A 57,671-nucleotide genomic window follows, 5' to 3' on the forward strand; every position below is an offset into this window, starting at 1 on the left:
CGCGTGGCTTCGAGCGGGCCAAGACCCTCCTGTTCCATGATCCGTTCGACGTTCTCCACAACCACGATGGCGTCATCGACCAGTAAACCAATCGCAAGCACCATTGCCAGCATGGTCAGCGTGTTGATCGAGAACCCCAAGACGGCCATCACCCCGAAGGTACCCAGTAGGACGACAGGCACCGCCAATGTCGGGATCAACGTCGCGCGGAAGTTCTGCAAGAACAGATAGATCACCAAAAAGACCAGAACGACGGCCTCAAGCAGCGTCTTTACCACCTCTTCGATCGAAATGGTCACAAACGGCGTTGTATCGAAAGGCACCACATAGGTGACACCTTCGGGAAAAAAGGCTGCCAGTTCATCCATACGGGATTTGATCGCACTGGCGGTTTCCAAGGCATTTGCCCCCGGCGCGAGGCTGATCGCCATACCGGTTGAGGCATTGCGATTATAACGTGACAGCGTGGCATAGCTTTCTGCCCCGATCTCGACCCGTGCGACATCGTTGACCAGCACCAGACCGCCATCTGTTTCGGCCCGCAGCACGATCTGGCGAAAGTCTTCGGGCGTGCGCAGCAGCGACTGCGCGGTGATCGTGGCGCTCAGAGCCTGACCTTCGGGTGCAGGCAAAGAGCCGAAAGAACCCGCCGAGATCTGTGCATTCTGCGCCGAAACTGCCGTGACCACATCGGATGGTGTGAGCTCGAACGCCGCCAGTTTGGCCGGATCAAGCCAGATGCGCATGGCGTATTGCGCGCCAAACACCTGCACGTTGCCCACGCCTTCGACACGGCTCAGCTCATTGACGAGGTTGGTTGAAAGGTAGTCGCCCAGATCAGTGGCATCCAGATCGCCGCCTTCCGAGATCAGCGAGATGACCATCAGGAACCCCGCAGAAGATTTCTGCACCGTCACACCCTGCCGCTGCACCGTCTCGGGCAGCAGTGCTGTGGCCTGCGCAAGCTTGTTTTGCACCTGCACCTGCGCAATGTCCGGGTCTGTGCCGGTCTCGAAGGTCAGTGTCACACTGGCGGCACCAGACGATGTTGAACTCGAAGAAATATAGCGCAGCCCGTCTAGGCCCGTCATTTGCTGTTCAATCACCTGCGTGACCGTATTGGCCACCGTATCAGCAGAGGCACCGGGATAGACTGCACGGACCTGCACTGTGGGCGGCGCGATCTGCGGATACTGCGCCACCGGAAGCGAGAAGATGGACAGCACGCCGATGCCCATAATAAAGATTGCGATGACCCATGCAAAGATAGGTCTGTCGATGAAAAAACGGGCCATGGAAATTCCGGTTCTGGATTAGTCTGATTGTGTCTGAGAGGCGGTATCGCCTGCGGCGGCCTCTTGCGGCGAAACGGTTGCACCCGCGCTGGCCTTTTGCAGCCCAACGGTCACGATCCTGTCGCCAGCGCTTAGGCCATCGCTGACCACCCAAGCCGTGCCTTTGTCCTGCAACACGGTCAATTGCCGCGCTTCAACCACATTTTCTGCACCCACGACCATCGCAACAGGTTGACCGCGCCGGTTTCGGCTTACAGCCTCTTGCGGGATCAAGAAGACATCGCGTGCCGTGCGGGTCGGCATTTCGACCTGCACATACATCCCGGGCAACAGCAGCTTGTCAGGATTGTCAAAAGACATACGCAAAACCACGACCCCGGTCTGCTCGTTTACATCAGGTTCGGCCGCAGTCAGTGTCCCCGTCTGGTCATAAAGACTGCCATCGGCAAGCGTGAGCGTGACCTGAGGCATGCCGTCGCCCATGCGCCCGCCGACATTTCCACGCCGCCATTCGATGATATCGGCAGCGGACTGGGTCACATCGACATATACCGTATCAATGTTACGGATCACCGCCAGCGGGCTGGCCTGGCTTGCCGTGACCAAAGCCCCCTGGCTGGTCAGGGAACGCCCGATCTCGCCCGAGAGGCGGGCTTCGATTTTTGTGCGGTCCAGCTGAATTTGTGCCGCGTTGCGCTGGGCTTCGGCGGCCTTGACACCTGCCAGGGCGCTGTCGCGTGCCGCCACAGCGGTATCCAGCGCGGCGGTGCTTGCGACATTGCGTGTTGCCAACTCCTGCTGGCGCTCCTCTTCCTTCTGGGCTGCGTTCAACTGCGCTTGCGCCTGTGCCACTGCGGCATCCGCCTGCGCCAAAGCAGCATCATAGCTGGCAGGGTCGATGGTATACAAAACATCGCCCGCCTCTACCCTGCCACCTTCCTGAAACAGGCGCTCGGTGATGATACCTGCCACCTGCGGGCGCACCTCTGCCATCGCAGAGGCGACGACCCTGCCCGGCAAGGTCGTGGTCAGCGTAACGTCCTGCGGCTGCACTGTGGTGACTGTGACCGCTGGCGGCGGGCGGCTTTGCGACTGTGCTGTCGCTGGTTCGGCAAGCACTGCCATAAGGGAGGCCACACCCGCAACAAGATGCGGCAAGGAAAGGAAGGCTTTGGCAAAAGACATAAGGAATATCCAGTAAGGCGTCTTAAACGACGCAGTGTTGCAATATAGTGCAACGCACCATGAGTGCGAGCGGTTATCTGTATGTTAGCGATCGGGCCGCGTTGCCGGGCAGGTTTTGAGCGGCAAAGGTCCGGCTTTGCCTTTTGAAACCGGCGCGACCACTGCATGGGTCACGATAGGTGTGCGCCGGTAAAGTGCATAGGCAAAACAAGCCCCTACCCCCATCATCGGAATCAGTATGGACATCGCCACCACAGCATCTGCCATCAGTGCGCCCAATGTCCCGACAAGCAAGCCCGACCCCATCTGAATGAAGCCAAGCAAAGCTGCTGCAGCGCCGGCTTCGCGCTTGAATGGCGCAAGGGCGGCTGTGGACATGGCAGGCATCACAAAGGCGATGCCGCACGAATAGATCGCCACGGGGACCATCACATGCAAAAAGCTGGGCGGCCAGACCAACAAGGTTGCGGTACCGAGACTGCCGATCGCGACAAAAACCAGACCTACAGGCACCAACGTCGTCGCGCTGCGGCGCTTCATCATTGCGCGTACCACCAGCGATGCCGAGAAAAAGCTGCCCGACTGTGCAAGCATCGACAAACCGAACTCCTGCGCGCTTAGCCCGACGGCATCCATCAGAATGAACGGCAAGAACGTCGCCTGCGCATAAATTGCGCCCAAGGCACCGCCAATGACACAGGCCGAGGTCATAAATTGGCGATTGCGGATCAACATCCAATAGCTGCGCCCCAATTCGGGCAGGTTCAGCCGTGTGATGTCCCGCTCAACCGTTTCCCTGAGGCAGAAATAGATCACCGCAATCGACGCAAATCCAATTAGCGCCATCATCACGAAAAGCGACCGCCAGCCAAACGCAAGCAACATGATGCCACCCAAAGTCGGCGCAAACGCAGGCCCGAGGGCAAGGATGATCCCAATCAGGTTCATGATCCGGGAGGATTGTTCATCAGTGAACAAGTCCCGCACCAAGGCCCGCGAGATCGCGACACCGACCGAGGCCCCTACCCCTTGGGCAAACCGCGCGACAATCAGCATCTCAACCGAAGGGGCAAGCATGGCCAGTACACTGGCCACCGCATAGAGGCTCAGGAAAGCCATCGTCACAGGTCTGCGCCCCAAAGCGTCAGACAGCGGCCCGGCGATAAGCTGTGCGCAGGCAAAGCCCCCGAAATACAACGTGAGCGTCAGTTTGATCACGGCTTCGGTCGAGCCGAATGCCTCAACCAGCTCAGTCATCGCGGGCGTGTAAAGTGCCATGGAAACAGGGCCAATGGCCACCAGCAATGCGCCGATGAAACTGACACGGCGTTCGCTCATCAAAGGTAATGTACTCATGACGCCGCCTCCGTACAGCGGCGTTCGTCAAGGTTTGCACAGAGCTTGTGGCAGACCGTCCGGAACAGATCGAAATCTTCGGCGCTGATCCCGGCGAAGGCCGCTTCGGTGGCGCGGCTGCCTGCAAGATGAATTTTTCCAAGGATCGGTTCAGCCGCCTGAGTCAGCGTCACGATCTTGGCCCGCCGGTCATTCGGATCGGCGCTGCGCTGGATCAAACCAAGCGATTCAAGCTTATCAAGGAAGGCCGTGACGCTCATCGCAGCAACACCCAAACGGTCCGCAAGGTGATGTTGGCGCATGGCCCCATTCACCGACATATGCGCCAGCACCCGCGCCTCTCCCGAGGTGACGCCAATCTGGCTGTTCTCGATCTCGCGCTCGAACGCGGCGCGCATCAGTCGAGCTGCGGTGCTGATCAGAAAGCCGGGGCTGTTAGGGTCAATTGCATTGCGCATCTTTGGTCACCGTCTTGCAGAAGTTCGACTCGCTTCATCACATTAGTAAGCTCGCCTTATTATCTGGATGACATACGTTTCACACAAGCAAAGTCAAAGACTTTTTCTGCAGAGCAGCGTTGCATCGCATGCACATGCCTCTCGTCTAGGTGTTTCTTTAAACGCCAGTGATCCCCCACAGCCTGCCCAATAGACGGTCGAACCGGCAGATTGGGGCCATTCGTCTCAATCCCCGCTTCCAGCTTGGTGGATTCGCCTTACCCGTGTTACCGTTTCAGTGTGCGGCACCATGCAGTGATCAAAAACGGCGTGGCAAATCGGGAAACAGATGAAGAGCTTTTTGGAACAGATCGGATTGCCCCAGTACGCTGAGGCATTCGCCGAGAACGACGTTGACCTCAGCGTCGGCCCAGAGCTGACCGCAGACGACCTCAAGGAAATCGGCATCACCTCTCTGGGGCACCGCAAAAAACTCCTCAAGGCTTTTGCCGAAATCGAGATTGAGACCGGTGCGGACGACACCGAACACGCGGCTGACGAGTTGCGGGCGGAACGGCGCGAGGTAACGACCGTTTTTGCCGATCTCACGGGATATACCCAACTGTCGCGCACATTGGAAACCGAAGATCTGCATCAGGTTCTGTCGGCATTATTTGACAAGTTCAACGCCATCGTAAGGCGCATGGGCGGCACCATCGAACGCCACATCGGGGATTGTGTGATGGCGGTCTTTGGGGCACCGGTTTCCTATGGCAATGATGCAGAACGCGCTCTGCGGACCACCCTCGAGCTGCACCGCGCGATGGAAGACATCTCGCGCCAGTTCGGCATGGATCTGAGCGTGCACATCGGGGCCGCCGCGGGCAACGTGCTCTTTGCCCGCAAAGGCTACGGTGAACGCGAGAGCGAGGACTTTACGCTCACGGGCGATACGGTAAATCTGGCTTCGCGGCTGGCCGACCAAGCCAAAGGTTCAGAGACCCTGATCGACGACAGGATTTTTGTGGCGTTCAGCCACCAGATCGAATGTGATGCGCCCAGCACGCTGGAGGTGAAAGGATTTGAGCATCCGGTGCTGGCGCACCGCTTTATCGGTTTTCGCGAAACCGTCGAACGCCGCCCGATGGTGGGCCGCCGCGATGAGATGGCCGTCTTTCGTACCGCACTTGATGGCTGTATCGCAACGGGCAGTGGCGAAACCATTTATGTCTGCGCTGATGCCGGGTTGGGCAAATCGCGCCTGCTGCAAGAGGTCACCAGTCTGGCCGCGGCAGACGGGTTCAAATGCCATTCCAGCCTTATCCTTGATTTCGGGTCCGGCGATCCGCAAAGTCCGCTGAACATGCTGGTCAGCAGCCTGTGTGGTCTGGGCGAAAACGCCCAAGGCTCGGCTGTACGCGCCACCGTGGCGCGATTGACCGAGGACGGCACGCTGGATGAAACCGCCGCCCTTTTCCTAACCGTCATGCTGGGCGGCGCGCTCAATCAATCGAAATCGGCCATGCTGAACGCGATGAACGATGCCGCCCGTCTTGACGGCCAGCGCCGCACCCTGCGCCGTCTGATCCAGCGTTTTTCCAAAGATCATCCGCTGCTGATCAAGCTCGAAGACTTGCATTGGGCCGATCCGGCGGTCCTGCCCGGAATTCAGGTGTTGGTGGAGGAAAGCCGAAACAATCCGGTCTTGGTGGTGATCTCGTCGCGCCTTGAAGGTCCCGTAAACGCAATGCAACTGGCCTCGATTGAGAGCACGGCCAAGGTCCGGCGGATGGACCTCAAACCGCTAAGTGCGACTGATGCCGTAGCCCTCGCCTCAAGCATGATCCGCCCCTCGGACGCCATGATGCGCGCCTGTGTGGAACGCGCACAGGGCAATCCACTGTTTCTGGAACAGCTTTTGCGCCACGCCAATGACAACGATGGTGCCATCCCCGGTTCAATCCAAAGCCTTATCCAAGCGCGGTTTGACAGGCTGGAGCCTGCAGACAGGCGCATTTTGCAAGCCGCGGCAATTCTCGGCCAACGATTCACAATGACCTCGGTCACGCAAATTGCGAATATCGAAGTGTATGACGAAAGCACGTTGATCAACGCCACGCTGATCCGCCCCATCGAAGAGGGCTTTCTGTTTGCCCATGCCTTGATCCGCGATGCGGTTCTGCGGACCATTACGCGTGATGATTTGCGCTCACTGCACCGCAGTGCAGCAGAGTGGTACGCCGGCCGTGATCCGACCCTGCATGCCGAACATCTGGGGGCCGCCCATGATCCGCAGGCTGCCGAAGCCTATCTGGTGGCCGCTCGCGACGCGCAAGCCAAATACCGCAATGACGAGGCGCTTGCCATCGCCCAAAAAGGCTTGGACCGTGATCCCCGACCCCAAACCATGGTCAAGCTTTTATGCATCAAGGGGCATATGCTGCGCGAAGCCGGCAAGTCGGATGAGGCAATCGCAGCCTTTGAGCTGGCGCAAGAAAGCGCCACGGATGCCCGTGATCTGTGCCGGGCGCAGATTGGCGTTGTGGCGACCATGCGCATTCAGGACCGCATCGACGAAGCCTATGCTTTGCTGGATGTGGCTCAGGAACTGGCCGAAAGCAGAGAGCTACTCGCTGAACTAAGTGAAATCCACTATTTCCGGGGGAGCCTGCATTTCCCCCGTGGCAATCTGGATGGCTGCCTGGCCGATCACGCCAAATCGCTGGACTACGCCAAACGCGCCGATCTGCCGGAACGTCAGGCGCTGGCACTGAGCGGGCTGGGCGATGCCTATTACGCGCGGGGACGGATGTTTACCGCCCATTCGGTGATCGAGGAATGTCTTGAGCTTTGCGACGAACACGCCCTTGGTGCAGTGGAATGCGCCAACCGCTTCATGCTGGCCACCGCCAAGATCTACATGAACCAGACGCCGCAGGCACTGAACGAGGCGCTACGCTCAGCCGAATTGGCTGCGCAAGTCGGTCTCGCGCGTCCCGAGATCGTCTCGCGCCTGACCGCCGGTTGGGTCCTGACCTCAATGGCGCGATACGAACAGGCCCGTGGCGAAGTGCTTAGGGGGCTGGCCTTGGCCGATCAACTGGGAGCCAAACGGTTTGAGCCCTTCCTCGAGGAAGTCCTCGCCCGGATCGAAGCAGCAGAGGGCCATCCCGAGAAAGCCGCGCAAATAGCCGAGGGCGCGTTGACTAAAGTGCACGAAGTGGGTGCCCAATCCTTTATCGGGCCTTGGGTCATGTCGACTGTCGCGCTGACCACCCCCGACGCTGCCCGCCGCCATGCGGTGCTTGCCGAAGGTGCTGCACTTTTGGAAAAAGGCTGCGTCGGGCACAATTACTTTCGCTTCTATCAGAACGCTATGCAGGCTTGCCTGAACGCACATGAATGGGACGACGCCGCCCGTTTTGCCGATGCGCTGGCCGCCTATACCGCCAAGGAACCAACCCCCTGGTCCGACTTCTATATCGAACGGACCCGGGTTTTGGTTGCGGCAGGACGCGGGTCCGATCAAACGGCGGCCATCGCGGCAATCCACCAGCGCGCCCGCGAGGCGTCTCTCCTGAATGCCCTGCCCGAACATAACCAAGCGATCGCAGATCAGGCTGCCGATACCCCCGTCAACTAACATCCGGTTCCAGCCTGGGTCTGGCACCTTCATACGCATGAAGCGAACACATCGTACCCGGCCGGGTAAACCTCGTTTCCGAGCTGTGAACGCGATCCCAAGTCTCGGACTTTTATCTGGATTTGCAGCGGCGGTTAAAGGTTAATGACACCATTAAAAAAGGCAATTTCAGACAATCATTGTAAGGGAGAAAGCAGATGAAGTTAGGCATTATTGGCGGCGGCATTGGGGGCTTGGCTGTGGCCTGGAACCTGAACACCGACAAGGACAACAACATCATGTTGGCGGACGCCGAGATCCATATCTTTGAAGCCGAGGACCGCTTTGGCGGCAACGCCGAGACCAAGGAATTCAACTTTGGCAACGGACCCGGTTTCGAGAAAGAGCCCCTGATCCGCTGGGCCGATATGGGGGTGAACGATTTCAACATTCCCGCCTATCTCAACATCGTCGATGTGATGAAAAAGATCGGTTTCACCAAGGGCAAGGACTACCGCAACCTCGAGGATTCCACGACCTACTACAACACCATGGGTCACGCGATGACGGCTAACAGCACGCCGGACGGTAAACCCGATCCGTGGTGGGGCACCGCCATGCCCGAGGATTTACGAGCCTCTGTCGATGATTTCATGAAGACCGGTGGTGCGGATGGCGACAATGAGAAATTCCATGACTACACCATGGAAGACTATATCAACTACGGCACCGAGACCTATAAATGGGATCCGCGCCTTGGCCCCGAGATCATCTATCCGCGTGTGAACGGGATGTACTTCACCTCAGGGCCGCTCGGCCCCCGCGCCATGCCCTTTGCCGCCGTAATGCATTACTACAAGATTCAGGAAGGGGCAGGATCGAGCGGTGCGGATCGGAACTACTTTGTCGGCGGTGCCAGCAAATGGATCGACGCGCTGGTTGAATACATGAAAGCGAACATGCCCAACATGATCTTCCACGCGGGTTTCAAGGCACAGGTCGTGCCAAACGGCGACAACGCAGATTACACCGTCCGCAACACAACGAAGGGAGCGGTCAGCGCGCCAGTTACCTGTAGCCATATCTGCATTGCCACCCCGGCAGACGTAGCGCTGCGGGCCATGGCGGGCGGGGATGCACCCGGCAACCGCGGCCTGCCGCAAAAGGCCGCTAATATCATGTCTCAGGTGACATATGAGACCGCAATCAGTGTGGCCCATACGGATTCACGGCTGATGCCAGTGAACCGCAACGCCTGGTCCACCTATAACATCGTGATCCACGAGCCGGGCAGCGTGGCGCTGAAACCCTATGTGATCAATTATGTGGCCAATCGCCACCAGAACGACGCGGCAAACGCGGAGTTCAATAAATTTGGCCTGCCGGAGTTCTTTGTCTCGGTGAACCCGCACATACCAGTGGCCGAGGACAAGGTACTGAAAGACACTAGCGGGAACGCAGCCGTAGCCAACCTGAAACACTTCGTTTTCGATTTCGACTGCATGCAGGCCCAGACCGACATTTTGCCACAGCAGGGCGTAAACAATATATTTTACGCCAGCGGTTGGACCATGGGCTCGGGCCTGCACACCGAATGCTGGACCCAAGGCACCAAGGTTGCGGCAATGATCATGGAACACGCGCAAAGTGATGGCGCATCGGTCGACAAAAACCCAAGGCCGACGCGGGCCGCGCTGATCTCGGAACGCTTGGGCGCTGCTGCGGCGGGCCAGCTGCCCGCGCACTAAAGCCTATGCAGTGGGCGGCCTTGATGCCGCCCCTGCCCTTGCCTGTCCACCGGCGGTGCATCTATGCCATGTCCCGTCCGTCCCTAGACATAATTAGACCGCGCCAGGAATGCGAAAAGTGATGGCCGCGACAAAGACTTCGCCAACACGCACCCGCTGCGCGGTCCAGCGCAAATCGGCATCGCCTTTGTCTGGCTACGCGCACATCAAAGCCTGCCTTATGCGTCAGGCGAATTCCGCAAGCAGCTCGTCCACTCCGCGTTCCAGATCGGCAATCTTGCTGCGTCGTTCCAGCACTTTCGGATCATCGCCGGCTGGCGCACCTTCGCTCATGCCATCACCACCAACGGAGCCGCCACTCTCGACCTCTCCACCCGGCACGGCGACGACAAAGTCACCTTTCTCCCGCGCAGTATCCAGCGTGGTTTTGAGCAGACCAAAGATCGCCACAGCCTTTTTCGGGTTCTTTTCAACCACTGCATCGAACATCGTGTTCAAACCACCGACCTTTTTAGCCAAACCGGCGTTACCTGAAGCCATACAGGCCTCGATATCGGGTTTCATGTCTTCGAGCTGTTCCAGCAGTGTCTTCTCAGGCTCCGGCGCGGCCCCTTTGGCTGCCTCCTCTTCAGGCACGGCTTCCTCGGCTTGCGGTGCGGCACCAGCGGTATCTCCCCCTGCTGTGTCGCCACCCCCTGCTGCACCGCCTGCCTCGGCACCGGCTTCCTCTGTGGTGCCCTCTTCATCGGCCTCCTCATCAGGCTGGCCCTTGATTACAATGCGCGCGGGCTGGCCACGGTCCTTGAAATAGGTTTTGGCCAGCTTGGCCAGATTGGTCGGCACATTGTCAGGGTCCACACAATCCAGCTCGATGATCTTGCCGCTCATCATGCAAGTGCCCATCGCGCCCTTGCTGCTGCCGCCTTCTTTTTTGGCAATGCGCCACAGCGCCTCAGGCGGCTTGCGTTTATCCGCTTGAAAAGCCAGCCCTTCCTTACCGATCTGCATCGCGAAATTGTGCTGCGTCTTACGCATCTCGGCAAATTTCTTGCCCAGCTCTTCGCCTTCTTTCTTCAATTCTGCGGGGGATGGTTTCTTGGCCATGTCGCTCTCCTTTATGTCTTTGGTCGATCAGGCAGAGTGACCGCGCTGCAGCGCGGGTGCTGAACAAGGCTGCGAACCCGGACCCGCATCGCGGCCCGGAAGTTGGCGAAAAACGCCACCTTGAACTGGAAATCTGACGGGTTCAAAATAAGACCCTTTATCCCTTGCACTATACCTTCACAAAAGCACGAAAGCGCTGTCACGCGCATTCCGTTCCGAATTAAATACACCTTCGATCCTGATGTCAGGGCGCGAAAATATACGCCTCACCCGAATCAACTTTGCCTGAATAGACCCTTGCATGCTAAACGCCTGCACGATTCAATCAAGGCTCTTGCCCATGCTTTGCCTTATTCGGATCCGGACCAAGCCCCGTCATACCCGCCGTTTGCCCAGATTGGGCCACAAATAGAATCGCTTCTCGGGCAGAAGTAGCCGGACCAGATTGCGCCACAAGACAAATATTCCCCCTATACGAGAACAATTTCCACCGATAGTTACGCATTGGGAAACAATGCAATGTTCCGCCCGCGACTGTTTGTCCAAAATGTGTGAAACAAACTGTTTCAGCGCGTTTTCAACAAATAAGGCGAAAAAGTGGTATGCATTTGGCAGGAATGCTATGTAACCAATCCGCTGTCCGTCCTATGTCTACCAGGCGGTGAGGTCTTCGAGATTTTCTAAGTGTGTAACACCCGTTTTTGAGGGTGAGAATTGTTTAAGAGTAAGCTTTTGGCCCTGGGGGGTTAGAATGAAAGACACGACACCACATGATGCTGATTTCAGCATCTTTAGCTTTGACGCGGGTCCAGCGTTTGCGGATGGCAGTGGCACTGCCATTGCCCACCGCAGCCGGGTCTGGGATCAGGCACTAGCGGCCAAGCCTGCTGCCTTCTTTGTGTATCGTCACATGGGCAAACGGCTGATGGACATTGCTTTTGTCCTTTTGACTTTGCCGTTTTCGCTGCCGGTCATCGGTATCTGCGCGCTGGCTCTTTGGTGCGAAGGCGGGTCACCGTTTTACAAACAGCAACGCCTTGGTGCCAAAGGCAAACGGTTCTCGATCATGAAGCTGCGTACCATGGTGCGCGATGCCGATCAGGTCCTTGAGAACTACCTAGCCCTCGACCCCGAGATGCGCCGTGAATGGGACGAACTGCAAAAACTGCACAACGATCCGCGTGTCACCCGCGTGGGGCATTTCCTACGGGTCACATCGCTGGACGAATTGCCTCAGCTTTGGAATGTTCTGACGGGCGAGATGAGTCTTATCGGCCCCCGCCCCATGATGCCCGACCAGCTTGATATGTATGGCGATCCAAAGGCCTACTTCGCGCTGCGCCCCGGCATCACAGGTCTTTGGCAAGTCACAGCACGCAATGCGTCGCGCTTTTCTTACCGCAATGAAGTGGACAGCGCATACGAGCGTGCGTTGACGTTGAAATTGGACCTGACAATCTTGATCAAGACAATTGGCGTGGTTTTGCGCCCCACAGGGCACTAGATATGTTTTATACCGCCCCGAATACCGCAGAATGCGGAGTGAGGTCTTATGGCCCGAAAATCCAAGGAGGACAAAATGCGTGATCTTTACGCCGAAGATGACCTCCGCGCCGCAGTAACAGGTGTTGCCCCGGATCACGGTACAGACGGCATGCGCCACAGCATCCGCCCACGCCGTGCGCTTGTCGCCGAACCGGCACGCCGCAGCTTGCAGCCCGAAACAGATCCGGCCACTGATACCGTCATCGAACATGCCGCGGCACCGATCGTCGCGCCAACGGGCATCCGGTATCGCCCCGATTCAGAAATGCCACGTTGGCAGGATCTAGCCCATATCGAGGCGGGCAGCAGACGCAACAGCGAGACCGACCTGCCTGTTGTTGACTCGGAGCGGGACAGCGCTTCGGTTCGTGCTTTCGATCTGCTGCGCACCCGTTTGCGCCAGACCACGCAGGAACATGGGTGGGTCAATATTGCGGTCACCGCGCCAACTGGCGGGTGCGGCAACACGTTCACAGCCGTGAACCTCGCCCTCAGCCTGTCGCGGGTACAAGGTTCGCGCACTGTGCTGATGGACCTCAATCTGCGCAAACCCGGCGTGGCCAAGACCTTTGACGTGACACCCCAAGGCGCGATGCGCGATTTTATGGCGGGCCGCACGCCGATTGGTGATCATATGGTGAAAATCAGCGACACGCTGGCGCTGGGTTTGAACGATGCGTCCTACGCAGATGCCGCAGAGACGTTGCAAGCCGACGAGACCGCCCACACCCTTGAACGGATGCGAGCAGCCCTGCAGCCGGAACTGGTGATCTATGACATGCCGCCGATGCTGGCCTACGATGATGTATCGGCCTTTCTGCCGCACCTCGACGGGGTGTTGATGGTGTCTGACGGGACCCGCACCATGGCACGCGAGCTCATGGAATGTGAGCGGATGCTTGAAGGTCAGGTGCCGCTTCTGGGGGTGGTCCTGAACCGCGCAAGAGCCAATTCCATCAAACATTACGCCTGATCCGGCTCCGCTTTTGGCAGAGACGTGCTGGTGCCTCTCTGCCGAAAGCTGCTAAAACCCCTATGACGCCTCACTTAAGTCCAATTTTCGTGGTCAAACCGCCTAATCCACAGGCGGCTTGGGCCGCGTTGGAACGACTGAACTAGGATACGCAAGGCATATGGGTCCGATCTATTCACTGGCCGATTTTCTGGACATGCTGCGCCGTCGGGTGGGGTTGATCTCAACTGTCGTGATCGCCGGTTGTTTTGCCTCGGTTTTCTGGGCGCTCTCCACGCCCCACGTCTATCGTTCTTCTGAAGTGATCCAAATCGAACAGCCCCAGATCTCTGATGAACTGGTCCGCTCCACTGTCGACGGTTCTGCCGCGCGGCGGTTACAATTGATCGAACAACAGGTGATGGCGCGCTCGAACCTGATCGAAATGATTGAAGAGTTTGACCTATATACCGACCTTGCGGGACTGAGGATGTCGGAAAAAGTCGATCTTTTGCGGCAATCCGTGACCATCACCGGGATCGCAGCTGTGCGCGAAGGATTTGCCGATGACGGTGCCATAGCGGTCCTGACCATCACTGCCGAGATGAGCAGTGCCGAACTGGCCCGCGATGTGGCGCATGCCTTTGCCGATGACACCAGAACACTGGCCGCCGATCAACGCCGCCAGCAAACCCGCGAGACGCTGGAGTTCTTCCAAACTCAGGAAGAAGCGCTGCTGGCCCAGATTGCTGAGCAGGAAAAAGCGCTGGCCAGTTTCCGCAGCGCCAATGACATTTCCTTTGAAGGCAGTCTGGAATTCCGGCGCACGGAATTGGGCAGTCTGAATGAGGCGATACTGGATCTGGACCGCGAGATCATCACCGCACAGCTTGCGCTGCAAAACCTTGACCGCTCTGGCAATACCCGCGCGGCCACCATCGAACGGGAAGAACTAGAATTGCAGCGGCGGATTGACGGGTTAACCACCCAGCGCCAGCTTCTTGACAGCCGCCGCACCGAGTTGAGCCAGAGCATCCAGACCCGCCCCGAAGTAGAGCGGACCCTCGCTGAATTTGAGCGCCGAATGAGCCAGTTGCGTGGTCAATACGACGTCATCTCGACTCGCCGCAACGAAGCCGAAGTGGGTTTCACTTTGGAAGCAGCCGCCCGTGGCGAACGGTTCACCACACTGGAAGAAGCACAGGTGCCGGATTATCCCATTTCGATGAGCCGTAAGCAGCGGGTCATCATGGGGGTTGCAGGTGCCACGGTGCTCAGCCTGATCCTCGCCTTTATCATGGAACTGCGCCGGCCTGTGCTGCGCACCGCGGCCCAAATGCACCGGGAAACCGGTTTGATGCCCGTGGTCGCGATTCCCGAGACGCGAAAACCGAAAGAGCGTAAAGGTCTGGCTAAGCTCTGGCAGGACCGGCGCGAAGCGGGGCTTCAGGGTCGTGCCGCCCGCTTGGCCCGCAACCCTGATCCGCACAGCAGCTAGGGCTAGACGACCGTCGCCATGACCCGCCAGATTGCATCCTGATGCAGCCAAAGCGCCAGCGCAGCCGCCCCACCCCCTAAGACAAAGAAAAATGCATCGTGCCGCGCATCCCAAACACCATGGGTCCGCGCCAGCCAGATCAACAGCAGATGCGACAGCACCATCGACAGGCTCATCCCTGCAATCGCACCCAAAAGGCCGGCATAAATCACACCCACCAACAACAAGCCTACCTGAAGGCTCGAGCGGATGGCGTTGTAGATAAAGAACCGCCGGCTGTCGCCCGCCGCCAGTGCCGCCTGATCATAGGTCATGCCGATCACCTGCGGGATCAGCCCCATAGCCAGCACCACCACGATTCCGCCAGCATCGGCATAGCGATCATCGTACAACAGATGGACCAGCCATGGCCCCGACAGGCCCATGAGCACCATCAAGCCGATAACACCGCTGCTTAACGCATAGCGCATCCGCGCGATCCGTGCCCGCGCGGTCTGTTCGCGGTAGATTGGGATCATCACCCGCCCCGTCACCGCCACCCCCAACAATAGCGGAAAGCTCGCAAGGAAGTAGCCGATGTTATAAACGCCCAAGGCTTCGAGTGACAGGAACTTCCCCAAGACCACCTTGTCGCCCTGGCTCGCAAAGAACCAAAATACCGTGGACAGAAAGATCCACTTCCCGAAAGTGATCAACTCGCCCAAAGCGCGGCGTTCCCAGCGCCAGTGGTTACGATCACCCGGCAGGAACATGTGTGTCAGCACCAGTTTGGCCAGTGCCCCTACCACACCACCAACAACAAGTGCGGCTACAGATTGCCAGATCACCGCCAGCACGATCATCACCGCGATGCCGATTACTTGGCTCAGGATATCGAGCGCCGTTAGACGCCCCATCAGCAAATGCCGATGTGCGGTTTCGATCCGCGTGGGGTTAAAGCCGGCGACCAGCAACGACAGCGCCGCGAAGGGCAGATAGGTGGCAAGCTCTGGCTGGCCATAGAAGCCCGCGAGTGGATAGGCCGCGATAAAGGCAACCACCCACAATCCGATGCCGCGCAACACCTGAATGCTCCATGCGGTGTTCAGGAAATCAGGATCGTCGCCGCGTTTGGATTGGGCAATGGAAGGCGCGATGCCCACATCCGAAAACAACGTCAGCCCTACCGTAACCACGCTGATCAGCGCCATCAGGCCGAAGGCTTCGGGAAAAAGCAGCCGGGTCAGGATCAGGTTCGACGCCAGCCGGATCGCCTGACTGGCCCCGTAGCCTAGAATGATCCAAGATACCGATCGCGCAACGCGGGCCGTCAGGCGGTTGTCCCGCAATGCCGAAGAAACCCGCGCAAACACTTGCTTTTCGCCTCACTAATGCCGTTTGTGCCTGATAATGTATGAACGCGCGCCGGTCCATGCCCAAGGGCCGGACCGGCGCAAGTTGATGAACGTCAAGACATTTGGAACACGCCCCCGTGAAGATTGCCTATATCCTGAACACCTATCCCCAGCCCTCGCAAAGCTTTATCCGTCGCGAGATACAGGCCCTTGAGGCGCAGGGGCACGAAGTGCTGCGCTTTGCCATGCGCCGCTCGGACACACCGTTGGTAGATGTGCAGGACCGGGCCGAAGCGGACAAGACCGAATATGTGCTGGCCGAGGGCAAAGGTACGCTGGTAACCGCCGCGCTTCAGGCGCTGAAGGCCGATCCGGCGAAACTCTACGAAGCGGCCAAGGCGGCCATCGCCATGGGACGCGCCTCCGAGACCAGCGTGCTGCGGCATCTGGTTTATCTGACCGAGGCAGCCTTTGTCGCCGCCCGCTGCCGTGCAGAAGGTGTGGTACATGCCCATGCGCATTTCGGCACCAACGCCGCCGCGGTCGCCATGCTGGCGTCTATGCTGAGCGGACCCAAGTTCAGCTTTACCGTCCACGGCCCCGAAGAATTCGACGCGCCGCGAGCCTTATCGCTGGGGACCAAGATGCACCACGCGGCCTTTACCGTCGGCATCAGCCAATTTGGCCGCTCGCAGCTGTGCCGCTGGGCTGACCCGGACGACTGGGACCGGATTGCCGTGGTGCGCTGCGGCATTGAACCCGAAAAATTCAGCACGCCTGCGCCCCTGCCCGATGGCCCCCGCCGCCTCGTCGCGATTGGACGGCTGGTAGAGCAAAAAGGCCAGCTTGCCTTGGTCCGCGCCATGGGCGAGACCGAAGAAGACATGCACCTGACCCTGATCGGCGACGGCGAGATGCGCCCCCAGATTGAAAGTCTGATCGCCAAGCTGGGTCTGGCTGAGCGGATCACCCTGACCGGTTGGGTCGACGAGAACCGCATCAAGGCCGAATTGGACGCAGCTCATGCGCTTGTGATGCCCAGCTTTGCCGAAGGTCTGCCGATGGTGGTCATGGAAGCCATGGCCGCTGCCCGCCCGGTGATCGCGACCTATATCGCGGGTACGCCTGAATTGGTGCAGGAGGGCAAATCCGGATGGATGGTGCCCGCAGGCGACGTGCACGCTCTTGCCGCCGCGCTGGACCGCATGGCGGCGACACCCCTTAGCAATTTCCGAAAGATGGGCGACGCGGCCCGTAGCCGTGTTCTGGAGCGGCATGACGTGCATAAAGAGGCTGAGAAACTTGCTCAGCTTATGCGCGAATAGTGTGGCTTGACCAGCCGAACTAAAGCCTTTTTATCTCCCGCGCACCCAACGATTACTACTGCGCAGGATCGGCAATTTGATCGCCAGACGCACTGTCACAAAAACGGCAAAGGCCACCGGATCACGCAGCGCACGCCGCCAGACCGGCTCTGTCCGGTCATGGGGGTCATCATTGTCCATGAGCGCGGGGTAAAGCCGTGCAATCTCGGCCACGCCCGCATCCTGACGGCGGCGCACCTGCACCAAGCGTGTGAATCCTTCGATCATCGGCCAATCGTATATCGCAGGCACGCGCAGCCGTTCGGCGGGCGTGAACTGAAGCCGCGCAAAGGTGTCGTCCGAAATGATATCAGGCCAGTCGCCCCATCGCGCGCGCCCTGCCCGGTTCATTGCAAAGACCCCGAAACCCGGCACGCCATGCACCATGAAGGGCGTCGTCAGCCAGAACCGCGTGTAATGCCGCGTCAGCGCATCCCCTCCCGGCACCGTCACATGGGGCCGCCCGCTCGCATATCGCGGTCGCGGCGTGTCAAGCGCCGCCGTGATCTGAGTTACCACCTGAGGTGACACAATAACGTCGGCGTCAAGATAGATCAGCACGTCACCCTGCGCGGCCGCCTCCCCCGCATTCCACGCGCCCAGCTTGCCGCCGTCTGAAAGGTCAAGCACCGTCAAACCCCAGCCCGCCGCCTTGGCCTGCGAAGCAAATCCCTGCGCAATCGCTGCCGTGTCATCTGTGCAACCGTTCGCAATCACGATCACTTCTGCCCCATCCGCCACCGGATCAGAGGCCAAAAGCGCATCTAGGCATGCAGGCAAATAGGTGGCCTCATTGTGGGCCGGAATCAAAACGGTGGTTTTCACTGAAACGCCACCAAAGCATCCCAGCGCGGATTGGCATCATCCAGATGGCGTAACGCGCCCCAAGAGCCCCATTTGGTCGGGCTATAGACATCGTTGAAAGCGTTGAACAATTGCCCGCCCACCGCCTGCCAGCCTTCCAGCAGAGTGCCATACAATTCGCCCATCTCGGTCGAGTAGTTGAAGTGATGCAGGAAAGCGGTCAGCTCCGCGTTGTCGACCCGAGGACCAATGCCAACCGCATGGGTGCCGCCTTCGTACATAATCAGGTCCAGCCCTGCTTCCCGCGCAACTTTCGCATGATGCGGCCAGACACGCCCCAGCAGATCACTGAGCGTATCGGCCGTGTTGCCACTGATGGCACCATCCAGCACCTCACGCGCAGCCAGACTTGTAGCATGATCAAAACGATGTGCGGCAACATAGGCTTCGAGCGCCGCGCCCTCCAACCCGTCGGCCCGTGCCTGCGCGATCGCCTTATCCCGACCCTCGGCAATCCAGGCATCAACCATCGGCGCACGGTCTTCGAGACCCAGCACCCCCGCGAAATAGCCCGTCACCGCATAAGCATCAAAAGCCGTGACCGGAGGCGGCATTCCTTCGCCAACTGCCAGCGGCGCGTTCAGTACTTCGGTTTCTAGGCCCAACCAACCTGTCTGGCTTGAGATCACATTGATCAGACGCTCCTTTTGCCCGGCAAAAACCTCGGACCAGATGCGTGCCACTTCTGCCGCCCGCATCCCGTAGAATTGCATCCACTTTTCCTTTTCTCCCCAGCGCTCCATTCCCATCGCCTCGGCCCAGCGGGCCTGCGCGAATTGCCAGTTCCAGACCTCGTTCGAGAATTCCGCATAGACCTTCAGCTTGGGGTCCAGGCCGTCACGCACCGCCGTGGCAAAGGCCCGCACAAAGCCATCATCCGCAAGATGCGGTATGTTGAACCAGGCATCTTTCTCCAGTTCATTGGCGAGCGCGATCATCACCTCCACCGGCACACCGGGGGCAAAGCTCACATCATCAGGCTTGGGCCGTTCTGCCCATTGGGACAACTTGGAACCGTTGGTCTCCATCCAGTCCATAAAACGCAGGGCGCGGAACTGGCCAATCCGCGCAGTCCAATCGGGGTTGAACATTGCACCCTGCTCGAACCGCCGCAGGTTGTCGCCATGAACCACGGTGATGTTGTGAGGCGGATCGGTCCGGTTGATCCGCTGGATGCGGATGTCCACGCTGCCCGGACCGGGGGTGTAATCAAAACTGACCTCGCCCCGCCCGTAGCGCACGTTTTCCGCGCGGCCCGTCACTTCGATCACGCCCTTGCCGTCAAAGCTCAGCCGGTAGCGCCCTTTCAGCGATACCGCGTCCTCTGGCATGTCGGTCAGTACCAGCGTGCCGATGCTGCTGAGTTCGGGAGGCATTTGCAAAGGCCAGCCCTGCGCGTCCAGATACCCGCCTTGCGCCAGTTCATCGCGGGACATGCCACCCCATTGGCCGGGCTTGTGACCAATCCATTCCCGCGCGGTTTTCATCACGTCAACAAACGGCATCTGCGTGGCCCAATCGGTGACCGGGGCCAGCCCGATCGCCACCGCGTTTGTCCCTGCAACGGCCCCATCCGGCACCCGCACCACATCGGGCGCAGGTGTGCTGGGCGGGCCAGTGGGGGCTGCGGGTGCGGTGGCTTTGCGCGCGGCCTGCGCTGGTGGCACGGGCATAACAGCCGCCCCGCCATAGGCCTGCACCGCCTCCCATGCGATCCGCTGTAACTCCCGGGCCAGATCCGGGTCAGGCGTATCGTAGGATTTGCCATAGGGGTCTTTGAAATCAACAGGCAGGCCCAAGGGGTCCAACCCCGTCAGCACCGCATATTGCACCATGGTGACAAAGTAATGGCCCGCATCGTTGAGGTGAATGTCATCGTCAAAAAAGGCACCGATGCCTTCAACCCCCGGCACCTGCCCCGCTACAATCTCGTCATGCAGCCGCGCCAGCGCCTGCCCGGCGGGGATCAGCGCCACCCTGGCGGTGTCCGAACGGTTCACCGCTGCCACTTCGGCAACGATTTTTTCCCAGACCGGCAAATCCTGATCCAGCCTTTCGCGCCACGGGATATCGGCCTTGTCATCGTATTCGATCTCTTGGCCCGTGCCGCTTTTCAGGCTGTGCCAAGTTTCCTGCACATAAACCTGTGCCTGCGGATAGGCGGTGATCGCGAGCCGCGCAAAAGCCTGCGCATAAAAATCCGTCTCGGACCACCTGACATGGTTATCAAGCGGCACCGCCTCGGTCAGGATCAAATGGCTGATCTTGCCCTCTGGCAGAACCGCGCGGGCATCGACGCCCTCAGCCTTATCGGAATTGTCCCAATTGTATTTCAGCGGCGCTCCGTTGGTGATCTGCGCCTGCACGGCCGCATCACCGGTGCCGGCCAGCAAAGCCTGCTCCAGCATCGAAGGCCCGGTGGTGCCAAAAAGGCTATGGCCCACCATCAGGACCGCAAAGACGGTTGAGAGCGGGTTCATACCGCCACTCCGGTTTCGGGGTGGCGCGCAATGACTTCCCAAACGGTGCGTTGCATCAGGGCTGCCATCTCCGCGCTGGGGGCGTGGGCCGCGGTGCCATCCGCGCGATTTAACTGATGTGGCAAGCCCATGGGAGAGCGATGGTAAAGCACCGCAAAATGGGTCAGTGCGACCAGATAGGCCCCTAGATCATTGAAATGGATCGTGTCCACCGTTCCGTCTGCATTGCGCGCCATCAGATCAACAACCGAAGCCACGCCATCCAGACCGCCCTGCGCTGCAACCGCACGAACAAACGCCGCCTTGACCTGCCCTGCCGGGATCAGATGGATCGGTGCTTTGCCCATCACAAGAGCCGGATATTTCATATCGCCCTGCCAATGGTCGCGTAGATCGCGGTCGACCCGCGCCAGCCAGCCTGCGTTGTCATCGGTGTGGTGCCATGTCTCATAAAGATAGATGCGGGTTTGCGAATTTGCCTCCCACGCGAGCCCCGCCCAACGCGCCAGATAATCAGCACTGTCGTGATAGCGGATGGCGTCGGTGATCTCGACCATCTCGGTCAGCACAACGGCATCGTAGTCCCCCGATCCAATCGCCTCTTTCGCGGGGCGGAACCGGTCGTGCGCATTTTCCTCGGCAAAGCCGTTCACCGGCACATCCGGTTCCCAATGATCGCGCAAGGAGGCTCCCCAGCCCAACTGGCTGTCGTACCTATGCCCCGCCCCCGCCAATTGCGCCAGCATTGCAGGCATGTCGCGGCCGACCAGCGAATGGCCCAGATGAAAGACATCAAGCACACCCGAGGGTGCCGCCAAAGGCTCCGCATAAAGCGCAGCTGCTGCGTTGATGCCGCGTTGGCGTTTGAAATAGGTGTAGGATCCGAAAGCCCCAGCTAGGGCAAGAACCCCCATTGCTGTACGTCTGGTCATCGAAGACATGGCCTGAGCCTCCACTTTACCCAGCGATATCAGCCCAAGCAGCGGTGACAAGATGATTTGCGACCCCGTCAAACCGACCCGGCAGTTGGTCTCCGACTGTAAAACACCCCGCAGGTTTCACAAATGTCGCGGTAAAGGCCAAGCGTCGCAGGTCGAGTGCAATGTCGACATGGTCAAAACCAATCAACAGACCCGTCAGCGGATATTGCGCTTTGTAGACCGCCTCTTTGGTCGAGAAAATCAGCTTGGCCAGCCGCAACTGGTCCGGCCCCGCAATCCGCGCAAGCTCTTGATCCGAACAAATGGACGACAAAAGCCCCGGCTCCAAATCGGTAATTTCCTCAAGATCAACGCCCAGCGACATGCCGGCGCAAGTCACCACCGCTGCACAGAGAGACGTACTGTGAGAGATGCTGCCTGCCAGTCCATCTGGCCAGAGGGGTGCACGGTCGGCATCTGCCGGCACAGGCTTGGGTGGCAGATCAAGCGATGCCATCGCCTGTCGCACCGCGGCCCGTCCAGCAGCAAATTCGCGTTTTCGCGCAGGAAAAGCACGGGTCAGATGTGCCGCTTCGTTCCCGATCAGCGCCGGTTGGGGCGCTCGCGGGTCAGTCACAGCAACGCCCACCGGGGCGACCCCGTCAAACAACCGTGCGACCACGGCTTGGGTTTGGATCAGACGATCAGGATGATTGATCTGCATTACGCACCTGCCTTGCTGCGTCCGGCCCGCATCGCGCGGCGTTTTGATATGGTCTCGGACTTGTCCGGTACCTCGGCCACAGGTGCGGCAGGCGCACCGGCCCCGCCCGCTGTGTCGATATGCCCTGCCAACCCTTCCAATGTAGGAAAGCGGAAGATGTCAGTGATCGAAAGACTATCGGTGCCAAGCGCGGCTTTGATGTCGCGGTGCGCCTGCACGGCCAGCAGCGAATGGCCCCCAAGTGCAAAAAAGTTATCCTCGCCCCGGATGTCGGTCAGACCCAGCAGACCGCTCCAGACCTGCGCAATGGCCGCCTGCGTACCGCCAGCAGCAAGGGCTGGCGCAGGTGCCCGTGCTGTGCGGCGGCGTTCGGGCAAAGGCAGCGCCTTGCGGTCGATCTTTTTATTGGGCGTCAATGGCATGGCGTCGACGGTCACGAAATAGCCGGGCACCATGATATCTGGCAGAACCTCAGCAAGAGCCGCGCGCGTGGCCTCGGCATCAAGGGGGGCACCATCGGTCGTTGCGTAGCCCACCAATTGGGTGCCGCCAAAGGCCTCAACCGTGGTGACGACGGCCTGCGTAACACCTGAAAGAGCCGCCATGCGCGCTTCGATTTCGCCCAGCTCGATCCGGTGTCCGCGTATCTTGACCTGCGCATCGGCGCGGCCCGCAAAATGCAGCGTGCCGGAGGCATCCCAGCTGGCCAGATCACCCGTGCGGTAAAGCTTGCCAGCCCCAAACGGATTGGCGACAAAGCGTTCATCGGTCAGGGTATCGCGCTGCCAATAGCCTTGCGTGACACCATCGCCCCCGATCCACAATTCCCCTTCAATGCCAATAGGTTGCGGACGCATCTTGTCATCCAGAATGAAGACCTGCGTGTTTGCAATCGGAATACCCACCGGAGCTGTAGCAGCGGAGGCATCACGAACCATATGAGTGGTCGACCAGATCGTCGTCTCTGTCGGCCCGTACATGTTCTGCAGGGAGGCACGCGTGGCGTTCTGCAGCGCTACCGCCAGCGATCCCGGCAGTGCTTCGCCGCCCACCATCAGATGCTTGATCCCGCCCAGCGCCGTGCGGGCATCCTCATTTGTGACCAGCATCTGCGCCATCGACGGGGTACATTGCAGGTGTGTCACGCCATGGCGCACGATCTGTGCGGCAAGCGAGAAATCATCCGGTGCCAGTACAGCTTCCTGATTGGACAGTTTCAGCACCTCGGCCAGCGGGGTGAGCCCCTCCATGACCAAAGCGGGATCAATGCCGTAGTCGATCAGGCAAGCCACTTCGGTCACGCCGATTTTCTTCAGTTCCTCGACCCTTGCGACGCCATCGGCCACAGTGCCGAACATTCCGCTGTCATTGAAATAACGTTGGAACGCAAATTCAAGGATCGCATCGAGCTCCTCTTCCGACACCCCTTCAAGGTCCAGATCAAAGGCGTTTGCCGTGCCCTCTGGCCGCTTGAACGCAGGGAAAGCCCAAGCGTATTGCTTAATCAGGGCCGCCGCCGAGCGCAGGTAGTCTTTCATCGGCCCGCGCGCGATCTTTTCGGACTTCTCACGAGTCTCGGCAAGATAGCTGTGCAGCATCAACGTTACGGTGAAATCCGCCGGATCATGCCCCGCGTCGCGCAGGGCTTGGTGGTAAATCTTGATCTTGCCGCCGACTTCCTCGACCGATTGGCCCAGGAGGTGCGTCAGTACATTCGCGCCAATCTCCCCCGCCTCTTTCCAGGTTTGCGGGTTGCCTGCCGTGGTCACCCAAACAGGCAGTTCGGCAGAGACCGGGCGTGGCTGGGTCACCACGGCGTGCATCGTGCCATCTGTCTTAGGAAATTCGACCGCATCACCGCGCCACAGTTGGCGCAACTGGTCGATGGCGGTATACATCGCCGGCTTATTTGCAGGCGGCGTGTTTTCGGGTCGCAGGATAAAGTCGTCAGGCTGCCAGCCGCTGGCGATGGCAAGACCAACACGTCCGTTGGTCAGATTGTCGATCACCGCCCATTCTTCGGCAATCCTTGCGGGGTGGTGCAAGGGTGCTACGCAAGACCCCGCCCGAACAGCAAGGTTTTGCGTCACCGCCGCCACGGCAGCTCCGGTCACGGACGGGTTCGGGTATGGACCACCGAAGGCGTGAAAATGCCGCTCCGGCGTCCAGACAGCATTGAAACCGTTGGCATCGGCAAACTTCGCGCCTTCCAGCAACAGCTCATATTTTTTGGGGCCGACCCCATCATCATTGCCCCAATACATCAGATTGAAGTCGATTTTTGCGCCCGTCCGCGCAACCGGCCCGTTCGACACCATCGTGCGGCTCTCGTCGCCTGCCAGCACCAGCTTGAACCCGCGTGCGAGGGTCCAGAACAGCTCGAGCACCGAAATATCAAAGCTGAGCGAGGTGACAGCCAGCCAGACCGAGCCTGCCGCATGGTCGATCCGATCATCCATGCCCGCAAAGAAGTTGGCCACATTGCCATGACTGACCATCACGCCTTTTGGAGTGCCGGTGGAGCCGGAGGTATAGATCAGATAGGCAAGGTCGTCAGCCGTCGCGGCGGCGGCGGGTGTGTCTGCCGAAGCCGACGCAATGCGCGGATCACTGTCCAGCGCGATGACCTGCGCCTGATGTGCCGGTAATTGCCCCGAAATGGCGCTTTGCGTCACGATGATGGGGGCCGCGCTGTCGGTGATGTAATGCGCGATGCGGTCCGCCGGATATCCGGGATCGAGCGGAACATAAGCTCCGCCCGCTTTGAGAATGCCCAAGGCCCCCACCAGCAAATCAAGTCTGCGCGTGGTATAAAGCCCGATGGGCGTGCCCGGTGCCGTGCCTGCATCGCGCAAAACATGGGCAAGCCGATTGGCGCGTGCATCCAGTTCGGCATAACTGAGCTCGGTATTTTCGAAAACAACCGCCGTCGCCTGAGGCGTGCGGACAACCTGCGCTTCAAAGGCAGCATGGATCGGGAGGCGATCATAGGCCCGCTCGGTCGCATTCCATTCGTGCAGCACGCGCTGCTCTTCGCTTTCGGGCATGGTCCAAAGCCCGTCGCAGATTCCGGCATCTGTCACACGCGCACAGGCGGCATCAATCCGCGCTGCAAATACCGCGGCAGCATCGGCGCTAAGCCGGGTACTGTCATAAACCAGATGCGCCTCGTTCGTCAGGCAAACCGTCAGAGCGGCACCGGCGAGCGCGTCATCTGTAAGGGAAAGCGCCACCTGCGGTACCGGATCATCCGCCAGATCGGGATGGCGCAGAACCAGATCACGGGCCATTCCTGCGCTGTCTGCAATACGCTTCAACTGCGCTTCGATCTCGGCAACCTTGGTCGCAATCTCGTCAGAGCCTTCGGCGACAATGGTCAGCGGCATCCAATCGGCGCCCAGCGGATGGGAAGAGCCCTTTTGGATTGCGATGCGCCCGGTTGATACGCCCGCGCTGTGCAACAAAGACAAAACAGCGGCGGTGGCACCCTGCGTGGTTTCAGTGCCTTTCGGCAGTGCGAGCGGGAATTTTTTCAGCAGCGCATCAGTTCCGCCCGCTTTGATCATAGGCAGGGTCAGCGGCGCATGCTCAAGCAGTTTGCCAAGCCAGTGAGCCTCGTCGTTTACCGGCAAATCAGGAAAGCTCTTGGGTATGACCACATCGCCGAGAGCCACAAACGTCGTCAGATCAACCGCCTGCCCCGCGCAATCGGTCAGCCCCTGAAGCGTAACGGCATCTGTGGAGGTGCCCAGCGTGATGCTGCCCTCGCTAACCGCCAGCACGACGCCTGCGGCACCTGTAACCTCGGGCGCTATGGCAAGAGAACCGACGCCCAAAATCTGGTCGCCCAGCGCGACCTTCGGTAAGCCGAGCGGATTGGCATATGCTCCGAAATCCAAGCCCCGCACCAACGCATCCAGCGCTTCAGCAGGTGCCGTAAAATCCAGCAATCCGCCGTTTGAAGGTCGTTTATCCCGCGCGAAATAGCTGCGCTGGCTCAGGTCCTGGGCCGTCCGTTCCAACACGCCCGCTTCGAGCTGCGCCAGTACTGCGCCGAAACTCTCCATGCCTGCGGCATAGCATTTCGAATTCAGGCTCAATGCCGTTTCGCCAGCGGCGATCGGCACCTCGACCTGCGCCAGCAGATCCCCTTCGTCCACGCCGCCTTCAATCATGTGCCAACTGACGCCATGCACCGTTTCGCCGTTTATGATGGCCCAAGCGGGCGTGTTCAGCCCCGCATAGCGCGGCAAAGGGCCATCGTGGAAGTTGATCGCCCCTTTGGCGGGCAACGCCAGCACATCTGCCGGAATCATCCGCAGGTTTGCGATGCTAAGCAGCCAGTCCGCCGCCACATCCGCCGCAAGCAGATCACGGGGCGCAGACAGGACAGGCAATCCCTTGCCTTCCGCCCAGTCGCGCACAGCGGTGTCGCGTGTCACCACCACGCTGATGCTGTGACCGCCTGCAAGCACCATATCACCACAGGCAATGGTCAGTGATTCGTCGCCGATCAGGATGGCTGTGATGCCTTTGGGATTGAATGTGGCGGTCATGGTTTCTCCTCCGAAATGCGGACGGCAGGCTGCGCCTTGGGGGTAGCGGGTCGCGATAGGCTAAACCCGTGGCGCAGCAGATCGCGGTAAAAGCCGGGTGGGTCGTGCCGCTCGCTGCCGCTGAGCATTGAGCGCAGATTGTGGATCGCGCCACCTGCCAGCTTGGCTGCGAGGGCCGCAGCAGCATAGGCTCGCCCGTGGTTTTTGACAAAGTAATGCTGGCGCGAGGCGAACCAATAATCAGGCACCCGCGCCCAACCCTTCATGCCGGTGGACACGGAACCGATATGCACAACTTTTGCATCCGGCATATACCAGCACTCCCACCCCGCCGCGGCACCGCGACGGATCAGGTCGGTTTCCTCGAAATACAGAAAGAAGGTTTCGTCAAACAGGCCCACTTCATCCAGCATGGCCGCGCGTATCAGCACGCTGGCACCGGCAACCCAATCGACCCGCGTCGTTGCTTGCGGCAGATCGGGCGCGATAATGGAGCCGCGCAGCAAACGCGAGATCGGACCGGTGCGTGCTGCCGCCTCGAATTCTCCGGCGATGGTTGGGAAGCGGAAGGCCGTGGTATGTGCCACATCGTCCTCGCCGCGCACATGGCTGCCGACAAGTCCGGCACTCGGCGTTGCCTCAAGATGGGCGACGAGCGCAGGCAAACAGCCTGCATCGGGAAAGGCATCAGAGTTCAGCAAGTAGAAATAATCAGGCGCGCTGCCGTCCGACATCGTACTGCGCAGACCGATGTTATTGCCAGCGCCGTAGCCGCCGTTCACCGGAGACAGCATCAGCCGCACGCGGCCTTGCGCATCCCAGCCGCGTTCCGTGACTGCCTGGGCCAAAACCTCCGCCGAGCCATCGGCAGAGGCGTTGTCCACGATGACCAGTTCGGCCCCGCTCGGCATATCCACCAGGGCGGCCTCTACCGCACGCAGCGTCATCTTGGCCGTGCGGTAATTGAGCACAATCACCAGAACCGAAGGGTTGCTTGTCCCGCTCATTCCGCAGCCGTCGCCTGACGCCAGTCGGCTCCCATGTCGTCACCGTCCAACCCGCGCGCAATCACCTCGGCCAGTTCATGCGACAGCGTCGTGACATTCGGGGCCAGCACCATGCTGACATGATCACCCGGCACTTCAATCACCTCGACCTGCGGGGCGAATTTGCGCCAGTCGTTGTCCTCCAGCACATATTCTTTTTCCCGGCTGACAAACTGCCCGCCAGTCACAGCCCAATGCCGGTCAAGCGGTGGGCGGAACAAGGTCAATGGGCCGTCCCAATTAGGCGTTTGGTAAGACCCTACCGCCTCTAAGAACGCATCGCGCACCGCGAGATTGTTGAACTCGGCCCCTGTGGCGGTGTCGATCTGATCTTGCGTCCCTGCACGTTTCGCCTTTTCCCAGGCCCAACGGTTGCGCGCCCACTCCAACAGATAACCCGGCCCCTTGCTGCGCAGCTCTGCCAGCTTGATCAAGGCCTTATCCGCACGGCTAAGGCTCGGGCGCACAGGCAGTGGCGTGTCGAGCAACACAAGAGCCGCCACTTCCTCGCCCGCAGCCCGCAACTGCTGGGCCATTTCATAGGCCGTGATGCCGCCGCCCGAATATCCCGCCAACAGATACGGACCATCGGGCTGCACGCGCCGGATCTCGGCAAGGTAGTCTTGGGCAGCTTCGCTTACATCGCGGTGCGGCGGCGTGTCGCCAATCAGACCACGCGCCTGCACGCCAAACACCCGCCGCGTATCGCTGAGCGGCAGCGCAAGATGACGCAGGTTCAGCACATTGCCGAACATGCCAGCCACCACAAAAAGCGGAGCTGCATTGCTGCGGTCGCTCTGGTTCAGTGGCACAAGGAATTCATGACGCTGAACGGGCACCGCATCAGTATCTTCAGCAGATGCCACATCGGTCTGGCCGGTCTCGGCTGCGATCAAGGCGGCGCATTTTGCGATCGTCGGTGCCTCGAACAACACCGAGATCGGGAAATCCACTTTGAACTCGCGTTTCACCGTTGCAAATAGGCGCACCGCGATCAGCGAATGGCCCCCCAGATCAAAGAAACTGTCCTCAACCCCCACGGGGCTAACGCCCAGCAGGTTCTGCCAGATCTCGGCCAAACGCTCTTCGATACCGTTGCGCGGGGCAACATAGGAGCCGTCCAGATCAGGCCGTTCAAAGCTTTGCCCCACAGATACAGTGGCCTCTGCGGGCGCATTCGCCTGTGCAATCAGACCGTCAATCGGCAATGAGGATACTATGACCTGCGGTCGGTTTATGGCCATCGCGCGGCGCAATGCCTCTAACCCTTCGTCGGCCCGAATACCTTGCGACACCAGATAGGCCAGCCGTTCTTCGGCGGGGCTGCGGGAGGTTTCTGTCTCGGCGGCATCATCAAAGACGACCTCGGCGGCGGTCAGCGGACTCTCCCCCAGCCCTTCGTCCAGCCGTTTCATGGCGAAGTCCGACACCTCGACCAGCACATTGCCCTGCGGATCGGTGAGTGTCACATCAAAGCGGGCAAATGCGCCCTGCCCCGCATCGCGCACCCGCACGTGGGATCGCAGCTCGGCAGGCAAAGGCGCGTAGACGCGGATCAACCCGTAGGAGACCGGCACCCAAAGGTGTGCGTCGGTGTAATCAGGCGCAAGGGCGACAGCCCAGCCGGTGGCCAGATCCATCAAACCGGGGTGAAGCACATGGCTGTCGTCGGCAGCTTCAGGGAGCGCAAGCGTGGCGATGCCCTCGCCCTGGCCCATGCGGGTTTCGCGCAGCACATGCCAGGCGGGGCCGAAATTGAGATGTTTTTCCTGAGGCGACCGGAGACGCTCACCTTGCGCCGCGGTTTGGGCGGTGCCACAGCGTGCGGTAATGTCTGCGAGATCCAGCGGTGCCGGACGGGCTTCCGCCGTAGGTGCAAGCGCCGCTTGAGCATGCAGTTGCCAGCCTGATTTGCCCTGTAGGCTGCAATTACTGCGCAGCTCAGCGACGAAGCCACTTCCTTCGGGCTGCAAAGAAAGTCGCATTTCGCGCGATGTTCCCTCTTCAACCGGCATGGCCCGCAGGAAATAAAGGTCGCGAATCTCGAACCCCTTGAAACCCTGCGCGGTCGCCGCTTCGGCCAGCGCCTCGATATAGGCAGTGCCCGGCAAGATCGCACGGTTATCGCTGGTGCGGTGCTGGTCCAGCACCCAGTCTTTGGCGCCGAGCGGTGCCGTGAACACCGGCTGCCCACCCGCAGCAGCGCCGACCTGTTTCAGCAAGGCCGCGTCAAGCGCACGGGGCGGCAGCACGTCACTGGCCCCGCCACCAAGGGCATTCGCGGCCATACCTACATCAGCCCAAACGCCCCAGTTCACTGCAATCACGCGGGTTTTGTCGTGGCTGCGGGCAGCAGCATAGGCGTTCAGCCAAGCGTTTGCCGCGACATAATCGGTCTGACCCGCCGAACGCGTTGCCGTCGAGGTTGAAGAGAACAGCACGAGGAAATCAAGTGTGCCATCCGACAAAAGCTGATCCAGCACCCGCAGGCCCTGCACTTTCGGCGATAGAACCGCTTCCATTTGCGCATCGGATTTGGCCAGCATCGGCGCATCGTCCAGACGGCCTGCGGCATGAATGACGCCCGTCAATCCGCCGTCACGATCAGTCAGGTTGGTGATCACACGGCGCATCTGGGCAAGATTGGCGGCGTCCGCTGCGGCGACCTCGATGCGCCCCCCCGATGCCTTTGCAATGTCTTCAAGTCGCAGGGCGGCACGGATGCGGCGGGCTGTTTTGTCAGCTGTGCCATTACGGGTCAGATAAGCATGCCACGTCTCGCGGGCGGGCAGCGCCTTGCTGCTCAGCAAGACCACGGTCGCCTTGTGCTCGCGCAGAATATCGGCGGCCAGCGTTTGGCCGATCCCGCCGAAGCCACCTGTGATCAGGTAGCATCCACCATCGCGGAACGCAGGCAGCGCGCCTTCGTCAGGTGCCGCCAGTGGCAGGCTGCGGTAACCCATCTCGAACCGTTTTTCGCCACGGTACGCCGCCACGATATTGGCAGGGGTCGCCATCAGCTCTTCCAGCAGTCGGTCGGCAAGCATATCGTTACTTGAGCCCACTGGCTTCGCTTTCGCGAACCATCCTGTCTTGGCCGGAGCGGTTTGCTCTGCGGGGGCCAGATCAATCTGGGCGCAGGTCACACCGGGCAACTCCCGGGCGAAAACACCAACGGGGCCTGCGATCAGCGCCTCTTCGGGATGGGGCAGAGCTTCGTCACGGACCTGCGCAGCCCCGGCGGTGAAAGCCACAAGATGCAGCGGATCGTTCAGACCAGTCTCGGACAGCGCTTGGGCAAGCCACGTCAGGCTCCAGAACCCCTGTTCCAGATTGCGGTCAAACACGGAAGAGCCGGGGCGCGGATCAATGTGATCGTCTGTCAGCCAAAAATGCCCGACGCGGTCTGGCATTTGGCCCCGTTCTTTCAGATCTGCAATCAGTTGGTCATAGCCACCGCGCCCCTGTTCCGGGGCCAGCGTATAGGTATGATCGTTCAGCCGGGCAAAGGCATCGCCTGCCCGCACACGGATCACAGTATGACCTGCATCCGTCAGCCGCGACATGACTGGCCCGGCCAGCCCTGCGTCATCTGCAAAGATCAACCAAGTGAGCGGTGCGTCGGCCAGATCAACGGTCACGTCGATTTCGGTGTCGGCAAAACGGGGCCGCCACGAGGGCGCAGCACCCCAGTCCTCCATATCCGGCAAACGGGTCAACGCGGGCTGCTCTGCCGACTGGACTGCTTTGCCCGGCTCGATAAAATACTTAGACCGCTGGAACTGGTAAGTCGGCAGCACGACGCGGTTGCGCCGCGCCTCGCCCCAGATCTGGCTCCAATCGGCGTTGACCCCGCAAGCCCAGAGCCGCGCAATCTGGGTCATGAAATACATATCATCCGCGATGTCCTGATCGGGATGGCGCAGGGTCGAGAGCACCTGCGCGGGTGCAACGCTCTCGCTCATCTGCGCGAGAGCCGACAATGCCTTGCCCGGTCCGACCTCAAGGTACACCCGCTTGCGCGCTGCGCTGAGGGTGGTGATACAATCGGCGAAATTAACCGTGTTGCGCAGCTGGCCAACCCAGTAATCGGGATCGGTCGCTTCTTCCACTGTGATCATCTGGCCCGAGCGGTTCGAGGCAAAGGGCATCTGCGGCGCTTGCAGATCAAGACCGGCAAGGAATGCGCGGTAGCGGTCAAGGATCGAAGCCAGCATCCGGCTGTGTGCCGCAATGTCGATGGCGATACGCTGGTGATCCAGCCCCGCTGCATCCAGCCGCGCAGCCATCGCGTCAAGCGCCGCTTGCGGGCCGGACACGGCAATAAGTTCGGGCGCGTTGACCGAGGCTATGTCCAGATCATCGCCCAACAGCGGCGTGATCGTATCGAGCGGCGCCGAGATCGACAGCATGCCGCCTGCGGGCACTTCGTCAAAGAGCCTGCCGCGCAAGAGCACCAGATCAATGAGGTTTTCAAATGTCATCACACCGGCAAGACAGGCAGCGACGTTTTCGCCCATGGAGTGGCCGACCATCGCCGTTGGCTGCACGCCCCATGATATCCAGAGCTTGGCCAGCGCATATTCGACAATCGCGATCAGCGGGAGTTGAACAGAAGGCCTTTTCAGCCGCTCCGTGGCTTCATCGGACGCCCCTTCGTCGGGCAACCACAGCGCGCGGATGTCATAGTCAAGCTGAGGTGCCAGATGATCCAGCCCCCGGTCCATCCACTCGGCGAACTCCGGCTCCGTTTCATAGAGATCCCGCGCCATGCCCGCATATTGCGCACCGCCACCCGGGAACATGAAAACCACCTCGGGTTTGTCGCCCAGCGCCTCGTGGGTAAAGACGCGGCGGCTGTCATGCTGCTCCAGCAGGTCGGCGGCCTCGGTAGCTGTTTCAGCCACCACAACGCGACGTTTGTCAAAGCCGCGGCGGCCGTTTTTCAATGTATGCGCCACATCGGCCAGTGGCTGATCGGGGTGTGCCCGCAGATGTGCTACGAGGGCAGCGGTATTCGCATCGAGAGCGGATTTTGACGCCGCCGAGATCACCAATGGCTGGAACGGCCAGTCGCTTTCCTCTGATACAGCGCGCTCGGGCGCTTCTTGCAAAATCATATGCGCGTTGGTGCCGCCCACGCCCAGCGCATTGATCGCGGCGCGGCGCGGCTCTGGCCCGGCTTGCCAGTCGGTCAGCCGGTCATTCACCCGAAACGGCGAGCCGTCGAACGGGATCGCGGGGTTCGGCGATTCATAGCCCAGGGATGGCGGGATTTGCCCGTGGTGCAGCGCCAGCGTGGCCTTGGCCAGCCCCGCCACACCAGCAGCGGTGTCCAGATGCCCGATGTTGGTTTTGACTGATCCGATGCGGCAAAAATCAACCGCGCCTGTCTGGGTGCGATAGGCTTCAGTCAGGGCTGCCACCTCGATCGGGTCACCGAGATAGGTGCCGGTGCCATGGCATTCGATCATGCCGATGCTCTGTGCCGCGACGCCTGCGTCATCCAGCGCCTTGGCGATGGCCTGTGTCTGGCCCTCAACGGACGGCGCCAGATAGCCCGCTTTTTGCGCACCATCGTTATTGATGGCCGAGCCCTTGATCACGGCCCAGATGTGATCACCATCGGCCACCGCATCAGACAACCGCCGCAATGCAACCGCTCCCGCCCCCGATCCGAACACCGTCCCTTGCGCGCGGTGGTCAAAGGCGTGGCAATGGCCATCCGGCGACAGGATCTCGTTTTCCTTGAACTGATAGCCACGCCCTTGCGGCAGCTCGATCGTGACACCCCCGGCCAGGGCCATATCAACCTCGCCCGCCCGCAACGCCTGACAGGCATAGTGGATAGCGACCAGAGATGTGGAACAGGCGGTTTGAAGGTTGATCGACGGCCCCTTCAAATCGAACACATGGCTGACGCGGGTCGACAGGAAATCCTTGTCATTGCCAGTGTGGCGCAGCAGGAACATGCCCACATCATCCACCAAATCGGGGTTCGAGCAGATGTTGAAATAGAAATAGCTGCCCATCCCGCAGCCCGCATAGACGCCGATGGGGCCGGGAATGGTTTCTGGTGGATGGCCCGCCTGTTCCATCGCTTCCCACGCCACTTCGAGAAACTTGCGGTGTTGCGGGTCAAGGATTGCAGCGTCTTTGGGAGAAAAGCCAAAGAAATCCGCGTCAAATGTATCAAAGCCATCGAGCGGTGCCGCCGCAGGAACATAGTTTTTCGCTGCCATGTTCTGGGCTGTTTCGCCTGCGGCCCGCAATTCTTCCTCTGACAACCGGCGGATCGATTCCACGCCATCGCGCAGGTTTGCCCAATAGGCATCCACCCCGGCCGCACCGGGGACGTTGACCGAAAGGCCAACGATTGCAATATCTTCGCCCGGAACAGGGCGGTTTGTCGAAGACGTCATCTTTTCCAATTCATCCCAAGGCCCGCCGAGAACGGGCCTGAGCCCCTTGGGTTATTCCTGTAATATCCGGGTTGGCCTACACACAAATAAGGGCATTTTTATGCCTTTTTGCTTCACTCAATTGGATTTGGGACCAATTTAAGCAAGGTGCCCGGCTGTGATAAGGGGAATATCATATCTGCGCCCTCACAGCGCGGGCTTAATCGCCGCATCTGCGCAAAGTCGCCGTTCTGCGACTGGAAACGGACGGTCAAAGAACCGTGCGTTTTCCTTTGGGCACCGGACCGCTCGCCATCTTGCCTTGCGACAGGGCAAAGCGCGGCGTGGCGGCGGTGCGTGGCATCCGCCGCTCCGCATGGCCGAGGATCGCACCGGCGGTAAGCCAGGTAAGCGGCGTCAGGGTCGCATTCAGCAGCATATCCATCAGGGTGATGCCAAGGATCAGACATAAAGGTGCAGCATAGGGGTTCACCGGCACCTGCGCCTCGCGGCTCAGCGACCGCCACATCAAAATCAAAGGCAACGCCAGCAGGCCGAATTCGCAAATATAGCCAGCCCAGCCGAAAGTGCCGAAGATGATGATCCAGCGGCCGTCGGGCACCGTCAAAATCTGCGCGGTCTCTGGATCACGGACCAGACTACGGCCCCAGCCACTCCAACCGAACAGCGGCTTTTCGGCTGCTCGTGCCAACAGCTGTTCTTCGTTGTTAAACCGGTACCCCAGAGATTCCGCCCGCGCCGCACTGATCGCTTCGGCTTGTGCAAGGATCGCATCAAGCGGCACCAGTTGAAGGCCGCGCAGCATGGGATAGGTCACAGCGACGAATGCGAAAGCCACCGCGACCCTGATCTGCCAGCGGGCCGGAATGAAAAGGATCAGCGGTGTCAGCGCGAGCCCGTACGCCAAAGAGGCAAGGCTTTTGCACAAGACCAGGAGCACGGCGAGATACAGGGTCAGCAATACCATTTTCCAACGGCCCAACGCCGGAGTCACCCGCGTCAGCGCCGCCGCTGACATCAGCCCGATACAAACAAAGAGCGCCAGCCAAAGGCCGTGAGGCAGAAAGACGATGGGCCTGAAACCGCCCGCACGCATCATCTGCTCAAACGAATGTTGGAAGAAGCCATAGATCCAGACGTTCATTTGCGGACTCAAGCGTATCTCGATCAAAGACGGGACCGAATAGATCAAGGCTCCGACCATGAACGCCAATAGGATTTCGCGCAGTCCGTCCTCTGTCGACAAAAGCTGCCGCGCGAGCAAAAACGGCACAATCGTCAATATCTGAGAGATCACGACGGACCCGATGTCGCGTACCGATTGCCCTGGCAATTGATCGACGAGGAAAATGATCGGCTCTGCATTTCGAAGAACTTCGAAATTGATCGGGTCGCCATTGGTTAGCACCGTCAGGATCGGTGACAAGATCAATCCCATGACAAGCACCTGCGCCACCCGTGACTGCGGCCAAAGCTGCACACGCTCTTTCATCGCAAAGAGCATGATCAGCAGAACCGAAAGGTTGGGGATCGTAATTTTGTCCATCCCCGGCACCAGCGGCAGGTTGAACTCTGTCAGGGGGGGCAAAAACAAGTAACCGCCCAGGATCGACCAGATCAGCGCCCGTTCCACCTTTTGCGTTCGAAACAGCACAAGGCAGACGACCGGCCAGATTGCCAGCATCAGATATGCAAGTCCGTTTCCCATAGTGGCCAGTGTTCACTCCGTCGCTTTGCGCGGAAATTAGCACTTGGCCTGTTGCCTGTCATCCCGATAGGTTCACCGATATATCCAGCGTCGGGATCAGAAAGCGCGGCTAATAGTATGATTTTGTTTTGTTTTGCAAAACGGCAGCACACAAACTGCAGCCGAATAGTCACAATACCTCACCGAGGTGGCTGATGAATTTTGGCGCCACTACCCATGCGGTGGAGGTCAATGTCCCGACGAAAGAGGCATTGTTTCAAAGCCTAAGATCGCGGCTTGCGGTCCGGCAAGGATTTGCGCTGGCCACGCTGAACCTTGATCATCTGACCAAATTGCCGACAGACTCGGCGTTTCTGGCAGCCTACCGCGCCCATGACTTTGTGGTGGCCGATGGGCGGCCCGTGGTCTGGCTATCGCATTTGGCGGGCAAGCCGCTTGAATTGATGCCGGGGTCAGATTTGATCCTTCCGCTTTGCGCCCTTTGCGCCGAGTTGGGCGTGTCCATTGCACTTGTCGGCAGTTCTGATGCAGCGCTTGAAGGTGCCAGTGACGCACTTAAAACGCGTGTGCCAGGGCTGACCGTCAGCTATTTGCGCGCGCCGCCCTACGGCTTTGACCCGACTGGCACCTTGGCAGATGAGATTTTCGCAGAACTCGAGGCCAGTCGCGCGGGGTTATGCTTCATCGCTCTAGGCGCACCAAAGCAGGAGATTTTCGCGGCAAAAGCCAGGCTCAAAGCGCCTTCCGTCGGTTTCGCCTCTATCGGCGCGGGCCTCGATTTCCTGTCAGGCGATCAACAGCGTGCACCGCTCTGGATGCGCAAGCTGGCGTTGGAGTGGCTTTGGCGCGCGTTACAACAGCCCCGCCGTATGGCGCCGCGCTATGCCAAATGCTTTGCCATCCTGCCGGGATTGGCCTTGCAGGCATGGAAGCAGCGATCCTAGGCTACTTGTATTCGATGATTGCGCTTTTGCGCCCCGTCAGCCGCTTGGCGTAATAGCGCAAGACGCCCAAGGCTTCGGGCAGTTTGCCCAACATCGTGAACGCCGCCCAGTGCAGCCCCCCGCGTCGCGCCAGCCGGAACAATTGCAGCGGATAGACGAGGATCAACAGCGCCCAGGGACTTGCAAACAGGGCTCCTACAAGGATCACGAGGGGCAAGGCGGCACCCCAGATCAGCGCCCGTCGGGTTTCGCCCACCCAATGGCGTTCGGGTGGACGCCCATGCAAAGCTGCGCCTTCCGCAAAGGCATGGCCCGCCCTGACTGCACGTTGCCACCATTGCCCGAACCGCGTGATGTCCGCGTCATGCCATGTCATCTCGGCATCCAGCCGCCAAACCTGCCAACCTCCCAGCCGCAAACGAACGCATAACTCAGGTTCTTCCCCGGCGATCAGCGTATCCCGGTAGCCGCCGACCGCTTGCACTGCTGACAGCCGCATCAGCGCGTCCCCCCCGCAGGCTTTGGCCTGCCCGACCGGCGTGTCCCATTCAGCGTCGATCAAGTGGTTGTAGACCGACGCATCGGGGAAACGTTCGCGCCGCCGCCCACAGGCCACGGCGGCCTTGGGTGTATCGCGCAAGAAAGCTGCCGCCGTTTCGATCCAGCCAGCGCGCAGAACACAATCACCATCCAGAAACTGCACGAATTCAACACCTTCGGAGAGCGCCTTCATCCCCGCATTACGGGCCCTTGCAGCGGTGAAGCCCTGGCTCAAATCCAGCGGCACCACCATCGCGCCCGCCTGTTTTGCCGCTACGACCGACCCATCTGTCGACCCCGAATCCACATAGATGATCTCACCTACCTGGCATTGCAACGCCTCCAGACAGGCCACCAGCCGCGCCCCTTCGTTGCGCCCGATGACGACAGCCGCGATGCTCATGCTCGCTCCTGCGCGAGATAATCGCTGTAGCGGTCGGAGCCGAGGATGAAACCGGTACGTTTGAGCAACTCCACCCGGTTCCAGCGCCGCGCATCCAGTGAAAAGAGAGACACATCCGGCCGCTGGGACAGAACCGCCGCGCGTGCCGCGTCCTCCCCATGTGCCAGATCGCCAGTACCCAGCGATGCAGCGTCCCGCGCCGCCGTATCGCCAGCGAATTTGTAGTGTTTGATGACGCCTGTAATCTCGGCGCAGGTGACGCCCACCGACAGATGCGGATGCGGCGCAGGCGAGACCCCCGGCCCGTTATAGATCAGCGGATGTTTCGTCAGACAGCAATTTTCGCCAAAGACCTTGCCCCGCACACCGCCAAAGTAGAACTGCACCGCAGGGTCCGGCACGATATTGCCCTTCAGCAGGGCAGCAAAGGGAATGTCCGGGCTGTGATAGGCATATTTGCGGACGGCGCTGATATCGAAATAGGCGAAATCTTCCAACGACTGCGTGAAGGAAAAGCTGGCAACAGCGGATAATGGGGCCTTGGGAAACATCTCAAGCATCTGAGCAACCAGCGCGGTCGCCCCCTGTCCTTCAAGATATCGGATCAGTCCCGGCAGACCGATCTCACGACGGCCTTCGAAATCGAACACCTCGTCCATATCGACGTAGAGACACCAACGATTACGTCCGTAGGTTTGCGCGGGGTACTGCCGGATCAGATCCTCGTATCCGGCCAGCGGCAAAGCGCAGTGGTCTAGGATCGTATCGGGTTCGGCCATCACCCGCGCCTGAGTATCATCGGTTGATCCATTGTCGATAAAGGCGAAATGCGTGACACCCATGGCGCGATAATGAGCCAGAAACGCGTCCATATAGTAGCTTCCGTTGCGCACCAGCACGATGGCAAGAATGGCATCTTGGGGCAGTGTATCGCCGACCGGCCCATGTACATGCCGCAGCGCTTTCGTAAAGCGCGCCCGCCTGCGGCGTTCAACACCACGTTGCCACAAACGGCGCAGGATATGGACGGGACTTTTCATGGAGTTGCGATATGCCAGATCGGCGGGCCGGTCCACCGTTGCGCCTTTTATGATCTGCGGATTGCTGCGCGGCGGGGCAGTTTGGCAACCTTTTGCCAGAGTCGCCCTCATGCGCAGATCAGGCCGGTTGCGCTGGTGCGACTCTCCCCTCCGTGGGCGGAACGACGGCATTGGCGGCGTCACGCAGTTCCGGCGAATAAAGCGTCTGGGTGGCGCGGCCTGCGTGCTTTGACGCGTAAAGCGCCACATCCGCATCCGACAAAAGCTCGTCCATACGCGGGCTTTGGCCGGGTTGGATCCAGACCGTGCCAATGCTGGCGGAAATTTTGCAATCGGACCCTTCAAATGAAATCGGCTCTTCCAGCCGTTCGATGATCCGCTGCCCCACCTTGCGCAAAATATCGTCGGACCTGACATTGGGCAACACGACGGTAAATTCATCCCCCCCGACCCGCGCCACGAGGTCATGGGAACGGGTTTGCTCGATCATTATGCGAGCGGCGTGTTGCAGCACATAATCACCCGCCGCATGGCCCAATGTGTCGTTCACGGTTTTAAAGTAATCCAAATCGATCTGCATCACTGCAAAGGAATCCCTGTCTCTGAGAAGGCGGTTAAGCACCGTATCCAGTGCCCGGCGGTTCTTGAGCCCCGTCAGCGTGTCGGTGAACGCCTGTTCTTCTGCAGCGATCTTCGCGCCTTGCAAGCGGCAGTTCAACCGGTAGGACGCCTCCATCGCGGCTGTCTTTGCCTCTACAAGATAAAGCATTTCGATGGCCAGATCAGTGGCGGCGAAATCCGCATTGGTCAGCGCGAAATCACGCACGGCATCGAGGATCGAGATGCCAAAGCTGAGGTTCACCAAAAGTGTGCCATCTTCGGCCCCCGTGGGCACCAGGATGCCTTTAAGTGTGGTAAAAGGGGCCTCTCGCAGCTTGAGACGCAACTGGTTTTGGGGAACCCCCTGTAGGTCCGTGATCGAAGAGAGTTTGCGTGGGCGTTTTACCTCAAAAATTTCCAAAAACCGTCGGCCCACAAGCGTACCCTTGGGTCCGATCTTTTCCAATGTTGGCCCGGCGTGCGTAATGTGGCCCGTCCGGCTCAGGGTCAGATGCATTGGGCAAAGCGCATCCAATGCAGCGGTATTTGCGATCACTGTCATCCGACACACGCCCCCAGCTCAAAGCTGCGCCCTTCGGCGAAATCATTCTCGATCAGTGTGATCGAAAGAGTTTCGACCCCGCTGGCCGCGCCGGTGTGATCCAGCAAAGCAAGCGCGCCGTAGTCGTCTGCCATTGCCCGCAAGACACCCATCATGACATAGCCATAGCCCGTCACCTGCGCTTCACAGAGCAGGCTGAAATGCCCTTCGCCATGTACCCTGAGTTCCAGCTTCGGTAATCGCAGATCGGACAGCGCCATGCGCACACGGTCGTCCAGATCATCGAGGGAATGCAGGAAATCGACAAAATCGACCCCGCCAAACCGCAGCAAACGGCGCACAGCTTCAAACCCCGGATGGCACACCAGAAAGGAACCGAGATCTTCCATCAGGTCCGCGCGTGGCCGGCGCAGAACCTCGGCGGCAGCGTCCAGGAGAGTTGGCGTGTAGGTCCTTTCATAGCGCAGCATGCCCTCGAACTCGGTAAAGTCCAGCCCGGCAGCACGGGTGACAGCCTCCCATTGGGCCACGCCATAGGTATGACTGACGAACAGCTGTATGCTTCGATTGACTAGCCCATGCATGGCCGCCCACTCCTTTTATTCCCCGCTGTCCTTATCGGGAAAACGCATTAAAAAATCACCAATGCATTGAGTTTTAGGTATTTTCAGGAAGCCGAAGGGTACTGCCCGGGCAATTGTCATATCTCATTCGCGGTCAGACACTGCTCGTTTCGAACACGCGCCCGGCAGCCATGCAGGACGGGGTCAAGCGTCAGAAATCTGTCGGGGCGCCGCCTTCGGATTTGCGCCGCGCCACGAAATCGGCCAGTTCCTCGCGGATGCCCTCATCTATCGCTGGCGGCTCGAAACTGCTGACGATTTCTTTGAACATGTGATGTGCACGTTCAGCTGTCCAGATGCCGCCCGCGACTTCCCATCCCTCGTAGTTGCGCCAATCAGACAGGAAAGGCTGGTAAAATGCGGTGGTATAGCGGTCCTGCGTGTGTTGGATGCCGAAAAAGTGACCCTGATTGCCCACCGATTTAATCGCATCCAGTGCAATTTCGTCCGGTCCGGTCGCGCAGATTTCGGGCTGCATATAGCGCTGAATTTGCTGCAATATTTCGCAATCCATAATGAACTTTTCCGGGCTCGCGATCAGCCCGCCCTCCAGCCAGCCCGCCGCGTGATAGACCATGTTAGAGCCCGATTGCACGGCGGCCCAAAGCGAGTTGGACGTTTCCCACATTGCCTGTCCGTCAGGGACATTGGCCGCACACACGCCCGAGGACCGCAGCGGCAGATTGTAAAAGCGCGCCATCTGGCCCGTCATCTGGGTCGCGCGCATATATTCGGGTGTACCAAAGGCAGGTGCGCCCGACTTCATGTCCACATTGGAGGTGAATGTGCCGATTGCCACCGGACAACCCGGCCGGATGATCTGCGCCAGCACCACAGCGCACAGCGCCTCGGCCAATGATTGCGCCACGGCCCCCGACATGGTCACCGGTGCCATCGCGCCAGCTAACGTAAACGGCGTCACCACCAGCCCCTGCCCGCGCCGCGCCATGCGCATCCAGCCGTCCATCATCGGGAAGTCATGTTTCAGCGGTGAGGTCGAATTGATGTTGGTATACATATGCGGTGTGGCGTCGAATTCTTCTTGGGTCAGCCCACCCGCGATGCGCACCATTTCCATCACGTCCTCGACCCGTTCGGCACCCAGCGAATAGGCATGCATTACTTTGTCGGTCAGGGTCAGCTTGTCATAGATCACATCCAGATGCCGGACCGAGGCGTGAATATCACAAGGCTCCACCGGATAGCCGCCTGCAAAATGGATACAATTAAAGTACTGTGTCAGCATCAACAGGTCGCGGCATTGCGCCCGTGTGCCTGCCACCTTTTTGCCGATGGACATGTCCCAATAGTTCGGTGGCGAAGACACGTTGCCGAACAACATATTTTTGCCGCCAACCGTAATCTTGCGATCCGGATTGCGCGGCGTCAGCGTAAATTCGGACGGGGCCTTGCCGATCCATTCCATGACAAAGTCGCGGCCCATGCGCACGTTCTCACCGTTCACGGTGCAGCCCGCTTTGCGCAGGATCTCCAGCGCTTCCGGGTTCAGAAATTCGATCCCGATCTCTTCAAGAATACGCATTGCGCCATCGTGGATGGCCTCAACCCCTTCGGGACCCAACGGCTCTACGGGGCGGTCGATGTTCACCGGGGGATTCCACGGCATTTGCTCGATCACCGCAGTGCCGCGCCGGGTCTTGGCACCCGCCCGTCCGCCGCCGCGCGTTCTGCGTATGGGGGCTGGCTCTGTCATCTTGCTATCCTTCCGATGTTGTCCTCAGAAGGCCTCAAGCGCAGGCCACCGGCCTTTCCGTTGGCGACAGCTTTTGTCGTTTTTACCCTGTCCGCGTGTCGAGCCATGCTGGCAGGTGACCGATATCCGGCAGAACCGTATCGGCGAAAGGGGCAAGGTCGCTGTGTTGTGCCAGCCCGGTCAGCACCGCGACGGATGTCATGCCGGCGGCCGCCCCTGCCCGCAGATCATGGGTGCTATCGCCAACCATCACACAGGACGCAGGATCAAGCCCTTGGGCTTCGGCAAAAGCCAAAAGCTGTCCGGGCTGTGGCTTGCCACCAAACCCCGAATCGTAACCGGCGATGAAGTCGAAAAGAGCTGACACACCGGCCTGGTCCAGATGCGCCTGCGCAGGCTTTTCCGCATCATTCGTTGCCACACCCAGTGCGAGACCGCGACGGCGCAGTTCGTCCAGCAAGGGCACCAGAGGAACAACTGTCTGTTGCGGGGCCTTTTCTGCTTCCTCGTTCAATAGCTGCGTCAAACTTGCGGGGCTCATGTGCGGGAACTGCCCGTGAAGCGCTTGCGTCACCTCGTCCGGCGTGCCCGCGATCACCACGCTGGTGGGGGCAAAGACGCTTTTCTCAAAATCGAACGCGATGGCTCTGCCCGCCACCGTCGCACGCTGCACATCACCGTCGCACAACCGCAGCAAACAGGCATGCGCCCAGGCACCCCATGTCCGTTTGAAGTCGAAAAGAGTCCCATCCTTATCGAAAATGATGCCTTTGATTCCGTTCATGTCCAATTCACCTGCTCGCCCCCTGGCAAGGCCGCACGGGCCTGCATGATCCGGTCGTAAGGGATTGTTTCATCGTCACAAAAACCGATCACCCAAGCGTCGTCCATCATCAGAAAATCAAGCACAGCACCCAGAAATACCGGATCGGTCGCACGGGCGCGCACCTCGGCTTCCGAGGCCCCCGTGCTGCCCAGAAAGACCGGCAAAAGATCATCATTGGCCGCCAGCCAGGCCAATGCCTGAAGCGCCAGCGTTTCGGCGGAATCCCGCGATATGGTCATGTAGTTGGTCCGTTTGTCTGAATCTGGAAACGCTTTATTAACCAATACCGACAAATATCTACGTATGAAATATGATTATCGGACATGCGCGGAAGGGTAAGGAATGCAGGGTAAGATCCTTATCGTCGATCCAATCGCGACAAATCGAATTGTGCTGAAGGTCAAGTTAAAAAAGGCCTTCTATGATGTCGAATATGCTGCCGACATGCAGGGCGCGATCACGGCTGCACGGGCCGATCTACCCGATCTTGTGATCTGTGCGCTCGCGCTGCCTGATGGCGGTGCCGCTGATCTGTGCCGTCACCTCGCGCAAAATCCGCTGACCGCGCATATTCCGATCATCGCCATCGGATGTCAGACAAATGCAGATGCCCGCCTCGCCACGCTTGAGGCAGGCGTTCACGAGGTGTTGCGCCAACCCGTGAATGAAACACTACTGCTCGGCCGGGTGCGCAGTCTGATCCGCGCGCACAACGCGGCTGCAGAATGGCAGATGCGCGAAGACACCTGCCGCGCGATGGGCCTTGCCGAACCCGAAACCGCGTTTGACGGGCAAGGTCATTGTGTGCTGGTCAGTCCCGACCGAAGTCTGATCCAGAAATATGCCGCGCAATTGCGTCCGGTACTGCGCACAAAGCTCACGCAATCCAGTGGTGCCGCGGTGATGGAGCAGATGACCGTGGACGCCATGCCCGACGTGGTGGTTGTGATCCTGCCGGAAGACAGCAGCGCCGCCCTGGACGAACTCCGACTGATCTCGGCACTGCGTGCGAATGCGCAGGCGCGTCACACCGGTATCATCGTCTTGCAAACCAAACATGATCCAGCACTGGGCGCAAACGCGCTTGATCTTGGCGCGGATGATTTGATGACTCATGGGTTTGATCCGGCAGAACTCGCCTTGCGGGTGCGCGCCGTTATGCGCCGCAAGCAGATGGGCGAACAGTTGCGTGCCACGGTACGAACCGGTTTGCAGGCTGCGGTCTTTGATCCGCTCACGGGGCTTTATAACCGCCGCTACGCCATGCCTCACCTTGAACGTATCGCGGAACACGCTTGTGCCACCGGGCGCAGTTTTGCGGTGATGGCCGCCGATCTGGATCACTTCAAGCAGATCAACGACATATATGGCCACGCCTCCGGCGATGCGGTTTTGACAGAGGTGGCGCGCCGCTTGCGTCGGGCAGTGCGCAACACCGATATGGTTGCCCGCACCGGAGGCGAGGAATTCATGATTATCATGCCCGGCACGGCCCTGCCCGAAGCACAGCGTGCCGCCTTGCGTATTTGCAGCGACATCTCCGCCAGCCCCTTTAACGTGCCAGGCAGTCGGACGCCGGTGAATGTGACCATTAGCATCGGTATGGCAATCGGGGGTGCCGCCAGCACCGCGCCCGAGGAATCCGACGGGAGCGGACGTGCGCTGCTTGATGAAGCTGATCGCGCCCTTTACACGGCCAAAGGCCGCGGGCGTAATCAGGTCAAACTGGGCCGCCCCGCCGCCTGAACGGAAATGGAGCACGACCAATCAGGCCGCGCATTTTTTCTCTTCGGGTGGTTCACAACGTGACAGAAAAACACTCCTATGCGAAACTCGGACCACCTTTCAACTGCGCCAAGCTCGCCACGGGCCGGCTGTCGCCCACAATTATCAACCAAGGGTTGCTCGGCGACGGTTCCTTGGCTAGACCCTCGGCATGATCAGTGACCGCCCCACCATCGGCATCCTTCTAATGCTTGGCTTTTGCATCGTCGCCCCCATGGGCGATGCTGTTGCAAAACTATTGGGCAGTGTCGTTCCAATCGGTCAAGTGGTTCTGGTCCGCTTTGCGGTACAGGCAGTTCTTCTCGTACCGCTCGTGTGGTTCGGCGGACGCATGTGGCGGATGTCGGGACGGGTGATGTGGCTGACCCTTTTGCGCACCATCCTCCATATCATCGGTATCGCCGCCATGTTTTTGGCGCTTAGCTATCTGCCGCTTGCAGATGCGGTGGCGATTGTCTTTGTCATGCCGTTCTTCATGCTGATCCTTGGCAAATATGTCCTGAACGAAGAGGTCGGAACACGCAGATTGGCGGCCTGCGTTGTCGGTTTTATCGGCACATTGCTTGTGATCCAGCCCAGCTTTGTCAGCGTCGGGTGGCCCGCGCTACTGCCCGTTTTTGTCGCCGCGAATTTTTCCGTGTTTATGCTGGTCACCCGCCAGATCGCCAAACAGACCGATCCCATCGGTTTGCAAGCAGTCAGCGGCGTTATGGCTGTGCTGATCATTCTGCCGCTGTTGGCGTTGGGCAGCTTTTGGAACGTCTCGGCGTTCACCGTGGTCAGCCCTTCGTCTGGCCAATGGGCTTTGCTGATGGGTCTTGGCGCTCTGGGCACCGTGGCGCATCTGCTCATGACATGGTCGCTGCGCTTTGCCCCATCGGCCACCCTCGCCCCAATGCAATATCTGGAAATACCCTTTGCAACTGTTCTGGGTTTGGTAATTTTTGACGACTTACCGAACCCGCTTGCGGGTCTTGGTATCGCGATTACCATCGCTGCCGGCCTTTACATCATCTTGCGCGAACGGGCCACCGCGCGGCTTCTGGCCGCGAAACTGCCGCAACCAGCTCCGGCATAATCGCACGCGGCAGGATCAGCAGCATCGCAGGTGCATTCATCTGCAATCGCACTGGCCCCACTGCCCGGTTTGAAGTGCCGATCCGCTGACCGGGTGCAAAGTGCAGATCATCAATTGGCCATTCAAGTCCTTCAGATTGGCCTGTCACCGTCCCCAGCGGAAATAGAGAAACCGCGTCCCCTGGACGCGTTGGTACTGTGATATCCGGCGGTGCCAGACAGATCACCTCCTCCGCCCCGATCAGAATACAGGGTCGGTCTGGATACCGCATAAGTATATGCATCGCAGCCAGCTCATGGTCGATCCGCCCCCCCAGAAACCCAACGCCCAAAATCAAAGGGGCCGCAATCCGTGTCAGCGCCTTTTCGAAATCCGTGCTTTCCTGTTCGGTCACGCGGTACCGCCGCGCATCCGGTATTTGACCCAGTGCATCTTCTGTGATCGAATCAAAGTCACCAATGACTGCCGCAGGCTCCACCTTTGCTGCCAAAGCCAGCCCCGCGCCCCCGTCCGCTGCCACGCAAAGCGGCGCAAGCGTTAACGCTTTGTGCAGGTCGTTCGGCGTAGCCTGTCCTCCACCAACCAGCGTGACAGGGTCCGAGCTATGAACAATAGGTTCAAACATCGACAATTACCGTCCTTTTTGGAAACCGACCACATTCTGGCCACAAAATGATACGTTGGTTGGCACAGTTTCGGGCCGCTTTAGTCTTGGACATCGTGGTAAACGGTATCTTGCAAAACCGCAGAGGACGAGCATCCGATGATGAATAATAATAAAATTCTTACGGTCTCCTACGGCACCTTTTCGTGCACGCTGGAAGGATTCGACGATTCCTTCGGCACGATGAAAGCAATTGCGGAGTATTTCCGGGATCTGGCTGCCGACGACCGTTATTTTGGCGCAGAGCCACCGCAACCGGATGCAGAAATGTTGGCCCGAATCGCGCAGAAGGAGGTCTCCCGCAGGGTCGAGGCCCGGCAGCAGGACGGCAAGATCGTTCTCAGCGCCTTGGCGGATCACAGTAAAACGGCGATTGAGACCGAAACGCCCGTGCAAGCCGCCACTGCTGAGGTGGAGACACCAGAAGTGGCTCCGGAGACGACTACAGAGGAAAAAAGCGTTGTAGCGGAAGCGCCAGTCGAAGAGCAGCCAGTCGCACAAGCGCCGTCTGTTGCGGTAGCTGAGCCAGAGACCCTCTCGATCGAGACTGCACCCTTGGACTTCGAGACGTTAACACAGCTGGCCGAGGGTCCTGAAATCACTGTCAGCGAAGTGCCATCTGCCGATCCAGTCGAGATACCAGCAGAAGCCGCCGCTGTAGAGATTTCTGCGGTAGAAGCTGATGACGAAGACCTTGCACAGTCTCCCGAGGCAGAAGATGCGGCAATCGCATCCGTCGAGACTGCCGATGACGATGAGAAGGATATTGTACCCGGCCAGCCTGATGCCGATGTCGAAGCCTTCTTTGCTGACAGCCCGCAAGCTGCGGAAGCCGAGGAAGAGAACCTCGTCGAAGCTTCAGACAATGCGCCTATGATCTCCGCTCAGACACCGGCAATCGACAGCATTGCAGCCAAGCTGCAGCGCATTCGTGCGGTTGTTGCCCAGCAGGAGGCCGCTGAGGAAGACGAAGATTATCTTGAAGATGAGCATGCTGCCGCCTCCGCGCCAAGCGCGGCTCCGGAAGCGGGCAACGATGTAATCGCGCAGGCCCGTGCCGACATTGAAGAGGCTTTGGACACCGACGACGAAACCGAAGTTGATGCTGAAACGACCGCTCAGGCGTTGAAAGAAAACGCTGAGGCCGCGACCGAGACTGCCGATCCGCAGGACGACGATGACATCAATGGTATCCTGAGCCGGTTGGAAAGCGAGCACGAAGAGGCACCTGCGCAAGACCAGCCTGCGCCCCGTGACGTCGCCCGTCAGGATCCAGCCGAAACACTCGTTGCGTCAGACGCCGGTGATGTCGAGGAAGACACGTCGGTTGAGGACAGCGTGAGCAATCTGTTCGATGAGGCTGAAGAAAGCCTCGACCAACCCGCCGAAGCAGAGGCTGAAGCGGAAGCCACCGCTGAGGCCCGGACATCGCTGAGAAAAACTCCACATGCCGCACCCGCGCCTGAGACCCGGGTTGAGGAAAAACCGGCTCAGCCTGCCGCAAAGCGCACAACCCGTGTAATCAAAGTCAAACGCGCCGATCTGGAAGCCGCCATCGAAAAAGGCGATCTTGAAGAATATGGTGACGACGAAGCGCTTGATACAGTTCAGTCTGCAGAGCCTACTCCTGAGCCTGCGAAGAAGCGCGAAAACCCGGGCCTGCGCGATCTGGATGATCTGGCACCGGCACGCGGCCGGACCAAGACCGCGCTTTCCGCAGAAGACGAAGCAGAGCTGGCGCGCGAGCTGGCCGCCCTGGAAGACGATATTTCGACCGAAAGTGGCAAGGCTGACGATGATCGCGCGTCTGATCATTCCGAGGCCGATCTTGTGAATGCGTTGGAGGACGAGGTTCAGGACGACGCCGCTGGTCTTGAGGTCGAAGACGAAGCGCCCGTGTCTCCCCGTCGCCCGCTTTCATCCACTGCACGCCGCGCCCTTCCTTCCATTGACGAAGACGGCGAAGCGGACATGAACCGTATTCTGGCCGAAACCGACCAGCAAATGGACGAGCCGGAAAGCGCCACCCGCCGCGATGCCTTTGCACATCTGCGGGCCGCCGTTGCAGCCAAGAAAGCCGATGTCGCCGCAGGTGCGCCCGAGACCAGCGAAGAAACCAACGACCAGTACCGCAGCGATTTGGCCGAGGTCGTACGCCCGCGCCGTCCCGTCAGCACATCATCCCGCACTGAGCGGCCCGCCGACGCACGGCCCGCGCCCCTGAAACTGGTGGCCGAACAGCGGATTGATGTTGCGAAGCCCCGCACCGAAGGCCCTGTTCGCCCGCGGCGGGTGGCCGCCACAGCTGAGGTGGAAAGCGATGTGCCAGAGGGTGAAAGCTTTACCGACTTTGCTGCCGATATGGGTGCCACAACTCTGCCACAGCTTCTTGAAGCGGCTGCTGCCTACATGTCCTTTGTCGAAGGTCGCGAGCAGTTTTCCCGCCCGCAACTTATGTCAAAGGTCCGTCAGGCAAATGGAGACGAAGGGTTCAGCCGCGAAGATGGTCTGCGTTCATTCGGCCAGCTTTTACGTACCGGCAAGATTGAAAAGATCAAAGCAGGCCGGTTCACTGTTTCTGATGAAATCGGATACCGCCCGGACCAACGCGCCGCAGGCTGATCCCATCCGTTTTAGTAACCAGTACCAAGGGCGGCATCACAAGATGTCGCCCATTTTTTCTTTGGTGGTCAATTATCAGGCAAGGCAAAGCACCCCGTAGGGTGCGTTACTTATCCGCGTCAGGGTCCGCCTGTCCAACGCCCTTGAAAACCGATTTGAACGGCAGAACCCACAGAACGCCCAGAGCAACATAGATGAACAGCTCAAGCAGTATCGACGGACGCTCGAACAGGTCGATGACATTCACTGCGACCACAACATAAAGCGGCATTGCGACCAATAGGATTACCAATGACCAGCGTCTGCGGGCTTTGTAACTCAGCGCCATCGGGGTCTCCTTGTTCAGTCCGCGAAAGGGTCCGTCACCAAGATGGTGTCCTCGCGCTCGGGTGAGGTGGAAAGTAGGGCCACAGGGCAATCAATCAACTCTTCCACGCGACGGACATATTTAATGGCTTCGGCAGGCAGGTCCGCCCAGGATCGCGCCCCTTCGGTAGATTGCGACCAACCGGGCATTTCCTCGTAAATCGGGGTACACCGCGCCTGCTGATCAGCGGCGGTGGGCAGGTAGTCTAGCTTGTTGCCGTCCAGCTCGTAGCCTGTGCAGATCTTGAGCGTCTCGAATCCGTCCAGCACGTCGAGCTTGGTCAATGCAATGCCGTTGACGCCCGATGTTGCGCAGGTTTGGCGCACCAGCACAGCATCAAACCAGCCACACCGCCGCTTGCGGCCCGTGTTGGTGCCAAACTCGTGACCGCGCTCGCCCAGCCGCTGGCCATCTGCATCATGCAGCTCCGCCGGAAACGGTCCCTCGCCGACCCGCGTGGTATAGGCCTTAACGATGCCCAGAACGAAATCAATAGCGCCCGGCCCCATTCCGGTGCCTGTCGCCGCCTGCCCTGCAATCACATTGGAAGACGTCACAAAGGGATAGGTGCCAAAGTCGATGTCCAAAAGCGCGCCCTGTGCGCCTTCGAACAAAATACGTTTGCCCGCTTTGCGCTTTTCATTCAGCACCTTCCAGACAGGTGCGGCATATTCCAGAATTGCCGGTGCAATCTCGCGCAGCTGTGCGATCAGTGCGTCACGGTCAACTTCCGGCAGGCCCAGCCCGCGGCGCAACGCGTCGTGGTGCACCAAGGCACGGTCCACCCGCAGTTCCAGCGTTTTATCATCGGCCAGATCAGCGACCCTGATCGAGCGCCGACCGACTTTATCCTCATAGGCCGGCCCAATGCCGCGCCCCGTGGTTCCGATCTTGGCCACGGCTGTCTGGCTCTCGCGGGCGCGGTCCAGCTCGCCGTGAATGGGCAGGATCAGCGGCGTGTTTTCGGCAATCATCAAGGTGCTCGCGTCAACGGTCACCCCCTGCTTGCGAATGCCTTCGATCTCTTTCAGCAGATGCCACGGGTCCAGCACAACACCGTTGCCAATAACGGACAACTTGCCACCGCGCACGATGCCCGAAGGCAATGCGGCCAGTTTGAAAACCTCGCCATCAATGACCAGTGTATGGCCCGCGTTATGCCCGCCCTGAAACCGCGCGATCACATCGGCACGTTCCGAGAGCCAATCCACGATCTTGCCTTTTCCCTCGTCGCCCCACTGGGCACCGACAACAACGACATTGGCCATGATAATCTTTCCTTTGCAAAGGTCCGCGCCCCTCTTAGCCGCCACAGACCCGTCGTTAAACTGGAAAACGCGGGCCAGCGTGAATTTTGGCGAGAAATCTGGACTGCACAGGCCGTGCGACCGGCTGGGAATGGACTTTTGTGTCCATGCGGGCGATATCGGCCGAAACTCGAACGGAGATCGCGATGACAGGTTTTGTATCCCGCTGGGCCTTTGCCTTTATTCTTCTGGCCGCGACCTTCAATCCGACTGAATACAACTACGTGAACTGGGTGATGGACTATGGTCAGGCCAATCTGTCGATTGCGGTCCTGACCGGGTTGGTGCTGTGCATCGGCTATATCATTTATCTCCGCGCCACGTTGCGCTCCATTGGCGCTTTCGGGATGTTACTGGTGCTGGCGCTGGTGGGTGCCACACTTTGGGTGCTTTATGATCTGCGTGTGCTGCGGCTGGACAATGCCAGCTTCAACCTCTGGCTTGCACTAGGCGCACTCAGTTTCGTGCTCGGCGTTGGCCTCAGCTGGAGCCACGTGCGCCGCGCGCTGTCAGGACAGGCCGATATGGATGATGTTGACGAATAAACGCGGTCAGGCGTCTGCCAACGTAACGGGAGCGCCATGCGGGGTCGCCCGATAGGCGGCTTCCCAAGCCGCACGCAGCGCCGCCACATCGCCCGGTGCCGCAAGCTCACGCTCTGCTAAAAACCCTTCCAGTGTCTCAAGCCAAGCCGCGAAATAATCGGCGCCGCCGTTCAGTTCTTTGGCCAACCCGTGCCGCTTCAGCGTGGCTCCGAAACGCTCTGCCCAATCCGACCATTCGAAATGCCCCGCCTCGTTCAAATGCACCGTCAGTGCAAAAACCTGCGCATGCCACGGTTCTTCAAAGGCATGTTCCTGGACCGTAGGCGCGTCTTTCACGATGCCGCCTTGAGATAGCTTTGCCACATGTCGACAATAACCTCGTCGCGGGGGTGTTCGGGATGCGCCCAAAGCTCTGATGCTGCAAAAGCGACGGCATAGAGCGGCTCCGGCGCTTCGCCTGTGCCATGGGCATGGCTGTCGGGCAGAATATGACTGCCGTGCAGACGCAGCACACGTCCCCGCGCTCCTGCCGCATACCCCGGCAAGCGCGTATGCCCACCGCTGATCTTGGTATTTTCAGCAAACTGCTTCGCTACAACGGTATCACCAGGCGCAAAGCTCGGCGCGATGTTCGAGGGCCGCTCCGCTGGACCGCCCTTTGCCAGTACATCAGCAACTTGATTTGCCCGCAAGACCCGCTCGGCCAGCGGGCTAAGCGCGGGTGCGGCCTTTCCGGCGAGTTCTTCGCGGGTCACGATGCCCGCCTCGACCAACAAGGTGGCAAGACCGCCCATCCATTTCTCGTAATAGGAAAAACGCGCGTAATCGGTCGGCTTCAGCCGTTCCCGCGCGTGTCGCGAGCTGTCGATGTTCCATTGGCCCAGTCCACCTGCGGCCAGCGTCAACGCCAGCGCACGCGGATGCCAGTCGGCGTGAAAGATCACGTCCTCGGCCTCGGGCACCACAGCCCCGTCGCCAAAGCGGCCCCCCATATCATGCAGGCGGCTCATGGTGTGCCTGCCAGCGCGGTGCCGATCATGCTGTCGCGGCTGATCAGATCCATCAAGGCGTCTTCATTCATGCCTTCGGTCCCGTCAGGCCGCTGCGGGATCACCAGATAGCGAATCTCGGCCGTGCTGTCCCAAACCCGAACCGCTGTCTCATCCGGCAAGACCACCCCGAAATCAGCCAGCACTTTGCGCGGTTCACGCACGGCACGGGCGCGGTAGGCATCCGATTTATACCAGCCCGGCGGTATCCCCAGCAAAGGCCACGGATAACAACTACACAACGTACAGACGACTATATTATGCACCTCGGGCCTGTTCTCCACGGCCACCATATGTTCGCCCTGCCGTCCGTAAAATCCCATCTCGGATACCACAGCCGTTGCGTCGGCCATCAAGGCGGCATGAAAATCCGGATCAGACCACGCGCGGGCAACCACGCGCGCGCCGTTACGCGGTCCGATCTTGTTTTCATAGGTGTCGATAATCTCGTCCAGGGCGGCGGGATCAATCAAACCCTTACGGGTGAGCAAGGTTTCCAGTGCCTTGACCCGCAAGGCGGGATCGGAGGGCAACAGGGCGTGCGGGTCATCGTGACTGTGATCATGTGGCATGAACGGCAGACTGCCCCAGCCCATTGCCCATGTCCATGCCCGCCTTGCGCAAACCCTTCAAAAGACATCAAACTTTGAGTGCGATTTTTGGTCAATTTTGTGCTATGATCATCTCCATAAGGCGAGTCTGATCCACCTCAATTCCAGGGAAAACCTCTTAAACATGGCGTGGTAGAGTACCGCTTTAGAAAAGACCGCCGTCATTAACGGCGGTCTTTGTTTGCATGATGCCGCTTTGACCCACCGCAACGCGCCATTCCTCCTTGCCCCGCCTGACAAAGATGCCTAGATAACCGCAAACAAATTCGAAAGCGGTTCCTTATGGAAAATGTCGTCCTGATCATCCACCTCCTGTTGGCTCTTGGCCTGATCGCCGTCGTACTGATGCAGCGGTCCGAAGGTGGCGGGCTTGGTATGGGCGGCGGCGGTGGCGGCGCTGTTTCGGGCCGGTCCGCGGCGACGGCGCTGGGCAAACTGACGTGGCTCTTGGGTATCGCATTCATCGTCACGTCGATCACGCTCACCGTGCTGGTCGCGCAAAAATCTGCAGGTTCTTCGGTGATTGACCGTTTGGGCGTGACGCCGCCCGCAGCATCGCAAACTGATGACAGCCTGCCTGCTGGCGACAGCCTGCTGCCACCAACCGCTGATGACAACGCGCCATTGGTGCCTTTGGCCGATTAACGAAACAACACAATACTTTGGGAAGGCCGCCTGAATTGCAACTGTATGTTGCGAGGTGGCCTTGCCTTGGGGTCTCGAATCCTGCTATCCTTAAATCCCGTGGTGGTGCGGTTTTCGACCAGCGCCCGCAGCGGAGATTCCGCAAAACTTAAGAATGACACGGGGGTCTTCGGGCACATGGCGCGATATATTTTCATCACCGGCGGTGTGGTTTCCTCTTTGGGCAAGGGGCTGGCCTCAGCTGCTCTCGGAGCGCTGTTACAGGCGCGGGGATTTTCCGTGCGGCTGCGCAAGCTTGACCCCTATCTGAACGTAGACCCCGGCACGATGAGCCCGTTTGAACATGGCGAGGTTTTCGTGACCGATGATGGTGCCGAGACCGATCTCGACCTTGGCCATTACGAACGGTTTACCGGAGTGCCGGCCCGCATGACCGATTCCGTGTCCTCTGGTCGCATCTACTCCACCGTGTTGGAAAAAGAGCGGCGCGGCGACTATCTGGGAAAGACCATTCAAGTGGTGCCCCATGTCACCAACGAGATCAAAGATTTCCTGAAAGTCGGCGACGATGAGGTCGACTTCATGCTCTGCGAGATCGGCGGCACGGTGGGCGACATCGAAGGCCTCCCCTTCTTTGAAGCCATTCGCCAGTTCAGTCACGATAAACCGCGTGGCCAGTGCATCTTTATGCATCTCACGCTGCTGCCATACCTTGCCGCAAGCGGTGAGCTGAAAACCAAGCCGACACAGCATTCGGTCAAGGAATTGCAAAGCATCGGCATCGCGCCGGACATTCTGGTCTGCCGCTCCGAACATCCGATCCCCGAAAAGGAACGCGAGAAAATTGCGCTGTTCTGCAACGTGCGCAAGGAGCATGTGGTTGCGGCATATGATTTGAAATCCATCTACGAGGCCCCCCTCGCTTATCACGCGCAGGGTCTGGATCAGGCCGTGTTGGACGCCTTCGATATCTCCCCCGCACCGCGCCCCGATCTGTCGGTCTGGCATGACGTCTACGACCGCATCCACAACCCCGAAGGCGAAGTGCGCGTGGCGATTGTGGGCAAATACACCCAGCTTGAAGATGCCTATAAATCCATCGCAGAGGCGCTGACCCACGGCGGCATGGCCAATCGGGTCAAGGTCAAGGTCGAATGGGTCGATGCCGAGATCTTTGAAAACAGCGCCGATGTGGCCCCCCATCTTGAGGGGTTCCACGCGATCCTCGTGCCCGGCGGTTTCGGCGAACGGGGCACCGAGGGCAAGATCAAGGCTGCGCAATATGCCCGCGAAAACAAGGTGCCTTATCTGGGCATCTGTCTCGGCATGCAAATGGCGGTCATCGAAGCGGCACGCAATGTGGCCGGTGTGACCACGGCAGGGTCCGAGGAATTTGACCATGAAGCAGGGAAAAAGCGTTTTGAGCCTGTGGTGTATCACCTGAAAGAATGGGTTCAGGGCAATCACAAGGTCGAGCGCAAGGTGGGCGATGACAAGGGCGGCACCATGCGTCTGGGTGCCTATGACGCGACGCTCACTGCAGGTTCCCGCGTGGCCGAAGCCTATGGCACCACGGTGATTGATGAACGACACCGCCATCGCTACGAGGTTGATATTGCGTATAAAGATCAACTTGAGGACGCGGGCCTGTGTTTTTCGGGCATGTCACCCGATGGCAAGCTGCCCGAGATTGTTGAATGGTCCGACCACCCGTGGTTCATTGGCGTGCAGTTTCACCCCGAGCTGAAATCCAAACCCTTTGCGCCGCATCCTCTGTTCAAGGATTTCATACGCGCCGCCAAGGATATGTCGCGGCTGGTCTAGCACCCTGAGCACCCGGTCTGGAATACCCGCATTGCGCGAATACTTACCATTGGTTAATCTTTCTGCATTTGATCCGCTCAGCAGAAAGCCATTTTCCTATGAAAGTCTTTCAATTCAGCGCCGATAGATACGCACCCGCCGCTCCGCACGACCCGAAATACGCCAAGGTTGATCAACGCCGATTGGCGCAATTTGTCGGGGCGATTGCGATCCTGCTGCCACTCATTCTGCTGGCGGCTTCGCTGATCAGCTACGTTATTCCAGCGGACTATCCCTATATCCGAACATGTTTTCGCGACTCGATAAGCCATTATTACTACGCACATTTCTGGGGTGGTCCGTTCATCGGCAGCCTTGTCTTCATCGCGACCTACCTCTTTGTCTATCAGGGCGAGGACGCAGCCGGTGCAGAGCGGCGGCTGTCGACCTTCGCAGGTTTTGCCGCCTTGGGCGTGGCGATCTTCCCGACCTCGCGCCACGGCTGCGACCAGCCCGGCTTTGCGGCCCGCGCCTTTGCGGATTTCGGCTCGTTGAATGACCCTGACAAAGTGCTGGTTCTGATCGGCCGCGACAACGTCGATCAATACTTCCAGATGATGCCGCTGGCGGAATGGATTCACTATGGTAGCGCGTTGATCCTGTTTCTCTTTCTGGCGTGGTTTGCCTTTTTCGTCTTTACCACCGTGGACAAGGATCAAATGAACGCCAATGGCTCGTTGACCGAAGAGAAAATCCTACGCAACCGGTTCTACTACGCCTGCGGTACCATCATGTTGGCCTCTATCGTGGCGCTCGTCGCCCATTTTATTGCTGTCACCTTTGGCGGGAAAAGTGGCGCCGGATGGCGCGCCGGCAACTGGACCTTCTGGTGCGAGGCCTTTGCGCTTTGGGCCTTTGGCATATCATGGATGATCAAAGGCCGGTTTTTTGAGAAGCTGAAAGACGCGGGCGAGAAACCCTCAAAATAACATAGGCCTCCTCCGCAAAAGGGGCCTTACAAGCCTCCGTCAATCCGATACACCCTGCGTATGTTATCTTACCAACACAGCTATCACGCAGGCAATCTGGCGGATGTACATAAGCACAGCCTGCTGGCGTGGATGCTTGACTATCTGACCACCAAGGACAAGCCACTCAGCTATCTGGAGACCCATGCAGGCCGTGCGCTTTATGACCTGACGGGCGCAGCTGCGCTTAAAACAGGTGAGGCTGCAAGGGGCATCGAAAAGGTTCAAGACTGGTTCGCGCCCGCCCATCCATACGCCCGCGTATTGAAAAGTGTGCGCGACAGTGACGGTCCCGCCGCCTACCCCGGCTCGCCCCTGATTGCAGCGCTGATCCTGCGCGAGACGGACAGCCTGCATCTTGCTGAATTGCACCCGCAGGAACACGCCGCCCTGTACCTTGCATTGTCTCCGTATGCGGCCAAAATCCATCTGCGCGACGGGTTCGAGATGGCCCATGCACTGACCCCGCCCATGCCGCGCCGGGGCCTGATGCTGATCGACCCCAGTTTCGAGGTAAAAGAAGACTACGACGCCATTCCCCGCCATATCGCTAAGGTCACACGCGCGTGGAACATCGGGATCATCGCACTGTGGTATCCGATTTTGACCAGCAAGGCCCATCTGCCGATGCTAAACGCGCTCAGCAGCGCCCACCCGGACGCTCTGCGGCACGAAGTGCAGTTTCCCCCCGCAAGACCCGGTCACGGGATGGTCGGATCGGGCATGTTTGTTATCAATCCGCCTTATGGTCTGGC

42 protein-coding genes (2 of these 42 only partly in view) are annotated in these 57,671 nt (G+C 59.5%); 15 read left to right on the forward strand and 27 right to left on the reverse strand.

Annotation, left to right across the window (positions count from 1 at the left end; translation table 11 throughout):
* The 4 genes from Z945_RS0117925 to Z945_RS0117940 all read right to left on the reverse strand — a co-directional run.
* Nucleotides 1-1,295, reverse strand: partial view of an efflux RND transporter permease subunit gene (locus Z945_RS0117925; protein ID WP_025053471.1) — the start only. The gene continues 1,813 nt to the left of window position 1, outside the view; the window shows 1,295 of its 3,108 coding nt (coding positions 1-1,295); the start codon lies at nt 1,293-1,295; its stop codon lies off the left edge, out of view.
* 18 nt (nt 1,296-1,313) lie between these two features.
* Nucleotides 1,314-2,420, reverse strand: coding sequence for an efflux RND transporter periplasmic adaptor subunit (locus Z945_RS0117930; protein ID WP_037971493.1), 1,107 nt, complete (start codon nt 2,418-2,420; stop codon nt 1,314-1,316).
* A gap of 144 nt (nt 2,421-2,564) precedes the next feature.
* Nucleotides 2,565-3,836, reverse strand: coding sequence for a multidrug effflux MFS transporter (locus tag Z945_RS0117935; RefSeq protein WP_037971152.1), 1,272 nt, complete (start codon nt 3,834-3,836; stop codon nt 2,565-2,567).
* Nucleotides 3,833-4,294: a MarR family winged helix-turn-helix transcriptional regulator gene (locus Z945_RS0117940; RefSeq protein ID WP_025053474.1), complete on the reverse strand. Its 462-nt coding sequence runs from the start codon at nt 4,292-4,294 to the stop codon at nt 3,833-3,835. Before Z945_RS0117940 ends, Z945_RS0117935 begins: the two co-directional genes overlap by 4 nt.
* A 328-nt stretch (nt 4,295-4,622) precedes the next feature.
* Between Z945_RS0117940 and Z945_RS0117945 the strand changes: the two genes are divergently transcribed.
* Nucleotides 4,623-7,916: an adenylate/guanylate cyclase domain-containing protein gene (locus tag Z945_RS0117945; RefSeq protein ID WP_025053475.1), complete on the forward strand. Its 3,294-nt coding sequence runs from the start codon at nt 4,623-4,625 to the stop codon at nt 7,914-7,916.
* Between the two features lie 197 nt (nt 7,917-8,113).
* Complete coding sequence (locus Z945_RS0117950; protein ID WP_025053476.1) at nt 8,114-9,643, forward strand: NAD(P)-binding protein; 1,530 nt, start codon at nt 8,114-8,116, stop codon at nt 9,641-9,643.
* A 225-nt stretch (nt 9,644-9,868) separates the two neighbouring features.
* Here Z945_RS0117950 and Z945_RS0117955 read toward each other — a convergent pair whose 3' ends face one another.
* Complete coding sequence (locus tag Z945_RS0117955) at nt 9,869-10,747, reverse strand: hypothetical protein (protein ID WP_025053477.1); 879 nt, start codon at nt 10,745-10,747, stop codon at nt 9,869-9,871.
* A gap of 751 nt (nt 10,748-11,498) precedes the next feature.
* Between Z945_RS0117955 and Z945_RS19860 the strand changes: the two genes are divergently transcribed.
* The 3 genes from Z945_RS19860 (at nt 11,499) to Z945_RS0117970 (ending at nt 14,742) form a co-directional block, all read left to right on the forward strand.
* Nucleotides 11,499-12,251 (forward strand): sugar transferase, encoded by a 753-nt coding sequence (locus Z945_RS19860; protein ID WP_025053478.1) that lies wholly within the window; start codon nt 11,499-11,501, stop codon nt 12,249-12,251.
* A 75-nt stretch (nt 12,252-12,326) separates the two neighbouring features.
* A complete protein-coding gene (locus Z945_RS19865; RefSeq protein WP_025053479.1) occupies nt 12,327-13,265 on the forward strand; it encodes a CpsD/CapB family tyrosine-protein kinase in 939 nt (312 codons plus the stop codon).
* A 160-nt stretch (nt 13,266-13,425) separates the two neighbouring features.
* A complete protein-coding gene (locus Z945_RS0117970; RefSeq protein ID WP_025053480.1) occupies nt 13,426-14,742 on the forward strand; it encodes a GumC family protein in 1,317 nt (438 codons plus the stop codon).
* A gap of 2 nt (nt 14,743-14,744) precedes the next feature.
* On the opposite strand, the gene Z945_RS0117975 is transcribed toward Z945_RS0117970, so the two are convergent.
* Nucleotides 14,745-16,094, reverse strand: coding sequence for an oligosaccharide flippase family protein (locus Z945_RS0117975; protein WP_025053481.1), 1,350 nt, complete (start codon nt 16,092-16,094; stop codon nt 14,745-14,747).
* A 119-nt stretch (nt 16,095-16,213) separates the two neighbouring features.
* On the opposite strand from Z945_RS0117975, the gene Z945_RS19870 reads away from it, so the two are divergent.
* Entirely contained in the window at nt 16,214-17,401 is a 1,188-nt protein-coding gene (locus tag Z945_RS19870; RefSeq protein WP_037971153.1) for a glycosyltransferase family 4 protein, read from the forward strand.
* A gap of 30 nt (nt 17,402-17,431) precedes the next feature.
* Here the strand turns inward: Z945_RS19870 and Z945_RS19875 are convergent, their stop codons facing one another.
* From Z945_RS19875 to Z945_RS0118020, 8 genes are all read right to left on the reverse strand, one after another.
* Nucleotides 17,432-18,265: a glycosyltransferase family 2 protein gene (locus tag Z945_RS19875; protein ID WP_241434526.1), complete on the reverse strand. Its 834-nt coding sequence runs from the start codon at nt 18,263-18,265 to the stop codon at nt 17,432-17,434.
* The gene (locus tag Z945_RS0117990; RefSeq protein ID WP_025053482.1) at nt 18,262-20,784 is read right to left on the reverse strand and encodes a hypothetical protein; all 2,523 of its coding nucleotides are present in this window, start codon (nt 20,782-20,784) and stop codon (nt 18,262-18,264) included. Before Z945_RS0117990 ends, Z945_RS19875 begins: the two co-directional genes overlap by 4 nt.
* Nucleotides 20,781-21,716: a hypothetical protein gene (locus Z945_RS0117995; protein WP_241434527.1), complete on the reverse strand. Its 936-nt coding sequence runs from the start codon at nt 21,714-21,716 to the stop codon at nt 20,781-20,783. Before Z945_RS0117995 ends, Z945_RS0117990 begins: the two co-directional genes overlap by 4 nt.
* 25 nt (nt 21,717-21,741) lie before the next feature.
* On the reverse strand, nt 21,742-22,428 hold the full coding sequence (locus Z945_RS0118000) for a 4'-phosphopantetheinyl transferase family protein (RefSeq protein WP_025053484.1): 687 nt from the start codon (nt 22,426-22,428) through the stop codon (nt 21,742-21,744).
* Nucleotides 22,428-26,984 (reverse strand): MupA/Atu3671 family FMN-dependent luciferase-like monooxygenase, encoded by a 4,557-nt coding sequence (locus tag Z945_RS0118005; protein ID WP_025053485.1) that lies wholly within the window; start codon nt 26,982-26,984, stop codon nt 22,428-22,430. The genes Z945_RS0118000 and Z945_RS0118005 overlap by 1 nt, the downstream gene beginning before the upstream one ends.
* Nucleotides 26,981-27,991: a glycosyltransferase family 2 protein gene (locus tag Z945_RS0118010; RefSeq protein WP_025053486.1), complete on the reverse strand. Its 1,011-nt coding sequence runs from the start codon at nt 27,989-27,991 to the stop codon at nt 26,981-26,983. The genes Z945_RS0118005 and Z945_RS0118010 overlap by 4 nt, the downstream gene beginning before the upstream one ends.
* Nucleotides 27,988-34,452: a type I polyketide synthase gene (locus Z945_RS0118015; protein WP_025053487.1), complete on the reverse strand. Its 6,465-nt coding sequence runs from the start codon at nt 34,450-34,452 to the stop codon at nt 27,988-27,990. The genes Z945_RS0118010 and Z945_RS0118015 overlap by 4 nt, the downstream gene beginning before the upstream one ends.
* 250 nt (nt 34,453-34,702) lie before the next feature.
* Nucleotides 34,703-36,160 (reverse strand): membrane protein, encoded by a 1,458-nt coding sequence (locus Z945_RS0118020; RefSeq protein WP_025053488.1) that lies wholly within the window; start codon nt 36,158-36,160, stop codon nt 34,703-34,705.
* 194 nt (nt 36,161-36,354) lie between these two features.
* On the opposite strand from Z945_RS0118020, the gene Z945_RS0118025 reads away from it, so the two are divergent.
* Nucleotides 36,355-37,104 carry a WecB/TagA/CpsF family glycosyltransferase gene (locus Z945_RS0118025; protein WP_025053489.1) on the forward strand — a complete coding sequence of 250 codons (750 nt, stop codon included), beginning with the start codon at nt 36,355-36,357 and terminating at the stop codon, nt 37,102-37,104.
* A gap of 1 nt (nt 37,105) precedes the next feature.
* Here Z945_RS0118025 and Z945_RS0118030 read toward each other — a convergent pair whose 3' ends face one another.
* From Z945_RS0118030 to Z945_RS0118060, 7 genes are all read right to left on the reverse strand, one after another.
* Nucleotides 37,106-38,047: a glycosyltransferase family 2 protein gene (locus Z945_RS0118030; protein ID WP_025053490.1), complete on the reverse strand. Its 942-nt coding sequence runs from the start codon at nt 38,045-38,047 to the stop codon at nt 37,106-37,108.
* Nucleotides 38,044-39,123, reverse strand: a complete 1,080-nt coding sequence (locus tag Z945_RS0118035) for a glycosyltransferase family 2 protein (protein ID WP_241434528.1) — start codon at nt 39,121-39,123, stop codon at nt 38,044-38,046. Before Z945_RS0118035 ends, Z945_RS0118030 begins: the two co-directional genes overlap by 4 nt.
* A gap of 82 nt (nt 39,124-39,205) precedes the next feature.
* A complete protein-coding gene (locus Z945_RS0118040; RefSeq protein ID WP_025053492.1) occupies nt 39,206-40,249 on the reverse strand; it encodes a GGDEF domain-containing protein in 1,044 nt (347 codons plus the stop codon).
* Nucleotides 40,246-40,833, reverse strand: coding sequence for a heme NO-binding domain-containing protein (locus Z945_RS0118045; protein WP_025053493.1), 588 nt, complete (start codon nt 40,831-40,833; stop codon nt 40,246-40,248). The genes Z945_RS0118040 and Z945_RS0118045 overlap by 4 nt, the downstream gene beginning before the upstream one ends.
* Nucleotides 40,834-41,023: 190 nt before the next feature.
* Nucleotides 41,024-42,586, reverse strand: a complete 1,563-nt coding sequence (locus tag Z945_RS0118050) for a trimethylamine methyltransferase family protein (protein WP_025053494.1) — start codon at nt 42,584-42,586, stop codon at nt 41,024-41,026.
* 82 nt (nt 42,587-42,668) lie between these two features.
* Entirely contained in the window at nt 42,669-43,370 is a 702-nt protein-coding gene (locus Z945_RS0118055; RefSeq protein ID WP_025053495.1) for an HAD family hydrolase, read from the reverse strand.
* Complete coding sequence (locus Z945_RS0118060; protein ID WP_025053496.1) at nt 43,367-43,651, reverse strand: DUF3572 domain-containing protein; 285 nt, start codon at nt 43,649-43,651, stop codon at nt 43,367-43,369. The genes Z945_RS0118055 and Z945_RS0118060 overlap by 4 nt, the downstream gene beginning before the upstream one ends.
* 103 nt (nt 43,652-43,754) lie before the next feature.
* Here Z945_RS0118060 and Z945_RS0118065 point away from each other — a divergent pair, with 103 nt between their 5' ends.
* Together Z945_RS0118065 and Z945_RS0118070 are read left to right on the forward strand one after the other, a co-directional pair.
* The gene (locus tag Z945_RS0118065) at nt 43,755-45,158 is read left to right on the forward strand and encodes a diguanylate cyclase (protein WP_025053497.1); all 1,404 of its coding nucleotides are present in this window, start codon (nt 43,755-43,757) and stop codon (nt 45,156-45,158) included.
* 190 nt (nt 45,159-45,348) lie between these two features.
* Nucleotides 45,349-46,275 carry a DMT family transporter gene (locus Z945_RS0118070; protein WP_025053498.1) on the forward strand — a complete coding sequence of 309 codons (927 nt, stop codon included), beginning with the start codon at nt 45,349-45,351 and terminating at the stop codon, nt 46,273-46,275.
* Here the strand turns inward: Z945_RS0118070 and Z945_RS0118075 are convergent.
* Nucleotides 46,208-46,900 carry a thiamine diphosphokinase gene (locus Z945_RS0118075; protein WP_025053499.1) on the reverse strand — a complete coding sequence of 231 codons (693 nt, stop codon included), beginning with the start codon at nt 46,898-46,900 and terminating at the stop codon, nt 46,208-46,210. The two genes, Z945_RS0118070 and Z945_RS0118075, sit on opposite strands and share 68 nt — an antisense overlap.
* A gap of 138 nt (nt 46,901-47,038) precedes the next feature.
* On the opposite strand from Z945_RS0118075, the gene Z945_RS0118080 reads away from it, so the two are divergent.
* Nucleotides 47,039-49,561 carry a putative sodium/potassium/calcium exchanger gene (locus tag Z945_RS0118080; RefSeq protein WP_025053500.1) on the forward strand — a complete coding sequence of 841 codons (2,523 nt, stop codon included), beginning with the start codon at nt 47,039-47,041 and terminating at the stop codon, nt 49,559-49,561.
* Between the two features lie 106 nt (nt 49,562-49,667).
* On the opposite strand, the gene Z945_RS0118085 is transcribed toward Z945_RS0118080, so the two are convergent.
* Together Z945_RS0118085 and Z945_RS0118090 are read right to left on the reverse strand one after the other, a co-directional pair.
* A complete protein-coding gene (locus tag Z945_RS0118085) occupies nt 49,668-49,889 on the reverse strand; it encodes a DUF2842 domain-containing protein (protein WP_025053501.1) in 222 nt (73 codons plus the stop codon).
* A gap of 14 nt (nt 49,890-49,903) precedes the next feature.
* Nucleotides 49,904-51,196 (reverse strand): adenylosuccinate synthase, encoded by a 1,293-nt coding sequence (locus tag Z945_RS0118090; protein WP_025053502.1) that lies wholly within the window; start codon nt 51,194-51,196, stop codon nt 49,904-49,906.
* A 185-nt stretch (nt 51,197-51,381) separates the two neighbouring features.
* Here Z945_RS0118090 and Z945_RS0118095 point away from each other — a divergent pair, with 185 nt between their 5' ends.
* Nucleotides 51,382-51,780, forward strand: a complete 399-nt coding sequence (locus Z945_RS0118095) for a DUF6524 family protein (RefSeq protein WP_025053503.1) — start codon at nt 51,382-51,384, stop codon at nt 51,778-51,780.
* A 6-nt stretch (nt 51,781-51,786) separates the two neighbouring features.
* Here the strand turns inward: Z945_RS0118095 and Z945_RS0118100 are convergent, their stop codons facing one another.
* The 3 genes from Z945_RS0118100 to nthA are packed head-to-tail and all read right to left on the reverse strand — an operon-like array spanning nt 51,787 to nt 53,401.
* Nucleotides 51,787-52,116 carry a nitrile hydratase accessory protein gene (locus Z945_RS0118100; protein ID WP_025053504.1) on the reverse strand — a complete coding sequence of 110 codons (330 nt, stop codon included), beginning with the start codon at nt 52,114-52,116 and terminating at the stop codon, nt 51,787-51,789.
* Entirely contained in the window at nt 52,113-52,790 is a 678-nt protein-coding gene (gene nthB, locus Z945_RS0118105; RefSeq protein WP_025053505.1) for a nitrile hydratase subunit beta, read from the reverse strand. The genes Z945_RS0118100 and nthB overlap by 4 nt, the downstream gene beginning before the upstream one ends.
* The gene (nthA, locus tag Z945_RS0118110; protein WP_025053506.1) at nt 52,787-53,401 is read right to left on the reverse strand and encodes a nitrile hydratase subunit alpha; all 615 of its coding nucleotides are present in this window, start codon (nt 53,399-53,401) and stop codon (nt 52,787-52,789) included. Before nthA ends, nthB begins: the two co-directional genes overlap by 4 nt.
* A gap of 321 nt (nt 53,402-53,722) precedes the next feature.
* Here nthA and secG point away from each other — a divergent pair, with 321 nt between their 5' ends.
* The 4 genes from secG to Z945_RS0118130 all read left to right on the forward strand — a co-directional run.
* Entirely contained in the window at nt 53,723-54,085 is a 363-nt protein-coding gene (secG, locus tag Z945_RS0118115) for a preprotein translocase subunit SecG (protein ID WP_025053507.1), read from the forward strand.
* 177 nt (nt 54,086-54,262) lie between these two features.
* Complete coding sequence (locus Z945_RS0118120; protein WP_025053508.1) at nt 54,263-55,909, forward strand: CTP synthase; 1,647 nt, start codon at nt 54,263-54,265, stop codon at nt 55,907-55,909.
* A gap of 98 nt (nt 55,910-56,007) precedes the next feature.
* Nucleotides 56,008-56,877: a hypothetical protein gene (locus tag Z945_RS0118125; protein ID WP_025053509.1), complete on the forward strand. Its 870-nt coding sequence runs from the start codon at nt 56,008-56,010 to the stop codon at nt 56,875-56,877.
* 60 nt (nt 56,878-56,937) lie between these two features.
* Nucleotides 56,938-57,671, forward strand: partial view of a 23S rRNA (adenine(2030)-N(6))-methyltransferase RlmJ gene (locus Z945_RS0118130; RefSeq protein ID WP_025053510.1) — the 5' portion only. 43 nt of this gene lie beyond the right edge of the window; 734 of the gene's 777 nt are visible here — the first part of the coding sequence; the start codon lies at nt 56,938-56,940; its stop codon lies beyond the right edge, outside the window.

Source organism: Sulfitobacter noctilucae, assembly GCF_000622365.1.
Taxonomy (GTDB): domain Bacteria; phylum Pseudomonadota; class Alphaproteobacteria; order Rhodobacterales; family Rhodobacteraceae; genus Sulfitobacter; species Sulfitobacter noctilucae.

Excerpts from the sequence above, each read along its gene's own strand:
- Z945_RS0117930 (WP_037971493.1), bottom strand. The coding sequence starts at position 2,420 with ATGGCAGTGCTTGCCGAACCAGCGACAGCACAGTCGCAAAGCCGCCCG.
- Z945_RS0117935 (WP_037971152.1), bottom strand. The coding sequence starts at position 3,836 with ATGAGTACATTACCTTTGATGAGCGAACGCCGTGTCAGTTTCATCGGC.
- Z945_RS0117940 (WP_025053474.1), bottom strand. The coding sequence starts at position 4,294 with ATGCGCAATGCAATTGACCCTAACAGCCCCGGCTTTCTGATCAGCACC.
- Z945_RS0117945 (WP_025053475.1), top strand. The coding sequence starts at position 4,623 with ATGAAGAGCTTTTTGGAACAGATCGGATTGCCCCAGTACGCTGAGGCA.
- Z945_RS0117950 (WP_025053476.1), top strand. The coding sequence starts at position 8,114 with ATGAAGTTAGGCATTATTGGCGGCGGCATTGGGGGCTTGGCTGTGGCC.
- Z945_RS0117955 (WP_025053477.1), bottom strand. The coding sequence starts at position 10,747 with ATGGCCAAGAAACCATCCCCCGCAGAATTGAAGAAAGAAGGCGAAGAG.
- Z945_RS19860 (WP_025053478.1), top strand. The coding sequence starts at position 11,499 with ATGAAAGACACGACACCACATGATGCTGATTTCAGCATCTTTAGCTTT.
- Z945_RS19865 (WP_025053479.1), top strand. The coding sequence starts at position 12,327 with ATGCGTGATCTTTACGCCGAAGATGACCTCCGCGCCGCAGTAACAGGT.
- Z945_RS0117970 (WP_025053480.1), top strand. The coding sequence starts at position 13,426 with ATGGGTCCGATCTATTCACTGGCCGATTTTCTGGACATGCTGCGCCGT.
- Z945_RS0117990 (WP_025053482.1), bottom strand. The coding sequence starts at position 20,784 with ATGAACCCGCTCTCAACCGTCTTTGCGGTCCTGATGGTGGGCCATAGC.
- Z945_RS0117995 (WP_241434527.1), bottom strand. The coding sequence starts at position 21,716 with ATGACCAGACGTACAGCAATGGGGGTTCTTGCCCTAGCTGGGGCTTTC.
- Z945_RS0118000 (WP_025053484.1), bottom strand. The coding sequence starts at position 22,428 with ATGCAGATCAATCATCCTGATCGTCTGATCCAAACCCAAGCCGTGGTC.
- Z945_RS0118005 (WP_025053485.1), bottom strand. The coding sequence starts at position 26,984 with ATGACCGCCACATTCAATCCCAAAGGCATCACAGCCATCCTGATCGGC.
- Z945_RS0118010 (WP_025053486.1), bottom strand. The coding sequence starts at position 27,991 with ATGAGCGGGACAAGCAACCCTTCGGTTCTGGTGATTGTGCTCAATTAC.
- Z945_RS0118015 (WP_025053487.1), bottom strand. The coding sequence starts at position 34,452 with ATGACGTCTTCGACAAACCGCCCTGTTCCGGGCGAAGATATTGCAATC.
- Z945_RS0118020 (WP_025053488.1), bottom strand. The coding sequence starts at position 36,160 with ATGGGAAACGGACTTGCATATCTGATGCTGGCAATCTGGCCGGTCGTC.
- Z945_RS0118025 (WP_025053489.1), top strand. The coding sequence starts at position 36,355 with ATGAATTTTGGCGCCACTACCCATGCGGTGGAGGTCAATGTCCCGACG.
- Z945_RS0118030 (WP_025053490.1), bottom strand. The coding sequence starts at position 38,047 with ATGAGCATCGCGGCTGTCGTCATCGGGCGCAACGAAGGGGCGCGGCTG.
- Z945_RS0118040 (WP_025053492.1), bottom strand. The coding sequence starts at position 40,249 with ATGACAGTGATCGCAAATACCGCTGCATTGGATGCGCTTTGCCCAATG.
- Z945_RS0118045 (WP_025053493.1), bottom strand. The coding sequence starts at position 40,833 with ATGCATGGGCTAGTCAATCGAAGCATACAGCTGTTCGTCAGTCATACC.
- Z945_RS0118050 (WP_025053494.1), bottom strand. The coding sequence starts at position 42,586 with ATGACAGAGCCAGCCCCCATACGCAGAACGCGCGGCGGCGGACGGGCG.
- Z945_RS0118055 (WP_025053495.1), bottom strand. The coding sequence starts at position 43,370 with ATGAACGGAATCAAAGGCATCATTTTCGATAAGGATGGGACTCTTTTC.
- Z945_RS0118060 (WP_025053496.1), bottom strand. The coding sequence starts at position 43,651 with ATGACCATATCGCGGGATTCCGCCGAAACGCTGGCGCTTCAGGCATTG.
- Z945_RS0118065 (WP_025053497.1), top strand. The coding sequence starts at position 43,755 with ATGCAGGGTAAGATCCTTATCGTCGATCCAATCGCGACAAATCGAATT.
- Z945_RS0118070 (WP_025053498.1), top strand. The coding sequence starts at position 45,349 with ATGATCAGTGACCGCCCCACCATCGGCATCCTTCTAATGCTTGGCTTT.
- Z945_RS0118075 (WP_025053499.1), bottom strand. The coding sequence starts at position 46,900 with ATGTTTGAACCTATTGTTCATAGCTCGGACCCTGTCACGCTGGTTGGT.
- Z945_RS0118080 (WP_025053500.1), top strand. The coding sequence starts at position 47,039 with ATGATGAATAATAATAAAATTCTTACGGTCTCCTACGGCACCTTTTCG.
- Z945_RS0118085 (WP_025053501.1), bottom strand. The coding sequence starts at position 49,889 with ATGGCGCTGAGTTACAAAGCCCGCAGACGCTGGTCATTGGTAATCCTA.
- Z945_RS0118090 (WP_025053502.1), bottom strand. The coding sequence starts at position 51,196 with ATGGCCAATGTCGTTGTTGTCGGTGCCCAGTGGGGCGACGAGGGAAAA.
- Z945_RS0118095 (WP_025053503.1), top strand. The coding sequence starts at position 51,382 with ATGACAGGTTTTGTATCCCGCTGGGCCTTTGCCTTTATTCTTCTGGCC.
- nthB (WP_025053505.1), bottom strand. The coding sequence starts at position 52,790 with ATGAGCCGCCTGCATGATATGGGGGGCCGCTTTGGCGACGGGGCTGTG.
- nthA (WP_025053506.1), bottom strand. The coding sequence starts at position 53,401 with ATGCCACATGATCACAGTCACGATGACCCGCACGCCCTGTTGCCCTCC.
- secG (WP_025053507.1), top strand. The coding sequence starts at position 53,723 with ATGGAAAATGTCGTCCTGATCATCCACCTCCTGTTGGCTCTTGGCCTG.
- Z945_RS0118120 (WP_025053508.1), top strand. The coding sequence starts at position 54,263 with ATGGCGCGATATATTTTCATCACCGGCGGTGTGGTTTCCTCTTTGGGC.
- Z945_RS0118125 (WP_025053509.1), top strand. The coding sequence starts at position 56,008 with ATGAAAGTCTTTCAATTCAGCGCCGATAGATACGCACCCGCCGCTCCG.